General features: G+C 72.3%; 45 protein-coding genes (1 of these 45 running past the window's edge). 21 read left to right on the top strand and 24 right to left on the bottom strand.

From position 1 onward, the window contains the following. From C1I98_RS00850 to C1I98_RS00825, 6 genes are all read right to left on the bottom strand, one after another. Nucleotides 1-2,935 carry part of the coding region annotated (locus C1I98_RS00850; protein WP_111165111.1) for a non-ribosomal peptide synthetase on the bottom strand (this coding region is incomplete at its 3' end). The annotated region extends 983 nt beyond the left edge of the window, so 2,935 of the 3,918 annotated nt are shown. Next, the gene (locus C1I98_RS00845) at nucleotides 2,932-4,026 is read right to left on the bottom strand and encodes a 2-oxo acid dehydrogenase subunit E2 (RefSeq protein WP_111165110.1); all 1,095 of its coding nucleotides are present in this window, start codon (nucleotides 4,024-4,026) and stop codon (nucleotides 2,932-2,934) included. The genes C1I98_RS00850 and C1I98_RS00845, both read right to left, overlap by 4 nt. Further along, nucleotides 4,019-5,002 (bottom strand): alpha-ketoacid dehydrogenase subunit beta, encoded by a 984-nt coding sequence (locus tag C1I98_RS00840; RefSeq protein ID WP_111165109.1) that lies wholly within the window; start codon nucleotides 5,000-5,002, stop codon nucleotides 4,019-4,021. The genes C1I98_RS00845 and C1I98_RS00840 overlap by 8 nt, the downstream gene beginning before the upstream one ends. Further along, a complete protein-coding gene (locus C1I98_RS00835) occupies nucleotides 4,993-5,931 on the bottom strand; it encodes a thiamine pyrophosphate-dependent dehydrogenase E1 component subunit alpha (RefSeq protein WP_111165108.1) in 939 nt (312 codons plus the stop codon). The genes C1I98_RS00840 and C1I98_RS00835 overlap by 10 nt, the downstream gene beginning before the upstream one ends. Next, entirely contained in the window at nucleotides 5,924-7,399 is a 1,476-nt protein-coding gene (locus C1I98_RS00830; RefSeq protein WP_111165107.1) for a condensation domain-containing protein, read from the bottom strand. Before C1I98_RS00830 ends, C1I98_RS00835 begins: the two co-directional genes overlap by 8 nt. Then, complete coding sequence (locus C1I98_RS00825) at nucleotides 7,396-8,832, bottom strand: class I adenylate-forming enzyme family protein (RefSeq protein ID WP_111165106.1); 1,437 nt, start codon at nucleotides 8,830-8,832, stop codon at nucleotides 7,396-7,398. Before C1I98_RS00825 ends, C1I98_RS00830 begins: the two co-directional genes overlap by 4 nt. 262 nt (nucleotides 8,833-9,094) lie before the next feature. Here C1I98_RS00825 and C1I98_RS00820 point away from each other — a divergent pair, with 262 nt between their 5' ends. From C1I98_RS00820 to C1I98_RS00800, 5 genes are read left to right on the top strand one after another with little or no spacing between them, the layout of a single operon-like run. Then, the gene (locus C1I98_RS00820; RefSeq protein WP_111165105.1) at nucleotides 9,095-12,127 is read left to right on the top strand and encodes a non-ribosomal peptide synthetase; all 3,033 of its coding nucleotides are present in this window, start codon (nucleotides 9,095-9,097) and stop codon (nucleotides 12,125-12,127) included. A 3-nt stretch (nucleotides 12,128-12,130) separates the two neighbouring features. Next, nucleotides 12,131-12,298 (top strand): MbtH family protein, encoded by a 168-nt coding sequence (locus tag C1I98_RS00815; RefSeq protein ID WP_111165104.1) that lies wholly within the window; start codon nucleotides 12,131-12,133, stop codon nucleotides 12,296-12,298. 1 nt (nucleotide 12,299) lies between these two features. After that, a complete protein-coding gene (locus C1I98_RS00810; protein WP_233506942.1) occupies nucleotides 12,300-12,584 on the top strand; it encodes an acyl carrier protein in 285 nt (94 codons plus the stop codon). After that, nucleotides 12,581-13,915, top strand: a complete 1,335-nt coding sequence (locus C1I98_RS00805; protein WP_158557823.1) for a condensation domain-containing protein — start codon at nucleotides 12,581-12,583, stop codon at nucleotides 13,913-13,915. Before C1I98_RS00810 ends, C1I98_RS00805 begins: the two co-directional genes overlap by 4 nt. Further along, complete coding sequence (locus C1I98_RS00800) at nucleotides 13,912-15,807, top strand: N,N-dimethylformamidase beta subunit family domain-containing protein (RefSeq protein ID WP_111165101.1); 1,896 nt, start codon at nucleotides 13,912-13,914, stop codon at nucleotides 15,805-15,807. Before C1I98_RS00805 ends, C1I98_RS00800 begins: the two co-directional genes overlap by 4 nt. A 30-nt stretch (nucleotides 15,808-15,837) precedes the next feature. Here C1I98_RS00800 and C1I98_RS00795 read toward each other — a convergent pair whose 3' ends face one another. Further along, a complete protein-coding gene (locus C1I98_RS00795; protein ID WP_111165100.1) occupies nucleotides 15,838-17,013 on the bottom strand; it encodes an ROK family transcriptional regulator in 1,176 nt (391 codons plus the stop codon). 263 nt (nucleotides 17,014-17,276) lie between these two features. Here C1I98_RS00795 and C1I98_RS00790 point away from each other — a divergent pair, with 263 nt between their 5' ends. From C1I98_RS00790 to C1I98_RS00770, 5 genes are all read left to right on the top strand, one after another. Continuing rightward, the gene (locus C1I98_RS00790; protein ID WP_233506941.1) at nucleotides 17,277-18,581 is read left to right on the top strand and encodes an extracellular solute-binding protein; all 1,305 of its coding nucleotides are present in this window, start codon (nucleotides 17,277-17,279) and stop codon (nucleotides 18,579-18,581) included. A gap of 95 nt (nucleotides 18,582-18,676) precedes the next feature. Beyond that, complete coding sequence (locus C1I98_RS00785; protein WP_233506938.1) at nucleotides 18,677-19,606, top strand: carbohydrate ABC transporter permease; 930 nt, start codon at nucleotides 18,677-18,679, stop codon at nucleotides 19,604-19,606. Next, on the top strand, nucleotides 19,603-20,454 hold the full coding sequence (locus C1I98_RS00780; protein ID WP_111165097.1) for a carbohydrate ABC transporter permease: 852 nt from the start codon (nucleotides 19,603-19,605) through the stop codon (nucleotides 20,452-20,454). Before C1I98_RS00785 ends, C1I98_RS00780 begins: the two co-directional genes overlap by 4 nt. 111 nt (nucleotides 20,455-20,565) lie before the next feature. After that, nucleotides 20,566-22,059: a glycoside hydrolase family 3 protein gene (locus C1I98_RS00775; protein WP_111165096.1), complete on the top strand. Its 1,494-nt coding sequence runs from the start codon at nucleotides 20,566-20,568 to the stop codon at nucleotides 22,057-22,059. Nucleotides 22,060-22,190: 131 nt separating this feature from the next. Then, nucleotides 22,191-23,708 carry a glycoside hydrolase family 3 protein gene (locus tag C1I98_RS00770; RefSeq protein ID WP_111165095.1) on the top strand — a complete coding sequence of 506 codons (1,518 nt, stop codon included), beginning with the start codon at nucleotides 22,191-22,193 and terminating at the stop codon, nucleotides 23,706-23,708. Between the two features lie 6 nt (nucleotides 23,709-23,714). On the opposite strand, the gene C1I98_RS00765 is transcribed toward C1I98_RS00770, so the two are convergent. Then, nucleotides 23,715-24,893 (bottom strand): ROK family transcriptional regulator, encoded by a 1,179-nt coding sequence (locus C1I98_RS00765; RefSeq protein ID WP_111165094.1) that lies wholly within the window; start codon nucleotides 24,891-24,893, stop codon nucleotides 23,715-23,717. Between the two features lie 273 nt (nucleotides 24,894-25,166). Between C1I98_RS00765 and C1I98_RS00760 the strand changes: the two genes are divergently transcribed. Together C1I98_RS00760 and C1I98_RS00755 are read left to right on the top strand one after the other, a co-directional pair. Next, nucleotides 25,167-25,616 (top strand): RrF2 family transcriptional regulator, encoded by a 450-nt coding sequence (locus C1I98_RS00760; protein WP_111165093.1) that lies wholly within the window; start codon nucleotides 25,167-25,169, stop codon nucleotides 25,614-25,616. A 26-nt stretch (nucleotides 25,617-25,642) separates the two neighbouring features. Beyond that, nucleotides 25,643-26,446, top strand: a complete 804-nt coding sequence (locus C1I98_RS00755; RefSeq protein ID WP_111165092.1) for a DNA-formamidopyrimidine glycosylase family protein — start codon at nucleotides 25,643-25,645, stop codon at nucleotides 26,444-26,446. 16 nt (nucleotides 26,447-26,462) lie between these two features. On the opposite strand, the gene C1I98_RS00750 is transcribed toward C1I98_RS00755, so the two are convergent. From C1I98_RS00750 to C1I98_RS00730, 5 genes are all read right to left on the bottom strand, one after another. Next, complete coding sequence (locus C1I98_RS00750; protein ID WP_111165091.1) at nucleotides 26,463-26,819, bottom strand: helix-turn-helix domain-containing protein; 357 nt, start codon at nucleotides 26,817-26,819, stop codon at nucleotides 26,463-26,465. 351 nt (nucleotides 26,820-27,170) lie between these two features. Next, the gene (gene pgsA / locus C1I98_RS00745) at nucleotides 27,171-27,764 is read right to left on the bottom strand and encodes a CDP-diacylglycerol--glycerol-3-phosphate 3-phosphatidyltransferase (RefSeq protein WP_111165090.1); all 594 of its coding nucleotides are present in this window, start codon (nucleotides 27,762-27,764) and stop codon (nucleotides 27,171-27,173) included. Further along, a complete protein-coding gene (gene rimO / locus C1I98_RS00740; protein WP_111165089.1) occupies nucleotides 27,761-29,173 on the bottom strand; it encodes a 30S ribosomal protein S12 methylthiotransferase RimO in 1,413 nt (470 codons plus the stop codon). The genes pgsA and rimO overlap by 4 nt, the downstream gene beginning before the upstream one ends. 116 nt (nucleotides 29,174-29,289) lie before the next feature. Next, a complete protein-coding gene (locus C1I98_RS00735; protein WP_111165088.1) occupies nucleotides 29,290-30,036 on the bottom strand; it encodes a helix-turn-helix domain-containing protein in 747 nt (248 codons plus the stop codon). A gap of 74 nt (nucleotides 30,037-30,110) precedes the next feature. After that, nucleotides 30,111-32,705 carry an FtsK/SpoIIIE family DNA translocase gene (locus tag C1I98_RS00730; RefSeq protein WP_111165117.1) on the bottom strand — a complete coding sequence of 865 codons (2,595 nt, stop codon included), beginning with the start codon at nucleotides 32,703-32,705 and terminating at the stop codon, nucleotides 30,111-30,113. Nucleotides 32,706-32,892: 187 nt separating this feature from the next. Here C1I98_RS00730 and C1I98_RS00725 point away from each other — a divergent pair, with 187 nt between their 5' ends. Continuing rightward, a complete protein-coding gene (locus C1I98_RS00725) occupies nucleotides 32,893-33,810 on the top strand; it encodes a sugar kinase (RefSeq protein WP_199536633.1) in 918 nt (305 codons plus the stop codon). Between the two features lie 6 nt (nucleotides 33,811-33,816). Here C1I98_RS00725 and C1I98_RS00720 read toward each other — a convergent pair whose 3' ends face one another. Then, entirely contained in the window at nucleotides 33,817-34,839 is a 1,023-nt protein-coding gene (locus C1I98_RS00720) for an aldose epimerase family protein (RefSeq protein WP_111165087.1), read from the bottom strand. A gap of 284 nt (nucleotides 34,840-35,123) precedes the next feature. Between C1I98_RS00720 and C1I98_RS00715 the strand changes: the two genes are divergently transcribed. Further along, on the top strand, nucleotides 35,124-38,489 hold the full coding sequence (locus C1I98_RS00715; protein ID WP_233506932.1) for a phosphodiester glycosidase family protein: 3,366 nt from the start codon (nucleotides 35,124-35,126) through the stop codon (nucleotides 38,487-38,489). 214 nt (nucleotides 38,490-38,703) lie between these two features. Here the strand turns inward: C1I98_RS00715 and C1I98_RS00710 are convergent, their stop codons facing one another. Beyond that, nucleotides 38,704-40,389, bottom strand: coding sequence for a ribonuclease J (locus C1I98_RS00710; RefSeq protein WP_111165086.1), 1,686 nt, complete (start codon nucleotides 40,387-40,389; stop codon nucleotides 38,704-38,706). 89 nt (nucleotides 40,390-40,478) lie between these two features. Then, nucleotides 40,479-41,396, bottom strand: coding sequence for a 4-hydroxy-tetrahydrodipicolinate synthase (dapA, locus tag C1I98_RS00705; protein WP_111165085.1), 918 nt, complete (start codon nucleotides 41,394-41,396; stop codon nucleotides 40,479-40,481). Between the two features lie 350 nt (nucleotides 41,397-41,746). Here dapA and C1I98_RS00700 point away from each other — a divergent pair, with 350 nt between their 5' ends. Further along, nucleotides 41,747-42,496, top strand: coding sequence for a GntR family transcriptional regulator (locus C1I98_RS00700; protein WP_111165114.1), 750 nt, complete (start codon nucleotides 41,747-41,749; stop codon nucleotides 42,494-42,496). A gap of 9 nt (nucleotides 42,497-42,505) precedes the next feature. Here the strand turns inward: C1I98_RS00700 and C1I98_RS00695 are convergent, their stop codons facing one another. Both C1I98_RS00695 and C1I98_RS00690 read right to left on the bottom strand, forming a co-directional pair. Continuing rightward, nucleotides 42,506-43,528: a hypothetical protein gene (locus C1I98_RS00695; RefSeq protein WP_111165084.1), complete on the bottom strand. Its 1,023-nt coding sequence runs from the start codon at nucleotides 43,526-43,528 to the stop codon at nucleotides 42,506-42,508. Nucleotides 43,529-43,592: 64 nt separating this feature from the next. Next, on the bottom strand, nucleotides 43,593-44,519 hold the full coding sequence (locus C1I98_RS00690) for a DMT family transporter (RefSeq protein WP_111165083.1): 927 nt from the start codon (nucleotides 44,517-44,519) through the stop codon (nucleotides 43,593-43,595). Between C1I98_RS00690 and C1I98_RS00685 the strand changes: the two genes are divergently transcribed. The 5 genes from C1I98_RS00685 to add all read left to right on the top strand — a co-directional run bounded on the left by C1I98_RS00685 (nucleotide 44,518) and on the right by add (nucleotide 49,180). Further along, a complete protein-coding gene (locus tag C1I98_RS00685) occupies nucleotides 44,518-45,960 on the top strand; it encodes an aminotransferase-like domain-containing protein (RefSeq protein WP_111165082.1) in 1,443 nt (480 codons plus the stop codon). The genes C1I98_RS00690 and C1I98_RS00685 overlap by 2 nt on opposite strands. 47 nt (nucleotides 45,961-46,007) lie before the next feature. Next, entirely contained in the window at nucleotides 46,008-46,538 is a 531-nt protein-coding gene (locus C1I98_RS00680) for a CGNR zinc finger domain-containing protein (protein ID WP_111165081.1), read from the top strand. Nucleotides 46,539-46,672: 134 nt separating this feature from the next. Next, nucleotides 46,673-47,284 (top strand): GNAT family N-acetyltransferase, encoded by a 612-nt coding sequence (locus C1I98_RS00675; RefSeq protein ID WP_111165080.1) that lies wholly within the window; start codon nucleotides 46,673-46,675, stop codon nucleotides 47,282-47,284. Continuing rightward, nucleotides 47,281-48,165, top strand: coding sequence for a 1,4-dihydroxy-2-naphthoate polyprenyltransferase (locus C1I98_RS00670; RefSeq protein ID WP_111165079.1), 885 nt, complete (start codon nucleotides 47,281-47,283; stop codon nucleotides 48,163-48,165). Before C1I98_RS00675 ends, C1I98_RS00670 begins: the two co-directional genes overlap by 4 nt. Before the next feature lie 10 nt (nucleotides 48,166-48,175). Continuing rightward, nucleotides 48,176-49,180: an adenosine deaminase gene (gene add / locus C1I98_RS00665; RefSeq protein WP_111165078.1), complete on the top strand. Its 1,005-nt coding sequence runs from the start codon at nucleotides 48,176-48,178 to the stop codon at nucleotides 49,178-49,180. Here add and dapB read toward each other — a convergent pair whose 3' ends face one another. The 5 genes from dapB to C1I98_RS00640 form a co-directional block, all read right to left on the bottom strand. Then, nucleotides 49,181-49,918 carry a 4-hydroxy-tetrahydrodipicolinate reductase gene (gene dapB, locus C1I98_RS00660; protein ID WP_111165077.1) on the bottom strand — a complete coding sequence of 246 codons (738 nt, stop codon included), beginning with the start codon at nucleotides 49,916-49,918 and terminating at the stop codon, nucleotides 49,181-49,183. It abuts the gene before it with no gap. Nucleotides 49,919-49,943: 25 nt separating this feature from the next. Next, nucleotides 49,944-51,254, bottom strand: coding sequence for a M16 family metallopeptidase (locus C1I98_RS00655; protein WP_199536632.1), 1,311 nt, complete (start codon nucleotides 51,252-51,254; stop codon nucleotides 49,944-49,946). 126 nt (nucleotides 51,255-51,380) lie between these two features. Further along, nucleotides 51,381-53,729, bottom strand: coding sequence for a polyribonucleotide nucleotidyltransferase (locus C1I98_RS00650; RefSeq protein ID WP_111165075.1), 2,349 nt, complete (start codon nucleotides 53,727-53,729; stop codon nucleotides 51,381-51,383). A gap of 335 nt (nucleotides 53,730-54,064) precedes the next feature. Further along, nucleotides 54,065-54,334 (bottom strand): 30S ribosomal protein S15, encoded by a 270-nt coding sequence (gene rpsO / locus C1I98_RS00645; RefSeq protein WP_111165074.1) that lies wholly within the window; start codon nucleotides 54,332-54,334, stop codon nucleotides 54,065-54,067. A 216-nt stretch (nucleotides 54,335-54,550) separates the two neighbouring features. Next, entirely contained in the window at nucleotides 54,551-55,516 is a 966-nt protein-coding gene (locus tag C1I98_RS00640) for a bifunctional riboflavin kinase/FAD synthetase (protein WP_111165113.1), read from the bottom strand. 218 nt (nucleotides 55,517-55,734) lie between these two features. On the opposite strand from C1I98_RS00640, the gene C1I98_RS00635 reads away from it, so the two are divergent. After that, complete coding sequence (locus tag C1I98_RS00635) at nucleotides 55,735-56,769, top strand: TRM11 family SAM-dependent methyltransferase (RefSeq protein ID WP_111165073.1); 1,035 nt, start codon at nucleotides 55,735-55,737, stop codon at nucleotides 56,767-56,769. A 4-nt stretch (nucleotides 56,770-56,773) separates the two neighbouring features. Here the strand turns inward: C1I98_RS00635 and truB are convergent, their stop codons facing one another. Further along, nucleotides 56,774-57,631 (bottom strand): tRNA pseudouridine(55) synthase TruB, encoded by an 858-nt coding sequence (truB, locus tag C1I98_RS00630; RefSeq protein WP_111165112.1) that lies wholly within the window; start codon nucleotides 57,629-57,631, stop codon nucleotides 56,774-56,776. Nucleotides 57,632-57,671: the final 40 nt, after the last annotated feature.

Genomic DNA, 57,671 nt, shown 5'->3' with positions numbered 1-57,671 from the left:
TCCCGGCGACCGCCTCCTCCAGCGGCGTCTCCGGCTCCACGAAGCCGGTCTCCTGGTCGGGGCGCTCGTCGCCCGGGTCGGGCAGCGCGGCGCGGTCCACCTTGCCGTGCGACTTCAGCGGGAGTTCGTCCAGCCACACGTAGCGGGCGGGGACCATGTAGTCGGGCAGTCTGCCGGCGAGGTCGGAGCGCAGGTCGCCGACGTTCGTCGCGGCCCCGACCAGGTAGGCGACCAGCCGGTCGGCGCGGGCCTCCACGACCGCCTGGTCGATGCCGGGGAGGTCTTCGAGCACGGCCTCGATCTCGGCGAGCTCGACGCGGTACCCGCGCACCTTGACCTGGAGGTCGCGGCGGCCGAGGAAGTGCAGGTCGCCCTCGGGCGACCAGCGGCCGATGTCGCCGGTGCGGTACATCCGCGCGCCGGGCTCGCCGAACGGGTCGGGCAGGAACCGCTCGGCGGTGAGTGCGGGGCGGCCGAGGTAGCCGCGGGCCAGCCGGTCGCCGCCCAGGTAGACCTCGCCGGGCACGCCGATGGGGGCGGGCGCGAAGTTCTCGTCCAGTACGTAGACCCGGGCCCCGGGCAGCGGGCGGCCGATGGGCAGCATGCCGCCCACGCCCGGCGTACTCGGGACGGCGTACGTGGTGATGCCGACGGTCGCCTCGGTGGGCCCGTAGTGGTTGACGACCCCGCACGAGGCGGTGAGGCCGGCGGCCCAGTCGGCGCGCGACGCCTCGCCGCCGAGGATCAGCGTGCGCCGCGGCAGCAGGTCCGCCTCGGGGGCCTCCGCCTGAAGGGACGCCAGGTGGGACGGGGTGATCTTCAGGTAGTCGGTGCGGCTGAAGCGTTCGGCCAGTTCGACGGCGGGGGTGCGGGGCGAGACCAGGTGCAGCCGGCCGCCGGTGAGCAGGGCCAGGTAGAAGATCGTCACGCCGAAGTCGAACGACAGCGACTGCGCCAGAGTGAAGTCCGCGCCCTCGGGCACGCCGAGCCGCTGCCGTACGCCCGCCAGGTAGTTGACCACCTGGCGGTGCTGGATGCCGACGCCCTTGGGCCGCCCGGTGGTCCCGGAGGTGTAGATCACGTACGCCAGGTCCTCCGGCGACGCGCTCCGCACGGGGAGCGGATCGAGGTCGGCGGGGACGTCGCCGATCAGGATCACCTGGCCGGTGAGGAGGTCCGTGTGCTCGGGGACGGTGATCACGGCCCGGGCGTCGGCGTCCTGGAGCATGTAGCCGATCCGGTCGCGCGGATAGGCGGGGTCGATCGGGATGTACGCGCCGCCCGCCCGAAGTACGCCCAGCACGGCGACGGCGAGGTCTGCGGACTGGTCCAGGCAGACGCCCACCCGCACGTCGGGACCGACGCCCGCGGCGCGCAGGTGGGCGGCGAGCCGCCCGGTCCGCAGGTCGAGTTCGGCGTAGGTCAGGCTCTCCCCGCCGCAGACGATCGCGGTGGTGTCCGGGGTGGCGGCGGCCTGCGCGGCGATCAGTTCCGGCAGTGACCCGGCGGGCTCGGGGAGCGGTTCCGCGGGCAGGCTGAAGCGGTCGAGCGCCGCCCGTTCCTCGGCGGTGAGCAGGTCCAGCCGGGAGAGCGGGGTCTGCGGCGCGTCGGCGATGGACCGCAGCAGCCTGGCGTAGCGCGCGGCCATCCGCTCGATCGTGCCGGGCAGGAACAGGTCGCTGTTGTAGATGACGTAACCGCTCAGGCCGTCCGGCGTCTCGTGCAGGTAGAACGACAGGTCGAAACGGGACGCGGCGGGCGGCAGCGTCACCCCGGTCACGGAGTATCCGCCGACCGGCGCCGCGGCGGCGGCCCCGTAGTTCTGCAGCGCGAACATCACCTGGAACAGCGGCGTGCGGCTCACGTCGCGGGCCACGTTCAGGTCGCCGACCAGCCGATCGAAGGGCAGGGCCTGGTGGGCGTAGGCGTCCAGCGCGGTCTCCCTGGTGCGCGCCAGCAGGTCGCGGAACGACGGGTCGCCGGCCAGGTCGGCGCGCAGCACCAGGGTGTTGACGAACATGCCGACCGCGCCGTCGAGTTCGGGCACGTCACGCCCGGCGACCGGCGAGCCGACCGCGAAGTCGGCCTGCCCGCTGTGCCTGGCCAGCAGCACCTGCAACGCGGCCAGCAGCACCATGTACGGCGTGGCCCCGCACTCGGCGGCGAGGGCGGCGATCCGCCCGGTCAGCGCGGCGTCGATGTGGAACTCGTGCCCGGCCCCGGCGCTGCTCTGCTCGGCGGGCCGCGGCAGGTCGGTGGGCAGGTCCAGGGCGGGCAGCCCGGCCAGCCGTTCGCGCCAGTAGGTCAGTTCGCCGTCGTGGTCCCTGCCGCGTTCCCACAGCGCGTAGTCGCCGTACTGCGCCCCCGGCGGCTCCGGCTCGGCGTCCCCGCCGCACAGCGTCAGCACCTCGCGAAGGATCAGGTCCGCCGACCAGCCGTCCGCCACCAGGTGGTGGACGGCCAGCACCAGCAGGTGGTCGCCGGGCGCGATCGTCACCAGCGCCGCCCGCCACAGCGGCCCGGACTCCAGGCCGAAGGTGCGGGCGAGCAGCGCCGTGCCCGCCGCGCGGGCCGCGTCCTCGCCGGGGAGCTCCAAGACGGTCAGCTCGACCCGGGGCTCGGGGTCGATCACGACGCGGGGCCGCCCCTCGCCGTCGGTGGGAAAGCGCATCCGCAGCGCCTCGTGCCGGGCGGCGACCCCGGCCAGGGCGGCCGCGACGCGGGGGCCGGTCAGCTCGCCCTGTACGCGCACGACCAGCGGGATCGTGTAGGCGGTGGTACCCGGCCGGTACTGCTCCAGGAACCACAGCCGCTCCTGGGCGGGCGTCAGCGGCGGCTGCGTGTCAGGGTCGCGGGGGGTGATGACCCGCGCCCGGGTACGCCGCCGCAGCCGCTGCGCGAGCAGGGCCTTCTTGTCCGGCGAGAGGGTGGTCACGCGGTCTCCGGAGTCTCGATGATCTGCTTGAGGCGGCCCATGTAGAGCGCGGCGTCCCGGCCGTTGATCAGCCGGTGGTCGTAGGCGATGCCGATGGTCGCGCGGGTGCCGTCCGAGGGCGGGGTGACCGCGAGCGCGCAGGCCGTGCCGGGCAGCACGTAGGGGATGGCGAGCACGACGTCGGGCTCGGTGTGCAGGGTGATCACCATGCCGGCGCCGCTCAGCTCCCGCTCGGTGAACTCGCCGCCCGCGGCGGCCACCCGGTACTTCATCAGCAGCGTGGCCAGCTCCTTGACGCCCATCCTGGCGGCGTCGTGGACCACCGGAACGTACAGGCCCTCCCCCGCGTCCACGGTGACGCCGATGTGCGGCGCGTCGGGGATGTCGGCGGCGGTGCCGTCCGGGGTGAGGGTGGCGAAGAACATCGGGTGGTCGGCGTAGGTCTCGGCGACCGCCATCACGAACAGCTCGGCGAGGCCCACCGGCCGGCGGGTCTCCCTGGTCAGGCGGGTGGCGCGGGCCAGCAGCGGCCCGAGGTCCATCCGCACGGCGGTGTAGGCGGCGGGGATGGTCTGGTGCGAGGTCTCGACGGCGCGGCCGACCGCCCGCTGCACACGCGACAGCGGGCGGCGCTTCCCGCCCGCCGGGCCAAGGGTGTCGGCGGGCCGGGCGGGGGGCACGGCGAGCCGTTCGACGTCGGTCCGCCGCACGACCGCGACGCCGAGCGCGCGGACCGCGTCCTCGGTGATGCCCATTTCGTTCATCAGGGCCCGCGCCGGTTCGGTGATGAGCGGGCCGTCCGCCTCGGGTACGGCGGGCCCGGGTACCGCGGCCGGCTCCCGCCGCGCCGGAGCGGCGGCCGAGGCGGTGATGTGCGCGATGGACTGGGCGGGCCGGCACCACGTGCCCGCCGGCACGCCGTGGTGCAGGTGGCCGGACTCCTCGGCGGTCAGCTCCTCGGCCGCCTTGGAGGTCTCCACGATCACCATGGGGTCGCCGGAGCGGATCGGCGCGCCGTCCTCGACGAGCCATTCGACCAGGAGGTACTCGGCGTCGTTGTTGTTCAGCTTGGGGACGCGGATGTCAGCCACGGAGGGCCTTTCTGATGGCTCGGTGGATCGACGATTCGCTGACCAGCACGCGTTCTTCGAGGTGGGCGGCGGTGGGAATGATGGAGTCCGCGGAGTGGACCAGTTGCACGGGCCGGGCCAGGCGGTCCCACATGCGGCCGTGCAGTACGTGCGCGACCTCCGCGCCCCACGTGCCGCCCGCCGTGCTCTCCTCGACCACGAACACGGTGTTCGCCGCGCCGATCGCCGCGGGGAAGTCGAAGGGATACAGGCGCGACGGCACCAGGAGGGCGGCGGTGATCTCGTCCTCCAGCAGCAGCGCGCGCATCGCGGCGAGCGCCTTGTGGGCGGTGCCGCCGGTGGCGATGATCACGCAGTCGGGGTCGCCGCCGGGAAGGGCGACGCGCGCGAAGCCGTCCGGGGTCTCGGGCGGGGTCAGCCGGAACGGCTCGGCCGCCGGGTACATCGGGCGGGTGTAGAGGACCTTGTCCTCGAACAGCACGCAGGGTTCGCCGCGGTCCAGCATCGCGCCGAACACGGCGTGGTTGTCATGGAACGGCGAGACCTCGTAGATCGCCAGGCCGGGCACGCCGAGCAGGTGTTTTTGCGGGCTCTGGCTGTGCGTGGGGCCGTATCCGCGCCCGCCGCCGCTGGGGCAGCGCACGACCATGCGCAGCGGCAGCCGCTTGCCGTACATGGTCACCGACTTGGCGGCGAAGTTGACGAGCTGGTCGAAGGCGAGGGTGACGAAGTCGCCGAACATGATCTCGGCGATGGCGGTGTCCCCGGCCAGGGCGAGCCCGGCGGCCATGCCGGTGAGCGCGCCCTCGCTGATCGGGGTGGACAGCACCCGGCCGGGGAAGCGCTCGGACAGGCCACGGGAGATCTTGAAGGCGCCGCCGTACTGGTCGGTGATGTCCTCTCCGAGCAGGTAGGCCCGGGGGTCGCGGTCGAGCAGGTCGTGCAGCGCCGCGTTGAGGTTGTCGGCTACCCGCACGCGGCCCGCCCGGTGGACGGCGGGCGGGCGGCGACCTCGTCGGCCACCGCCGCCACGTACGCGCGCTGCTCGGACTCCACCCTGGCCAGCCCGGCGGGGTCGGCCGCGGCGTAACGGTGGTACCAGTCGCCCGCGCGGGCCTCGCGCAGCGCCTGTTCATCGCGTGTGTCGTCGCCCTTGCTGTGCGGGCCGAGCCGATGGGTGCGGAACTCCAGCACCAGCGGCCCGCGCCCGGCCCGTACGTGCCCCAGCGGTCCGGCGACGATGTCGCGGATCTCCGCGGGGTCGGTGGAGCCGATCGCGAGGTGCGGAACGCCGAAGGCGGCGGCCCGCCCGGCGATCGTCCCGGCCAGGTGCGCGCTCGTGGGCGTGGACTGGGCGATGCCGTTGTTCTCCACCACGACCACGACCGGCAGCCGCCACAGCGCCGCGATGTTCAGCGCCTCGTAGACCGCGCCCTCGCCGAACGTGCCGTCGCCGATGTAGGCCCAGGCCGCGGCGCCCGGCTCGGCGCGCGAGAGGTGCAGCGCGACGCCAGCCGCGACCGGCAGGCTCTCCCCCTGCACGCCGGTGGACATGTACCGGTCGCGGTGGATGTGCTGGCTGCCGCCCACTCCCCCGCAGACCGCGCCCTCCCGGCCCATGATCTCGGCGAGCAGGCCGTGCGGGTCGCGGTACCTGGCCAGGTAGTGGCCGTGGCCCCGGTGGTTGCTGAAGACGTGGTCGCGCGGGTCCATCAGCGGGGACAGCGCGACCGGCACGTGCTCCTGCCCGAGGCAGGTGTGCGTGGTGCCGTTGAGCATCCCGGCGGCGAACAGGTCGAGCAGCTTGTACTCGAACGCCCGGATCATCAGCATCAGTTCGAGGTCGTCGCCGTCGCCGCCGGGGTACGGCAGGCCGCCCGGCGGCCGGTCGAGCAGGTCAGTCATTGCGGACCGCCTGGAGCACCCCGGCGATGGTCGGCGTCTCGAAGAAGGCGTCCAGCGGCACCTCCAGCTTCAGCCGCTTGCGCATTCTGGCGATGATCTGGGTGATGGTCAGCGAGTGCGCGCCCAGGTCGAAGATGTCGTCGTGCGGACCGATCGGCGAGATGCCCAGGACCTCCTCCCAGATCCCGGCGACCTCGCCCACGAGCGGGTCGTCCACCTCGGCGGGCGCTTCGGTCACCGGAGCGGCGGAAACGGCTTCGGCCACGTGCGCGGCGCGGATGTCCAGCAGCTTGGACAGCGGCGCGTCCGGGGCGGCGGCCACCCGGTCCAGCAGCGCCACCAGGTCCCCGGCGACCGTCCCCGCATCGGGGACCTCCTCGGGGTCGTACCGCAGCGAGCCGGTCAGGCCGCCCGCGGTGTCCAGGAACTGCAGTTGGAGCGATCCCCTGACCGCGTGGTTGGCGGCCAGCCATTCGACCGACGCGTCGAGCCCGGCGAAGTCCGGTTCGGGCTCCTCGCGCCTGCGGTAGCTGATCGAGACCGGCGCGAGCGCCGCGTGCGGGCGCAGGCCGGGCACCGCGCGGGCGAGCGGGAGGTGCCGGTGGGCGTAGAGCGCACGGAGTTCGGCGCGCAGCCCGGCGGCGAAGTCCGCGAACGGCATGCCCGCCTCGGGGCGGCTGAACAGCGGCAACTCGTTGACGAACGACCCGATCACCGCGGCGTCGCCGGGGCGGCGGGTGCTCAGGTCGATCGCGGTGACGACGTCCTGGTTGCCGTAGGAACGCAGCAGCGCGTGCAGGGCGGCGGTGAGGACCTCGAACCTGGTCAGCCCGGGGATCGCGAAATCGGTGTCGGTCTCGAAGGCGACGGTACGGCCCGGGGCGGTGCCCCGGGAGCGCCCCGGCACGCCGGGCAGCGCGACCGGGCCCGGTTCGCGCCAGCGCGTGTCCCAGAAGCCGGGGGCGGGCTCGGCGTCCGAGCCCGACACCTCGGGCACCGGAAACACCGGCGGCCGGGCGCCGCCGTAGGCCGCGGCCAGCTCGGCGACCAGCAGATCCTTGGACCTGCCGTCGAAGACGAGGTGGTGGGCCACGACGAGCAGCAGGTGCCGCAGCGGTGACTCGCCGACCATGGTGAAGCGGACCAGCGGCCCCGCCGCGAGGTCGAACGGCCGCACCACCTCCCGGCGCAGGATCTCGCTCAGCGCCTCGCCCTCGGCGGCGATGTGGGCGACCTCCACGGGGGCGTCGCCGCTCCGCAGGTACGGCACGCCGTCGTCCTCCTCGACGCGCCCGGACAGCACCGGGTGCCGTTCCAGCACGGCCGCGCACGCCCTGATCAGCGCGCCCCGGTCGAGCGGGCCGCGCAGCCTGACCACCACGGGCACGTGGTAGGCCGAGCCCGCGCCCAGCCGTTCGTTGATCCACATGCCGTGCTGGACCGCGTCCACGGTCGTCGTGCCGATCATCGTGCTCCTTCTCGCAGGAGGCGCTTGTCCACCTTGCCCGCGTGGTTTCTGGGGAGGGCGTCCATCAGGACGACCCGGGCGGGACGTTCATGCGGGGCGAGCCGGTCGGCGAGGAAGAGCCGCAGTTCCTGTGGGGTCACCGAGCCGACGAGGGCGAGCGCGACGGACATGCCGAGCGTGGGGTGCGGCACGCCGAACGCGGCGGCCTCGCGGACCCCGGGGCACTCGTGCGCGGTCTCCTCCACGTGCAGGGTGGAGACCTTGAACGCGCCCGACTTGATCACATCGCTCTCGCGGTCCACCAGGTAGAGGTAGCCCTCCTCGTCGAGCCGCCCGAGGTCGCCCATCCGCACCCAGCCGTCGCGGAACACCTCGCGACTGCCCCGCTCGTCGGCCCAGTAGGCGCGCGGGGCGGCCGGCGAGCGCAGCCACACCTCGCCGGTCACGCCGGCGGGCACCGGCTCCCCGGCCGCGGTGGCGATCTTGACGGTGCCGCCGCCGACGGCCTGGCCGACGCTGCCGGGGCGATCGGGGTCGTACATCATGATCGTCTGGGCCGGGTAGGACTCGGTCGAGGTGTAGTAGTTGACGATGGCGGCGCGCGGGAAGGCGGTGCACAGCCGTTCGGCGACCGGGGCGGGCAGCGGCGCGGCGGCCGAGCCGAGCAGGCGCACGCACGACAGGTCGTGGCGGTCCTGCACACCCGCGGCGAGCAGTTCGACCGCCATGGCGGGCACGAGGAACACCGTGCCCGCGTGGTACTCCTCGATCAGTGCCGCGAATCTCCCCGGCGTGAAGCGGGGCAGGGTGACCGTGGCCGGGTGCGCGGACAGGGCGGTGACCAGCATGGTCTGCCCGGCGTTGGTGCCGATCGGGAAGGCGTGCGCGAGGTGGGCGGAGTGGGCGAACGGCCGCCTGCGCCCGCCGTGGCCGAAGGTGAGGTTGGCGTGCGTGGCGGCCACGCCCTTGGGCCGGCCGGTGGTGCCGGAGGTCAGCAGGATCTGCGCGACGTCGCCGGGACGCGCGGCCTTCGGCTCGGCGCCGCCGCCGAGCGGCAGGTCGCCGGGCCGCAGCACGGTCGCCGCGCCGCAGTGCGCGAGCGCCGCGTCGATCTCGGCTTCGGCCAGCCGGTCCGACAGCGGTACGGCCACTGCCCCGGCGGCGGTCACCCCGCAGAAGGCCACCGCGTAGTCGATCCAGTCGCCGTTTCCGAAGACCAGTCCGACGCGGTCGCCGCGGCCGACGCCGCGGCCGGCCAGGCCGCGGGCCACCTCGGCGGCGCCGCGGTCCCATTCGGCGAAGGTGAGCGAGCCCGGGCGGGCGCCGAACGCGCCGCTGCCGCCTCCGTGGACGATCAGCGCCTCCCGCTCGGGGTCGGCCTGAGCGCGGGCATGGAGAAGGTCGGGAATGGTGAGGTTGGAGATCGCACTCATGGGTGAGCCCCCGGGCGTCACGTAGCCATCTGTCAACACCGTCTTGACTGTTGCGCGAAGCGGAATAGTAAGGTTTCTTTCTGGAAAGAAACCTTTCCTTTTCGGCGAGATCGACAGTTTTACATGGGCTCCGGAGAGCCGCAACCCCTTGTGAGACAGGGCTTGCGGCAGCCGCGAAGCCCGTGGAACACTGGGCCCCAGCCGGAAACAGTTAAGAATCTTTCCGGAAAGAATCCTTCCGAAACAGCGTGGGAGACGGTACGTGACTAGCGGCCCGCTGTCGTTCGGCCAGGAGAGACTGTGGTTCCTGCACCGCCTCGACCCGCAGGACCCCTCCTACACGACGCACTACGCCTACCGGCTGCGTGGCGGGCTCGACACCACCCGGCTCCAGGCCGCGTTCACCGAGGTCGTGGCCCGGCATGAGCCACTGCGCACCCGCTACCCCGAGGCGGAGGACGGCAGGCCCACGGCGGTCATCGAGCCGCCCGCCCTCGTGGAGATCGAGCGGGTGGACGCGGACGGCGTACGCGCCGCGCTGGCCATCGTCGCCGACCGCACCAACACCGCCTTCGACCTGGCCGCGCGGCCACCGCTGCGGGTCACGCTGATCCGCCTGGCCGCCGACGACCACGTCCTCTGCGTGGTGCTGCACCACATCAACGCCGACGGCTGGTCCATCAACGTGCTGCGCCGCGAGGTGGCCGAGCTGTACGCCGGCGGCACGCTGGAGGAACTGCCGCTGCGCTACGCCGACCACGTGCGGGCCGAGCGGGAGCAGGACACCGACGTCTCCTGGTGGGCCGGACGGCTGGCCGGCACGCCTTCGCTGGACCTGCCCGCCGACCGCCCCCGGCCCGCCGTCCGGACCCCTTCGGGCGGAGAGGTGATCTTCGAGATTCCGCCCGGCCTGTCCGCCGCGGTCAACCGGCTGGCCAGGCGGGAGCGCTGCACGCCGTACATGGTGCTGCTGGCCGCCTACCAGGTGCTGCTGGCCCGTCACAGCGGGCAGGACGACTTCTGCGTCGGCACCCCGGCGGCCGGGCGGGACCGCCCCGAGGTGGAGAACCTGATCGGGATGTTCTCCACCACCCTCGCGCTGCGCGCCGACCTGTCGGGCGATCCGGTGTTCGCCGAGCTGCTGGCCAGGACACGGAGAGGCGTCCTGGCCGCGCTCGCGCACCGTGAGGTGCCCTTTGAACGACTGGTCGGCGCGCTCGGCCTGGACCGCGACCTGAGCAGGACACCGCTGTTCCAGACCATGTTCGCGGTCCACACCCACGGCGACACCGGGGACCCGCTGCCCGGCCTGACCGCGGCGCCGGTCCCGCACGGCTGGCACCCGGCCAGGTTCGACCTGTCGATGGACCTCTATCCCCGCGACGACGGAGCCCTGACCGGCCACGCCATCTTCAGCACGGACCTGTTCGACCAGGGCACCGTCGAGCGGATGACCGCTCGCTACCTGGTGCTGCTGGAAGCCGTCGCGGAGGATCCTCGGCGGCCGGTCTCCACGCTCCCGCTGCTCCCCCGCGCCGAACGCGACCTGCTGCTCGGCGCGTGCAACGACACCGCCGCCGACCTGCCGCCGGTCACGGTCGTCGGGCTGATGCTGAACCACGCCGCCGCCACGCCGGACGCCGTGGCCGTCGTCCACGACGAGGGCGAGCTGACCTACGCCGAACTCGCCGCGCGGGCGGCGGGCCTCGCCGCCAGGCTGGCCGAGGACGGCATCGGCCGCGGCGACCTCGTGGCGATCATCACGGGACGCGGGCCGGAGACGCCGGTGGCGCTGCTCGGCGTGGCGATGAGCGGGGCGGCGTACCTGCCGGTCGATCCGGACTATCCGGCGACCCGCGTGGCGTACCTGCTGGAGGACGCGCAGGTCGCCCGAGTGCTCACCGACGAGGACGTACGGCGGCTCGCCGTGCCCGGCGCCACGTGCGAGACCCTCGGCGCGCGCCCGGAGGACCCCGCCTACGTGATCTACACCTCCGGGTCCACCGGGCGGCCCAAGGGCGTCGTCGTGCCGCACCGGGCGCTGACCAACTTCCTGCTCGCCATGCGGACGCTGCTGGACGGCGGCCCCGGCGACACCTGGCTCGCGCTGACCTCGCTGTCCTTCGACATCTCCGCACTGGAACTGTTCCTCCCGCTGGTCACCGGCGGCAGGGTGGTCATGGCGGGCGGGATCGACGCCCGCGACGGCGATGCCGTGGCCGCGCTCGCGGCCCGGCACGGCGTCACGCACGTACAGGCCACACCGTCCGGCTGGCGGATGCTGCCGGGCCTGCGCGTGGACACGGCCCTGGCCGGCGGCGAGCCGCTGCCGCCCGCGCTGGCCGCCGAACTGCGGCCGAACGCGCGGCGGCTGTTCAACATGTACGGCCCGACCGAGACCACGATCTGGTCCACCGCCTGGCAGGTGCCGGACGCGCCCGGCGACGTCGCCATCGGCCGGCCGATCGCCAACACCACCTGCCACGTCGTGGACCGGCACGGCCGGCCGGCCCCCATCGGTGTCCCCGGTGAGCTGCTGATCGGCGGGGCGGGCGTGGCGGACGGCTACCTGCGCCGCCCCGGGCTGACCGCCGACCGGTTCGTCCCCGACCCGTACGGCCCGCCGGGCGCCCGCCTGTACCGCACCGGCGACCTGGCCCGCCGCCGCGCCGACGGCACCCTGGACTGCCTCGGCCGTACCGACCACCAGGTCAAACTGCGCGGCCACCGGATCGAGCCCGGCGAGATCGAGGCCGTGCTGGACGCCCACCCCGGCGTTCGGCAGTCGGTCGTGGTGGTCCAGGAGGAGACGCTGGTGGCGTTCGTCGTCGGCGACGCCCCGGTGGCGGAGTTGCGAACGCACGCGGCGGCCACGCTGCCGCCGTACATGGTGCCGGGCGCGTTCGTGCGGGCCGAGGCGCTGCCACTGACCCCGAACGGCAAGGTGGACCGCGCCGCGCTGCCCGGCGACGCCCGCCCGGTGCCCGAGAGCACCGCCTACGTGCCGCCGCGCACCGACGCCGAAGAGCTGGTCGCCGACGTGTACGCCGAGGTCCTCGGCCTGGAGAAGGTCGGCGCGCACGACGACTTCTTCGCGCTCGGCGGCCACTCGCTGCTGGCCACCCGGGTGATCGCGGGCATCCGGGCGCTGACCGAGGTCGAGGTGCCGATCCGCACGATCTTCGCCGCCGGCGCCGTCGCGGACCTCGCCCAGGCCGTCACGGACCTGCTGACGGCCGAGATCGACCGACTGACCGACGAGGAGGCCGCGCGCCTTGCGAAGGAGCGGGACTGAGCGATGACCCATCTGGTGGTGGTCAACCACGAGAAGCAGTACTCGATCTGGCCCGCCGATCGGGAGCCCCCCGCCGGATGGGACCCCACCGGCGTCACCGGCGACCGGCAGGCGTGCCTGGACCACATCGAGCGGACCTGGACCGACATGCGACCACACAGGGAGCCATGACGTGAGCACAGTGGGGAGGCGTGCCCCGGCGGGCGCCGCGCGCGAGACGAAGGAACGACTGGCCGAACTGGTGGCCACGGCCAGCGACGGCGAGGTCTCCGCGGCGGAGGCGCTGGCCACCGAGTTGCCGCTGTCGGCGCTCGGCGTCACCTCGCTGGCGCAGATGCGGCTGATCGACGCCATCGAGCGCGAATTCGGCGTGGACGTGGACTTCTCCGACGAGTCGCTGGCCGCGCTCGAGGACCTGGACCTGCTCACCGCCCACATCACCGGGCGGGCCCGGTGACCGGCGAGCCGCTCACCGGGCCGCTCACTGAGCCGCTCACCTGGGGGCAGCGGGCGATCTGGGCGGCGATCGAACGCACCGCGCCCGACGACCGCTACTTCAACTTCGGCCGGGTGCTCGCGGTGCCCCGCTCGATCCGCCAGCTGGGCGTCGCGGACGTCCGCCGGGCCGTCGGCCTGCTGACCGACCGGCACCAGGCGCTGCGCACCACCATCGGCCCCGGCCCGGTGCAGATCGTCGGCGAGAGCGCGGAGCCGGTGGTGGGGATCGTCCACGCGGCGCGCGGGGAGGAGGCGGCCGTCGCCGCCGAGTTGCAGGCCCGGATGGAGTCATCGGCCTTCGACTACCGCGACGAGCGCCCGCTGCGGGTCGGCGTGGTGATCTGCGAGGGCACGGTCGGCCATGTCGTGCTGGTCTTCTGTCACATGGCGGCCGACGGCCTCGGGGCCGAGATCGCGGTACGCGACCTTCGTCTGCTGCTGCTGCTGCGCGGCACGGCGGGCGGCCCGCCACCCACCCAGCCGGCCGAACTGGCCCGCCGGCAGAACTCCGCGGAGGGCCTGCGCCTGGCGCGGGCCGCCGACGAGTACTGGGAGCGGGAGTTCTCTCGCATCCCCGTCTCGATGTTCCCGGCCCAGGTCGCCGAACCTTCCGGGCCGCCGATCTGGCGGGCGCTGCTGACCTCGCGGGCCGCCGCCATGGCCGCGCAGCGGCTCGCCGTGCTGCACGGCGCGACGACCGGAGCGGTACTGCTCGCGGCGAGCGCCGCCATGGTCGGCAGGGTCACCGGCCAGGAGCTGTGCGCGATGCTGCCGATCGTGGGCAACCGGTTCCGCGCCGACACCAGGAACGCGGTGACCACACTGTCCCAGGAGGGCCTGTTCGTCTGCGACGTCACCGCCGAGCGGTTCGATGACCTGCTGCGGGCGGCCAGGCCCGCCGCGCTGCGCGCCTACCGGCACGCCTACCACGACCCGGCGGGCCGGGCGGCGGCGACCGCGCGGGCGAGCGCCGCCAGGGGCGCCGAGGTCCAGCCGTACTGCTGCTTCAACGACATGCGCTTCGCCGAGCCGCCGCCGCGCGACTGGGAGCCCGGCGAGATCCACGCCGCGCTCGGCTCCTCCACGCTCACCTGGCCGATCAGCCAGGATCGGCTGAACTGCCGGTTCTGTGTGCACATCACCGGCGAGGGCGCGGGGCTCGGCATCTCGGTGACCGCCGACACCCGCTACCTGCCCAAAGCCGGGATGGAGTCCTGGCTGCGCGGGCTGGAGGACCTGCTGGTGGAGGCGGCCGCACGGGCCGCGGCGCGGAAGGTCCACGCCGGATGACGGTGACCGCGTACGCCGCGGCCACGTCCTGTGCGCACGGCGAATCGCTGCTCTTCCACGTCCAGGCCGAGCCGTCCGACCTGCCGGTACGGGTCAGCGTGGCCGACGCGACCGATGACCGGCGGGTGCTGTCGGCGCGGGTGGACGGCCCCGAGTGGACCCTCACGATCCCCGCGGACTGGCACAGCTCGCTGTACCGGGCCCGTTTCCTGGCCCCCGGCCAGGCCGACGCCGACCTGCCGTGGCCCAGGGAGCAGGAACTGCCCGGCACGGCGGCCTCGCCGCCCAACGAGGTCTACTTCGTACTCCGGCCGGCCGTGCCGCGCTCACCGGTACTGCTGTCGGTGCCGTTCACCACCTGGCAGGCCTACAACCGGGCGGGCGAGCCGGGCCAGAGCATCTACTGGACCGAGGAGCCCACCCGGGCCTCCCGGGTCACCTTCGACCGGCCGGGCGGCGGGCCGCCGCCCGAACGCTGGGAGGAGGGCATGCTGCGCTGGCTGCGCCCGTCCGGCTACACCGTGGACCTCTGCTCCAACCTGGACCTGCACGACGGACTGGACCTGCTGAACGGCTACCGGCTGCTGATCGTCAGCGGGCACGACGAGTACTGGTCGGCGGGCATGCGGGACGCGGCCGAGGAGTTCGTCCGGCGGGGCGGCAACATCGCGTTCTTCGCCGGGAACACCTGCTGGTGGCAGATCCGGCTGGAGGACGACCGGCGCACCATGGTGTGCCACCGCGACCCGATGACCGACCCCTCCCCCGATCCCCGGCTCATCACCACCGAGTGGTCGGCCGCCCCGGTCAACCGGCCGGAGAACACGCTGACCGGTGTCAGCTTCCGGCAGGGCGCGGGGGCCTGGGGGCCGTACATGCCGCTGATCCTCAAGGAGTCCTACACGGTCAGGTTCGCCGAGCACTGGGTGTTCGAGGGGACCGGGCTGGCCGACGGCGACCCGTTCGGGCAGGGCACGCTCGGATATGAGACCGACGCCGCGGAGTACACCGAGGTCATGGGCGTGCCCCGGGTGACCGCCAGGGACGGCACGCCGTCCTCGTTCGTGGTGCTGGCCACGGCCGACCTGCGGCACTGGAGCGCCTACGGCCAGGGTGGCGCGGCCACCATGGGCGTGTTCACCAGCGGGCGCGGCACGGTCTTCAACGCCGCCACGATCAACTGGGGCAACGCGCTGGACGACCCGGTGGTGGACCGGATCACCCGCAACGTGATCGACCGGCTGTCGGCTCCGGCCGGCACCGCCGAGTGGGAGGTCATCGGCCCGGCGGCCGACATGGTGGCCCTGGCCGGGTACGGCAGGTCGCTGTTCGGGGTGGGCGCGGGCGGCATCCTGCACGTCCGCGAACTGTGCGGGCAGAACCTGCCGTGGCGGCCGATCGCCGACGCGGGCGGGGTGCGCTGCCTGGACGTGCCCCGGGAGGCCGCGGCCGGCCTGGGCATCGGCCTGTACGGCGTGACGCCGAGCGGAGTGCTGCGCCACCGGCCGCTGCCCGCGGGCCCCGGCGGCTGGACCGACGTGTGCCGCGCCCCGGCCGGCACCGTCGCCCTGGCCATCGCCGACGGCCGCTTCTACACGGCGACCACGGCGGGACGGCTGTACTGCCTGGCGTTCGCCGACGCGCCGAGCGGCGCCTGGGCGGACATCGGCCCCTCGGCGGACGCGGTCGCGCTCAGCGGCATGACCGGCCGCCTGTACGCGATGGACGCGGGCGGTGCGATCCACACCCGCCTGCCGCCGGGCGGCGACGAGGACGAGTGGCGCACGCTTTCGCGCAGCGATTCCTGCGTGGTGAGCACGACGTTCACCGCGCACGCGGGGCACCTGGTCACGGCGGGGCCGGCCGTGCCGCTGCGGTGGCGGACGGTCTGACGCCGCCTGCGGCGTCCGCCGCAGGCGGCTTCAGGTGTCCACCGTGCTGGTGAAGACCTCCTCGCGGGCGCGCTGCAGCGCCGCGAGGATGGCGCCGCGCAGTACCGGGTCGCCCTCGACCTCGGTCACCCTGACCTGCGGGCGGCTCGGGCAGATGCGGGCCACGGCCTCCTCGACCTTGACCGCGAGGGCCTTGCCGCCCGACCTGCCCACGTCTCCGGTCAGCACGACCAGACCGGGATCGAGCACCACGGTCACCGCGGCGACGCCGATCGCCAGCCGTCCGGCGACCTCCTCGATGAAGTCGCCGTTGGCACCGGTTGGATCGGCCACGGCGGCGGCGACCTGCTCGCTGATGGTGTCGCCGGTCAGGCCGTTGGCGGCGGCGAGGCCCGCGATGGCCTCCCCGCCCACCAGGCGCTGGAAGGACCCGGACTGAGGTGCGCCGACATCGACGGGCAGCGGTTCGCCGGGGACCGGCAGCCAGCCGATCTCGCCCGCGCCGCCGCTGCTGCCGCGGTGCAGCCGCCCGCCGAACATCACGCCGAGTCCCTGGCCGATGCCGGCCCACACCAGCACGAAGTCCGACAGGCCGCGGGCGGCCCCGTGCTCACGCTCCGCAATCACCGCGAGGTTGACGTCGTTCTCGATCACGACGGGCCGGCGCAGGCTGGCGCTCAGCGCGGCCAGCACGCCCTCGTGCCAGGACGGCAGGTCGAAGGAGAACCGCACGTCACCGGTGCGCGGATCGACCACGCCCCTGGTTCCTATCACACAGGCGCGCAGTTGGGCCATCGACACCCGCGCGGTCTGGCAGACCCGCTGCAGGGCGTTGTGCACGATCCTGACCGGGTCGCCGTGGCCGTTGGGATCGACGGCGATCTGGGCGATCAACTCGCCGGTGATGTCCGCGACACCTGCGGTGACGCGGTCGGGCAGGACCACCAGGCCGGCCACGTACGCGCTGGAGGGGACCACGCCGTACAGGGCCGCGTTGGGGCCGCGCCCGCCCGCCTGTTCGCCGACGGGCGCCACCAATCCGCGCCCCTCCAGGCGCGCCAGAAGCTGTCCGGCCGTAACCTTGGAAAGTCCGGTTCGCTCACCCAGTTCGGCGCGGGTGAGCGGGCCGTCGGAGAGCAGGAGCTCCAGCGCGGCGCGGTCGTTCAACTGGCGCAGCAACCGAGGTGTTCCCGGGCGTCGGGACAAGGATCGGCCCCCCTCTCGTCACGATACGCTAACGAGCGTTTTTTTTAAGAAACTTTCTTGTTAGTTTAGCGAGAGTCACCCCGCAGGCAAGTGATCCCGCCTCGGGATGTCACAGCGCCGACCGTCCGAGGTCGCCATCGACCTGGTGCGGGGTGGTCTGCCAGGGCCCGCACCCCCGAACGCGCGACCCCCGACGCGAAGCCGGGAAGGGAGAAACCCAAGTGAGAATCTCAAAGATCACGGTTGCGACCGCGACGTCCGCCGTGCTTGCTCTGAGTGTCGCCGCCTGTGGTGGCGGCAGCAGTGGCGGGACCGAGGCGGAGAAGCCGTCCGAGTCCGCCTCCTCCTCCGCGTCCGGGCCTCAGTACGCGGGCAAGACGCTGAAGGTGTGGCGCCTCGGGGCGCCCAACGAGGTCTTCGAGAAGTACATGAACGACCTCAACGGCAAGTTCGAGCAGCAGACCGGCGCCAAGGTCGAGCTGACCTGGGTGCCGTGGCCGGACTCCCAGAAGAAGTGGACGGCCGCGCTCGCCAGCGGCGAGGGCCCGGACGTCACCGAGTTCGGCAACGACCAGGTGTCGGCCTGGGTGGCCCAGGAGGCCCTCGCCGACATCACCGAGGTCGCCAAGGGCACCCCGGACTTCCAGCAGATCCCGCAGAACCTGTGGGGCTACGAGACCATCGACGGCAAGATCTACGCCGTGCCGTGGGGCGGCGGCACCCGCGCCGTCCTCTATCGCAAGGACTGGTTCAGCGAGCTGAAGATCGAGGAGCCCAAGACCTGGGAAGACCTCATCGCGGCCGCCAAGAAGATCCAGAAGGAGAAGGGCTCCGACGTCGACGGCCTGGCCTTCAACGGCGGTTCGGACGCCAACATGTCGCTCTCGCCGTTCGTGTGGTCGGCGGGCGGCGACTTCGCCGCCTTCGAGGGCGGCAAGTGGGTCGGCAAGCTGACCGAGCCCGCCTTCAAGGAGGGCTTCCAGTTCTACACCGACCTGGTGGCCAAGGAGGGCGTGTCAGGTAAGTCCCGCCTGAACCTGAACTCGATCGAGATCGCGCAGCGCTTCGCGGCCGGCAAGGTCGGCATGTTCGTCACCGGCGGCTGGGACATCGCCTCCATCGAGGAGCAGAGCAAGGGCAAGATCAAGGCCGACCAGATGGCCTTCTTCTCCATCCCGAACAAGGAAGGGACGGGCCCGGCGCCGGCGTTCCAGGGCGGCAACGACATCGCCGTCTGGAAGGACACCGAGAACCCCGAACTGGCCGCGGAGTACGTCAAGCTCGCCGCGGGCCAGGAGTTCGGCGGCCGGTACGCCAAGGAGAACGGCCTGCTCCCCCTCTACCCCGACGCCCTCGCCGAGTACGCCAACGACCCGGCCCAGAAGGCGTTCGCGGAGACCTTCAAGGTCGCCAAGGGCTTCCCCGCCGACCCGCAGTGGGCGGAGGCCAACGACACCAAGGCCGTGCTGCAGAACGCGGCGCGCGCGGTGATCAAGGGTGAGAAGGACGTCGACGCGGCCCTCGCGGCGGCCAACAAGGAACTCGAAGAGATCCTGAACCAGCAGTAACCATGGCACACACACGAACCATCGCCCGGGGCGGGGGAGATCCCCCCGCCCCGTCGCGGGGCCCCAGAAGAAGGCCGCCGCGCAGGACCAGCGGCATGTCGCCGAAGCTGGTCCCCTACGCGCTCCTGATACCCGGCCTCATCGTCATCGCGGCACTGCTGCTCTACCCGCTGTTCCAGATGGTCGTCATGTCCTTCCAGAAGGTGGGACTGAAGCAGATCAGGCCGAAGAACCCGGTCCCCGCGGAGTGGAACGACTTCGAGAACTACACCACGGTCCTCCAGTCGGACCTGTTCTGGACCTCCCTGCGCAACACCGTCGTGTTCGCGGTGGTCACCGGGGCGCTCACTCTGGTGGTCGGCACGCTGGTGGGCCTGCTGCTCAACCGGCTCGGCCGGGCCATGTCCACGGTCGTGGTCGTGGGCATCATGGCCGCCTGGGCGGTGCCGCCCACCTCACAGGCGATCATCTGGAAATGGCTGTTCGACGCCGACTCCGGGATCATCAACTGGGCGCTCAACCTGCTGCCCGACTGGCTGTCATCGCTGGTCTTCGGCCGCTCCGACTGGTCCGGCCAGCCATGGCTGAACGAGCCGCTCACCATCTACCTCGTGCTGGTGATGGCGGTGCTCTGGGCGTCGTTCCCGTTCGTGGCGGTCTCGGTGCTCGCCGGGCTGAAGAGCATCCCGTCGGAGCTGTACGAGGCGGCCAGGGTGGACGGCTCGACCGGCATCGGGACGTTCCGGAAGATCACCTTCCCGCTGCTGAAGCCGGTCTTCTCCGTCCTGATCGTCCTGCAGATCATCTGGGACTTCAAGGTCTTCACCCAGCTCTTCCTGATCGCCGGCGGCACCAACATGCCGCGTGAGGCGTTCAACCTGTCGCTGTGGAGCTACATCGAGGCGTTCAGCCCGCCTCCGGACATGGGACTCGGCTCGGCCATCGCGGTGGTGCTCACGGTGGTGCTGCTGCTGATCACGTTCGTCTACGTCCGGCAGATCGTCAAAGCGGAGGACGTCCGATGACGCCACTCGCGCGCAAGCGCCTTGCCAAGTACGGTCTCAACGCCGGCGCGATCGCGGTGTTCCTGTTCGCGGTCTTCCCCGTCTACTGGATGGTCGCGACCGCGTTCAAGCCGAACGACGAGATCTACACGACCGAGTTCATGCCGGTCCCGCTCTCCCCCACCCTGGACCACGTCGAGCGGGTGTTCACCAAGGGCGTCGCCGGGCACTCGATCTGGGAGTACCTGCTCAACAGCGCCATCGTCGCGGTCACCACCGTGCTGGTGGGCGCGGTCTTCGCGCTGCTCGCCGCGACGGCGGTGGCGCGGTTCAGGTTCAGGTTCCGCACGTCGTTCCTGGTGCTGCTGCTCATCGTGCAGATGGTGCCCGCCGAGGCGCTGCTCATCCCGCTGTTCCTGATGGTCCGGCGGCTGGGCATGTACGACCAGTTGATCGGCCTCATCGTGGTCAACATCGGGCTGACCCTGCCGTTCTCGGTGTGGATGCTGCGCACCTTCGTCGCCGCGGTCCCCAAGGATCTGGAGGAGGCGGCATGGATCGACGGGGCGACCCGATTCACCACCTTCTGGAAGGTGCTGTTCCCGCTCGTCGCCCCCGGTCTGGTCGCGACCAGCATCTTCTCGTTCATCACCGCGTGGAACGAGTTCGTGTTCGCGCTGACCCTGATCAACGAGACCAGCAACTACACGATGCCGAGGGCGCTGTCGTTCTTCATCGGCCAGCGCTCCACCGACTGGGGCGGGATCATGGCCGCGTCCACGCTGATGACCATCCCGGTCCTCGTGTTCTTCCTCCTGGTGCAGCGGCGCATGGTCTCCGGCCTCGTCGCGGGCGCCGTCAAGGGCTGATCCCCTCTCCCTTCCCACCGGTCTCTGACGGCTCGCGGCCCACAAGGCCCGAGCCGCCATGCCGGCCTGCCGTACCGTCCGTCACTCCGAACCATCCGTAGGAGCCGAGCCATGCCCGAAAACTCCGCGAGCCGCCCGACCGGGCCGATCGACCGGGAGCTGTACCGCCTGGCCGCCGGCCCCCTGCTCGTCGCCTTCCAGGGCACCACCGTCCCCGAGTGGGTGCTCGCCGAGACCGAACGCGGCCTCGGCGGCGTCACCCTGTTCGGCTTCAACGTGGCCGATCCCGCCCAGTTGTCCGCGCTGACCGGCCGCCTGCGCGAGGCCGGCGACCTGGTCATCTCGCTGGACGAGGAAGGCGGCGACGTCACCCGGCTCGCCTACCACACCGGAAGCCCCTACCCGGGCAACGCCGCCCTGGGCGCGGTGGACGACGTGGGACTCACCCGCGAGGTCTACCACGCGATCGCCGGCGAACTCGCCCTGTGCGGGATCAACCTGAACATGGCGCCGGACGCCGACGTGAACACCGCCGACGACAACCCGGTGATCGGCACCCGCGCCTTCGGAAACGACCCCACGCTGGTGGCCAGGCACACCGTGGCCGCCGTGGAGGGCCTGCAGGCGGCCGGAGTCGCCGCCTGCGTAAAACACTTCCCCGGGCACGGCGCCACCTTGCAGGACTCCCACCTGGAGATCCCACTGGTGGACGCCGGGCTCGACGTACTGCGCGCACGTGAGCTGGTGCCGTTCCGGGCGGCGATCGGGGCGGGGGCCAGGTCGGTGATGACCGCCCACGTCCGGGTGCCCGTCCTGACCGGTGAGGCACCCGCCACGCTCTCCTCCGCCGCGCTGACCGGCCTGCTCCGCGAGGAGCTGGGCTTCGCCGGCGTGATCGTCTCCGACGCGCTGGACATGCGGGCGATCACCGACGCCTACGGCCTGGCCGGTGGCGCGGTGATGTCCCTGGCCGCCGGGGCCGACCTGCTCTGCCTCGGCCCGCTGCCGACCTATGACGACGTCCGTGCGGTCATCGCGGGCATCGCGCAGGCCGCCCAGGACGGCCGCCTGCCGGTCGAGCGGCTGGCGGAGTCGGCCGCGCGCGTGGCGGCGCTGCACGCGTGGTTCGCCGAGCCCCGGCCCGCCGTGCCCGGCGGGCAGGTCATCGGCCTGGCCGCGGCCCGGCGTGCGCTCAGCCTCACCGGGACGCCGCCGGCGCCGGTCGATCCGCTGGTCGTGGAGCTGGAAACGCCGCCGACCATCGCGGTGGGCGAGGTGCCGTGGGGGTTCGCGCCGTGGCTGCAGGCCGCCGAGGTCGTCCGGGTCACCCCCGGCCAGGAGGAACCGGAATCCCTCCTGGAACGCGCCAAGGACCGCTCACTGGTGATCGTGACCAAGGACGCCCACCGGCATGAGTCGAGCCGGGCCCTGATGGCGGCGCTGGTGGCGGCCCGCCCGGACGCCGCGGTCGTGGAGATGGGACTGCCTGTCTGGCGTCCGGACAGCGCGGTCTACATCGCGACGTACGGCGCCGCGCGCCCCAACGCCCGGGCCGCCGCCGAACTTCTCTTCCCCGACCTCGTCAAGGCTGCCACGACATCCTGACAGGTGCTTTGACAAGGGCCTCGGCAGATATTTGTTAGTAAAGTTTCTTGTTTAATAGAGGAGTCGATGCTAAACAGGTGATGCGGCCGAAACATGGCCGCCGCCCCTCGCGTCACGGAGACGGAGACACGATGACCATCGAGACCGCCCGAGACGTCGCGAGCGCCGACCTGGCACGACTCGCCGACTGTGTACTGCAACCAGGGTTCATCGGCACCACCCCGCCCGACTGGATCCGGCGCCGCCTGGGCCTCGGGCTCGGCGGCGTCACGCTTTTCGCCCGGAACATCACCGGTCCCGACCAGCTTGCCAGACTCACCGCGGCCCTGCGAGCGGAAAACCCCGAGATCGTCATCGCGACCGACGAGGAGGCCGGTGACGTCACCCGGCTGGAGGTGGCGGCCGGCAGCTCGCGCCCCGGCAACCTGGCGCTCGGCGCGGTGGACGACCCCGGCCTCACCGAGGCCGTGGCGCGCGATGTGGGCGGCGCGCTCGCCCGGGCGGGCATCACGCTCAACTACGCGCCGGTGGCCGACGTCAACTACGCCGACAACCCGGTCGTCGGCACCCGGGCCTTCGGCGGCGATCCGTGGCTGGTCGCCCGGCACACCCGCGCCTGGGTCACCGGCCTACAGGAGGCGGGGGTGGCCGCCTGCGCCAAGCACTTCCCCGGGCACGGCGGCACGACCGTCGACTCCCACGACGACCTGCCCGCGGTCACCGCCTCGGCCGGCGAACTGGCCAGGGTCGCGCTCTCGCCGTTCCGCACCGCGATCCGGGCGGGCGTGCGCTCGATCATGACCGGGCACCTGCTCGTCCCGGCGCTCGACCCGCACTGGCCGGCCACGATGAGCGCGCGCATCCTCACCGACCTGCTCCGCGGCGAACTCGGCTTCGAGGGCCTGATCGTCACCGACGGCATCGAGATGCCCTCGCTGTCGCTGCGCTACGGCCTCGGCATGACCGCGGTACGCGCGCTGGCCGCCGGCGCCGACGTGATCTGCGTGGGCGGCGAGAACACCTCCCCCGGGCTGGTGGACATGCTGCGCAACGCGATCGTGGGCGCGGTCCGCGAGGGCGCGCTGCCCGAGGAACGGCTGGCTGAGGCCGCCGCCCGGGTGCGGGCGCTGGCCGCCTGGGCCGCCGTGCCGCGCCAGGGCTGCGGAGAGGCCGAACCGGGGGTCGGGGTCGCGGCGGCGCGCAGGGCCGTGCGGCTGACCTCCAAGGAGCACGCGGGGCCGTTGCCGCTGGCCGTACCTCCGCACGTCATCGAGCTGAACTCGGTCACCAGCCTGGCGGTGGACCGCAACACCGGATGGGGCGTGGCCGGGCCGCTCGCGGGGCTCATGCCGGGCACCACGGCGGTGCGCCTGGACCCGGGGCAGGCCGGGCTGCTGGGCTTTGAGATCGCGTTCGCGCTGGGCCGGCCGCTGGTGGTCGCGTGCCGCGACGCGACCAGGCACGGCTGGGTGGCCGCGGCGATCGAGACCGTGCTTTCTCACCGGCCGGACGCCGTGATCGTGGAGATGGGCCGCCCCAGCCCGGCCACCCCGGGCGCGCACCACATCGCGACCTTCGGGTCCTCCCGGGCGTGTGGCACCGCCGCCGCCGAGGTGCTGTCCGGCAGGAGCGCCGGACAGCCGTCGTAAGGCCCCCTAGGAAGAGAAGACCTCCTCGCGGGCACGCTCCAACGCCGCCAGGACTGCGCCGCGCAGCACCGGGTTGCCGGTCTGCTCGCTCGGCACCACCTGGGGACGGATGGGGCAGATCCGCGCGACCGCCTCCTCCACGCGGGAGGACAGCGCCGTGCCGCCCGCACGGCTCACATCGCCGCCCAGGACCACCAGTCCGGGGTCGAGCACCACGCACACCGAGGCGACCCCCAGCGCGAGCCTCGCGGCGATCTCGTCGAGCAGCGGCTCGCCCTCCGGCCCCGCCTTGACCGCCGCCGCCACGCACTCGGCCTGCCGGGCCCCGGTGAACCCGTAGGTCTCGGCCAGCTCGGTCACCGCCTCCACGCTGACCAGCGACTGCAGGCCGCCGGCCAGCGAGGGCAACCGGCCGGGGATGGCCCGCACGTCCTCAGCCAGCGGCACCCCGGGCACCGGCAGGTAGCCGATCTCACCGGCGCTGCCCGAGCGGCCCCGGTGCAGCCGGCCGCCCAGCATCACGGCCAGGCCGAGCCCCCGGCCCACCCAGACGAGCACGAAGTCGTCGGCCTCGCGCGCCGCGCCGCCCGCGTACTCGGCGACCGCGGCGAGGTTGACGTCGTTCTCGATGACGACCTCGCGGCGCAGGTCGCGCGCCAGCGCCTCGTGGATGCCCTCGTGCCAGCCGGGCAGGTCGAAGGAGAAGCGCACGTCGCCGCTGCGCGGATCGACCACGCCCGGTGTGCCGATCACGACCCCGCGCAGTTTGGCCAGCGACACCTTCGCCGAACGGCACGCCTTGACCACACCGCTGTGGACCACGGCCACCGGATCCTCGTGACCGTCGGGGGTCACGGTCACCTCGGCCACGATGTCACCGTGGATGTCGGCGACGGCGGTGGTGACGCTCTCCGGGCCGACGTCGAGCCCCGCGACGTACGCGGAGGAGGCGACCACCGCGTACAGGGCGGCGTTGGGACCTCGGCCTCCGGCGAGCTCGCCGACCACCTCGACCAGGCCGCGATCCTCCAGCCGGGCCAGCGTCTGGGACGCGGTCACCTTGGAAAGGCCGGTCATCTCGCCGATCTGGCCCCGCGTGAGGGGACCAGAGGACAGCAGCAGCTCCAGGGCGGCCCGATCGTTGATCTCCCGCAGCAACCTGGGCACCCCAGGACGTCGCTCCATACCCATGCTCTCTGATCGCCGTGTTCCCGCCGCCTTCATCGAGCACAGATTAGCTGGCGGAGTCATTAGTAAGGCTTCCTGTTAGTTGCACGCCCAGCGTAACGGACCCTCGTCCACGCTAGAACACACCTCGCCGGAGTGTCGATCAACTGCGCGCGGCGGATGCCCCGGCGTCCGGGATGGGCCATCCGCCACGGTCAGCGCCAAGGTCAGAATGCCCTTCCGGCGGCCCCTGCGCCCGACCACTGTTCTCCAGGCGGGATAATCGACAACATGCGCCTTTCCGCTCGTGTCGACTACGCCCTACGCGCCGCCGCCGAGCTCGCCGCCGCAGGTGCCGGCCCGACCACGGTGGGCGAGCTGGCCAAGGAGCAGGACATGCCCCCCAAGTACTTGGAGAACATCCTGCTCCAGATGCGCCGTGCCGGGCTCGTTCGTGGCCAGCGCGGACCAGAGGGGGGCTACGTGCTGGCCCGCCCGGCCACCGAGATCTCCCTCGCCGACGTCATCCGTGCCGTGGACGGCCCGCTGGCCAACGTCCGGGGCGAGCGCCCCGAGCACGTGGGCTACCGGGGCGCGGCCGAGTCGCTCCAGGAGGTGTGGATCGCGCTGCGCGCCAGCGAGCGGGCGATCCTGGAAGAGGTGACGCTGGCCAACGTCTGCTCGGGCACGCTGCCCGACCGGGTGCGCAAGCTGGCCGCCGACCCCGCGGCCTGGGACTGACCCCGCCCGCGGGAAGGGTGTGAGCCGTGCCGGAGGGCGACGCCGTCTACCGCACCGCCGTACGCCTGCGCGCGGCGCTGGACGGCCGCGTGCTGACCCGCAGTGACTTCCGGGTCCCCAAGCACGCCACGGCCGATCTGACCGGCCGTACGGTCATCGAGACGGTCTCCCGGGGCAAACATCTGCTGACCCGCGTGGACGGCGGGCTGACCGTGCACACCCACCTGCGGATGGACGGCTCCTGGCGGGTGCTCCCCGCGGGGCGCCGCCTCCCGCCGGGCGACGTGGTGCGCCTGGTGCTCGGCAACGCCGCCCAGGTCGCCGTGGGCGTGCGGCTGGGCGTGGTGGACCTGCTGCCCACCGCGCGTGAGGACGATGTGGTCGGCCATCTGGGGCCGGATCTGCTGGGCCCCGACTGGGACGCGGCGCTCGCCGCGGCACGGCTCGCCGCCTGGGCCGACGCTGGTGCGGAGAACACGATCGGCGAGGCCCTGCTCGACCAGCGCAACCTCGCCGGGATCGGGACGATCTACCGGGCCGAGACGCTCTTTCTGGCCGGGATCTCACCGTGGCGGCCGGTCGCGCGGGTGGACGACCTGGAACGCCTGGCGGACCTGGCGCACCGACTGCTCTTGGCCGGCCGGGAACGCGCCGCGACGGTCACGACGGGTGATCGGCGACCGGGCAGGGGCACCTGGGTCTACGGCCGCGGCGGACGGCCGTGCCGGCGCTGCGGCACACGGGTGGGCGTGACCCACCTGGGCGGCGCGCCCGCGACACGCTCGCCAGAGCGGCTGGTCTACTGGTGCCCCGCCTGCCAGCCGCGGTAGCCGGTCAACGCGGCCCTCAGGCCGCGACCATGTCCTTGACCTCGGGGAAGACGGTGCTGGAGATACCGCTCCCGACACCCTCGCCGATGGACAGGCGCTCGTGCTCGGGCACGTCGGCCATGACGGGGGCGGCCTGCAGCTCGGCGAGCGCGAACTGGTCGGAGACCTCGCGCAGCACCTGTGACAGGGGGACCCCGAGTGCGCCACAGATGGACGCGAGCAGCTCGGAGGACGCCTCCTTCTGACCGCGCTCGACCTCCGAGAGGTAGCCGAGCGAGACGCGCGCCAGCGTAGAGACCTCTCGCAACGTGCGGCCCTGCCGCACGCGAAGTCGCCGTAGCACGTCACCGAGCAGTTGTCGCAGCAGGACCATCTGTCGTTCCCTCCCCGGTGCGGGTGCCTTCACACCACTTCGCGCGATCGGTTCGTGCCGCCCATCTCTGTGACCCTCGTACATGCTCCTCGCCGTCATCACCGTTCCCGTGGGCCCGCCGGCCGGGCTCCCGCTGTAGTCGCTTTTCGCCGATGGCTTACGGACCTCACTCACAGCTCCACCGTACCCGCATCCACCGACGTGGCGGCAGACCGTAAGGAGCATGTTCGCTGGTGACGTAACACGGTAATCACCGGGAATGTTCCCTCATGTTCGCCTCACGCTCATCTATCAGCAGATCAACCGCTTTCTCCGCTGTCTGTACCCGAATCTCATTCAAGTGATCCATGTTCACCCGCCACGGGCCTTACGGGCCACCTGCTGAAGGCGCACCGCGCGCACGACGTAGTCGATTCCTGTGACGAGCGTCACCGCCAGCGCGCCCGCCATCAAAATCCAGCGCAGCGGGTCATAGACGCCGGGCCAGATGTAGAGGCCGATCGCGACGACCTGGAGCACGGTCTTGACCTTGCCGCCGTAGCTCGCCGGGATCACGCCGTGCCTGATCACCGCGAACCGCAGCAGCGTGACCCCCAGCTCCCTGACCACGATGGCCGCGGTCACCCACCAGGGCAGCTCGTCCAGCAGGGACAGGCTGATCAGCGCCGCGCCGATCAGCGCCTTGTCGGCGATCGGGTCGGCGATCTTGCCGAAGTCGGTGACCAGGCCGTAGCGCCTGGCCAGCTCGCCGTCCAGCCGGTCGGTCAGCGACGCGATCACGAACAGCACGAGCGCCGCCACCCGCCAGCCGGTGCCCGGCAGGAACAGGCAGGCGACGAAGAAGGGGACGAGCACCAGACGGACGACCGTGAGAACGTTGGCGACGTTCCACGGGCTCACGCGGCGGCCTTTGGCCGGCGTCGTCGCGTCCGGCGTCTCGGTCATGGACCGGCCTTGATCCGGGCGATGAGATCGACTCCCTCGGCGTCCACCACCACGGCGCGGACGATCTCGCCGGGCCGCAGGCCGATGCCCTGGACCGTCACCGACCCGTCCACCTCCGGGCCCTGGTGGGCGGCCCGGCCCTCATAGCCGCCGTCGCCGAGGTCGGCCTCGATCAGCACGTCGACCTCGGTGCCGATGCGCTCCTCGGCCCGCTGGGCGGTCAGCTCCTCGGCCAGCTCGGTGAGGGCGGCCACCCGGGCGTCCACGACCTCCTGGTCCAGCTTGCCGGCCATCCCGGCGGCCTCGGTGCCCTCCTCGTCGGAGTAGCCGAACACGCCGGCCACGTCGAGCCTGGCCTCCTGGAGGAAGCCGGTCAGCTCGGCGAACTCCTCCTCGGTCTCGCCGGGGAAGCCGACGATGAAGTTGGAGCGCACACCGGCCTCCGGGGCCTCGGCGCGGATGCGCTCCAGCAGCTCCAGGAAGCGCCGCGGGTCGCCGAAGCGCCGCATCCGGCGCAGCACGGTGCCGCTGGCGTGCTGGAAGGACAGGTCGAAGTAGGGCGCCACGCCCTCGGTGGCGGCGATCACGCTGAGCAGCCCCGGCCGCAGCTCGGCGGGCTGCAGGTAGCTCACCCGCACCCGCTCCACGCCCTCGACCTCGGCCAGCGCGGGCAGCAGCTTCTCCAGCGCGCGCAGGTCGCCGAGGTCCTTGCCGTAGGAGGTGGAGTTCTCGCTGACCAGGACGAGCTCCTTGACCCCCTCCCGGGCCAGCCAGGCGGCCTCGGCGAGCAGCTCGTCGGGGCGGCGCGAGACGTAGGCGCCGCGGAAGGAGGGGATGGCGCAGAAGGTGCAGCGCCGGTCGCAGCCGGAGGCCAGCTTGAGCGCGGCCACCGGGCCGTCGTCCATGCGTTTGCGCAGCGGCCTGGGGCCGCTGGCCGGGGCGATGCCCGGAGGCAGCTCACCGTGGCCGGGAATGGCGTGCGCGGGCGCGGCGGCGGCGCGCTGGACCGGGGAGATGGGCAGCAGGGTGCGGCGGTCGCGCGGGCTGTGCGCCGCCAGCGGGCGGCCCGCGACGACGTCGTCGAGGCGGGCGCCGATCTCGGTGTAGTCGTCGAAGGACAGCACCGCGGACGCTTCGGGCAGGGCGTCGGCGAGCTGCTCGCCGTACCGCTCGGCCATACAGCCCGCGGCCACCACTTTGGCGCCCGCGTCGGCGGCGGCGAGGATCGTGTCGATCGAATCCTTCTTCGCCGACTCGATGAAGCCGCAGGTGTTGACGACGATCACGTCGGGATCGTCGTCGCCGAGGCGCCAACCGGCAGCCTCAAGTCGCGCGGCGAGCTCCTCGGAGTCGACCTCGTTGCGCGCGCAGCCCAGTGTGATCAGCGATGCGGTTCGGCGGGATGACATGGTGACACTACGGTATCGGCAGTTGCCCCCTACCTGAGCCCCGCCCCGGCGAGGTTGTGCCCGATATAGCGGATAGACCCGAAGATAACGGCAAGTGTCCGCCCGGCAACCGCGGCTCAGCGGGGTTTGTAGGTACGGGTGACCGTTTCCCCGAGCGGGCCGGGGACCCCGAGGTCCTTGCCGTTGACCCGCACGGACACCGCCCCGGCGTTGCCGATCTCCAGGACGACCTCCGACCTGGCCCGCCAGGTGGCGGTCGCGCCGCGCTTCAGCCGCCCGGAGAACAGCGTGCGATCCTTGGCGTCACGAGCGGTCACCCGGGTGGTCTTGCTCGCCCTGACCTCCACCACGACCATGTCGCCCGGCCGGACGGGCGCCGCGGCGGCCGCGTTGCGCGGCGGCACGGCGGGCGGCGAGGCGCTCGGCTTGGGCGGGGCCGGCCGGACCTCGGCCACGTTGACGTCGCCCGCGCCGCCCATCAGCCGCACCACGCCGAACACGATCGCGATGCCGAGCGCGATGGCCAGGGCCATGCTCCAGTTGAGCGAGCGCCGCTCGCGCAACCTGATCCGCCGGTCGGCCTGGAACACGGCCGAGGCGCGCACCGGCGCCGGCCCGCCGCCCGCCGCCTCGTCGTACGCGCGCACCACGGCCTCCGGATCCAGGCCCACCGCCTTGGCGATGTTGCGCACGTGCCCGCGTCCGTAGAAGTCGCCCCCGCACGGGGAGAAGTCGTCGCGTTCCAGCGCGTGGATGAGCGACTCGCTGATGCGTGTCCGCGCGCTCACCTGCCCGACCGTCAACCCCGCGGACCGCCGCGCACGCGCCAGTACCGATCCGATGCTCTCGCTACGCCCATCCATACGAACGCCTCCCCCTGACGTTGCGTAGTAAGTCACATTCAACCAGCAACGGCTCGCGTACCGCACATCGGGGGTCACTCTCCGCGCAGGATCGCCAGCAGGCCCGGCAGATCGTCCGGTTTGACCAGCACTTCGCGGGCCTTGGAGCCCTCGCTGGGCCCGACCACCTCGCGGCTCTCCAGCAGGTCCATCAGCCGCCCCGCCTTGGCGAAGCCGACCCGCAGCTTGCGCTGGAGCATCGAGGTCGAGCCGAACTGCGTGGTCACCACCAGCTCGGCGGCCTGGATCAGCAGGTCGAGGTCGTCGCCGATGTCCTCGTCGATCTCCCGCTTGGCACTGGCCGCGACGGCCACGTCGTCGCGGTACTCGGCCTGCATCTGGCCCTTGCAGTGCCCGACGACCTCGGTGATCTCCTTCTCCGAGATGAACGCGTTCTGCAGCCGCATCGGCTTGCTCGCGCCCATCGGCAGGAACAGCGCGTCGCCCTGCCCCACCAGCTTCTCGGCGCCCGGCTGGTCCAGGATGACCCGCGAGTCCGACAGCGAGGAGGTGGCGAAGGCCAGCCGGGACGGCACGTTGGCCTTGATCAGGCCGGTGACGACGTCCACGCTCGGGCGCTGGGTGGCGATCACCAGGTGGATGCCCGCCGCGCGGGCGAGCTGGGTGATGCGGACGATGGAGTCTTCCACGTCGCGGGGGGCGACCATCATCAGGTCGGACAGCTCGTCGATGATCACCAGCAGGTAGGGGTAGGGCTGGTAGACCCGCTCGCTGCCCGGCGGCGGGACCAGCTTGCCCGCCCGGACCGCCTTGTTGAACTCATCGACGTGCCGGAAGCCGCTGGCGGCCAGGTCGTCGTAGCGGCGGTCCATCTCGCCGACGACCCACTCCAGCGCCTCGGCGGCCTTCTTGGGGTTGGTGATGATCGGCGTGATCAGGTGCGGGATGCCCTCGTACACGCTCAGTTCGACCCGTTTGGGGTCGACCAGCACCATGCGGACCTCGTCCGGGGTGGCGCGCATCAGGATCGAGGAGATCAGGCCGTTGACGCAGACGGACTTACCGGCGCCGGTCGCGCCCGCGATCAGCAGGTGCGGCATCTTGGCGAGGTTGGCCACGATCGTGCGGCCCTCGACGTCTTTGCCGAGGCCGACGATCATCGGGTGGTGGTCGGCCTGCGCGACCGAGGAGCGCAGCACGTCGCCGAGCGAGACCAGGTCCTTGTCGGTGTTGGGGATCTCCACCCCGATCGCCGACTTGCCGGGAATGGGCGACAAGATCCGGACATCGGCGGACTTGACGGCGTAGGCGATGTTCTTCGTGAGCGCGGTGACCTTCTCCACCTTCACCGCGGGGCCCAGCTCGATCTCGTACCGGGTCACCGTCGGCCCCCGGGTGAACCCGATCACCTGCGCGTCGATCGAGAACTGCTCAAGGACGCTGGTCAGCGCGTTGACCACGACCGTGTTGGCCTTGGTCTGCGGCTTGGGCGCGGTTCCCGATCGCAGCGCGGCGACGTCGGGCAGGGCGTAGGGGCCGGCCTGCGGCGACAGCACGAGCTGCTCGACCTTGCGCGGCGCGGGGGTGGGCGCGGGCGGCTCCAGTGGTTCGGTCTGGTCAGACGGCTCGGCCCGGGCGGGCTCGGCCGGCCGCGGTACGGTCGGCTCCGGCTCGTCCACGAGCCCCGGCACGATCTCCGGCGAGTGGCCCTCGCGGCGCTCGTCGCCGTCCCGCATGATCGGCGTGTCGTAGGGCTTGACGTGCTCGCCCTGCTCCTCGCCGGCGCCCTTCGCCCGGCCCTTGGCCCTGCCCGCCGCCTTCGGCGCGCGCTTGCGCTCGCCGCCGGCCTTGCCGTCGCCCTCCTTGTGGAACAGCATGTGGCGGATCTCCGCGAGCCGCTCCGGCACCCGGTGCACCGGCGTGGCGGTGATCACCAGCACCCCGAACCCGGACAGGAGCAACAGCAGCGGGATCGTGATGAACGACGGCAGGATGCTGTCCGGCGGCGCGGAGACGATGAAGCCGATCATCCCGCCCGCAGCGGAGACCTTCTCCATGGTGTCGTTGTCGCCGCCGGCCGGATAGGGCGTGTCGTTGACCACGTGGACCACGCCGAGCACGCCGATGACCAGGGCGGCCCACCCGATCACCATCCGGCCGGTGTCGGCGTTCTGGTCGGGGTGGCGCAGGAACCGCCAGGCCAGCAGGGCGAGCATGATGGGCACCGCCCAGGCCAGCGAGCCGAACACGCCCCGCAGGACGGCGTTCACCAGCTCGGAGGCGGCCCCCTGGGTCTCCCGCCAGGTCATCGCGGCCAGCGTGATGGCCCCGGCGAGCACCGCCAGGCCGAGGCCGTCGCGGCGGTGCGCGGGGTCGAGGTCGCGCGCGGTGTGGCCGAGCGCGCGGGCCGCGCTGCCGACACCGTGCGCGAACAGCAGCCACACGCCGGCGAACAGCCTGCCGAGCATCCCGAAGACCCAGCTGACCGGGTCCTGGTGCAGGGCGCCCTGGCCCTGGGCGGCCCTGGTCCGCCCGGTGGCGGCGCCGCGCTTGGCGGGCGTCGTGCGGGCCCCGGATCGCTGCCCGGTTCTCGACGAGGTCGAGCGCTTCGCGGTGCCCTTCTGGTTCTGGGGTCCCCGCTGGGCGCCCTTGGACGTACGGGTGGCCATGATGAACAAGTTACGCGGGAGGCACGCCGGATGCGGCTAGGCGCGCCGTACCGGCGAGCGTCCCGGACATCGCAGAGATCGGGCGCGAAGGGGCGTACGGCATAATCTCGTGACGCCCCGTTGTGTGACAAACGACCATATTTCACTACATGATGTCGCTACTTGAAGCGGGCGAAGGAGCCGGACCGTGGACGTGGTGGTGCTGGGCGAGCCGCTGGTGGAGTTCTCCTCCGAGCGGCCGCTGACCGACGCGGAGCTCTTCCGCCTGTCCTTCTCCGGTGACGCGCTCAACGCGTCCGTCGCGGCGGCGGCCCTGGGCGCGCGGGTCGCGCTGGTCACCCGTGTGGGCGACGACGAGTTCGGCGAGCGCCTGATCAGGTTCGCCGCCGAGCGCGGGGTGGACACCGGCTGGATGATCCGCGGCGGCGGGCCCACCGGCGCGTACGCGGTCGGCGCGGACCCCTCCGGCGAGCGGGCCTTCAGCTACCTGCGCCAGGGCAGCGCGGCCACCCGGCTGAGCCCCGCGGACGTGGACCGCTCCCCCGTCGCCTCGGCCAAGGTGGTGCTGCTCAGCGGCATCGCCGCGGCCATCTCCGAGTCGTGCGCCCAGGCCGTGCGGCACGCCGCCCGCCTCGCCTCGGGCCGGGTCGTCTACGACCCCAACTTCCGCGCCCGGCTGACCACCCCTGCCCAGGCCGCCCAGGTGCTGCGCGACATCGCCCCGCACACCGCGCTGGTCAAGATCTCCAGCCCCGGCGACAGCACCGCGCTGCTCGGTGTCGGCGACCACGAGAAGACCGCCCGCGCGTGCCTGGACCTCGGCGCGCCCGCCGTGGCGGTGACCATGGGCGAGCGCGGGGTGCTGCTCGCCGGGCGCGACGCCCCGCCGGTGCTCGTGCCCGCCCGTACCGCGCCCACCATCGTGGACCAGACCGGCGCGGGCGACAATTTCGCGGGGGCGCTCGCCGCCTGGCTGGCCAGAGGCGAGAGCCTGCCCGCCGCCGTCGCGGCCGGTACCGCCGCCGCCGCGGTCAGCCTGGCCGGGCAGGGCGGCACCGGCAGGGTGGCCACGCCCGAGGACGTCGAGCGGCTGCTCGCCCGTTGACCCCCGCTACGCGACCGTCCCGAACCTGTAGGTCGTGACCGAGACGAACTTCTCCCCGGGCCGCAGCACCGCGGAGGGGAACTCCGGCCGGTTGGGCGAGTCGGGGAAGTGCTGGGTCTCCAGGCACAACGCCGCGTGCGGCGCGTACGGCGTGCCGTCCGACCCGAGCATGTTACCCGTGTAGAACTGCACCCCCGGCTCGGTCGTCAGGACCTCCAGCGACCGCCCCGAGACCGGCTCCTCCACCCGCGCCCGCACACCGTCGCCGTCGTTGAACACCCAGCAGTGGTCATAGCCCTTGCCGATGCGAAGCTGCGGGTGGTCCGCGCCGATGCGCTCGCCGATCCGGCGGGCCCGGGTGAAGTCGAACGGCGTGCCCGCCACCGGGGCCACCTCACCCGTCGGGATCTGCCGGTCGTCCTCAGGCAGGTAGTGGTCGGCGTCGATGGTGACCACATGGTCCAGCACGTCGCCATTGCCCGCTCCGGCGAGGTTGAAGTAGGAGTGGTTGGTCAGGTTGAGCACCGTGGGCGCGTCGGTGGTGGCCCGGTACTCGATGCGCAGCTCTCCCCGCGGGGTGACGGTGTAGACCACCCGGACGCTCAGCGTGCCCGGATAGCCCTCCTCGCCGTCGGGGCTCACGTAGGACAGCGCGAGCGAGCCGTCACCGTCCGGCTCGGCGTCCCAGATCCGCTTGTCGAAGCCCTGCCACCCGCCGTGCAGCGTGTCGGGCGGCACGTTGGGGGCGAGGTCGCGGACGGTGCCGTCGAGGGTGAACGCCGCGCCGCCGATGCGGTTGGCGTACCGGCCGACCAGCGCCCCGAAGTAGGGACTGCGTTCCAGGTACCCGTCCAGGGTGTCGAAGCCGAGCGCCACGCCCGCCATGCGCCCGGCCGCGTCGGGCGTCTCGATCGCCTGGATGATCCCGCCGTACGTCAGCACCGCGACGCGCAGCCGGTCGCCGCCGTCGAGTGTGAACCGCTCGACCGGCCGACCGGAGGCAAGCGTGCCGAACTGTTCTTTGCGCATGGCTCCCCCACCCTGATACCGCTGGTCAACTCCTATCACGCAGGACACCGACGGTCATGGGCGGCCCCACTGCGCGCGGTTTCACCAGCCGGGCGGTGAACACCTGGCGTATCACCCTATGAAACTTTTCGCCTCTAGTTCATGATCTCTGGGTATTTTCCGTCAACCGTGTTCTAGTTGACTTCCGATGCTCGATTCAGTCCTCATCGGAGGTCCCCCTGTCCAGGCATCGCTCTCCCCGGGGCCGTACCGCGGCCCTGCTGGCCGCGGCCGTACTCGGCCTGGTGGCACTACCCGCCACCGCCACGGCCGCGCCGCCGTCCGATCCCGTCGCCGACACCGCGTCCCAGGCCATGGGCGCGTCGTCGCACCCGCCCGCGGCCACCACGCTGGCCGGCCCGGCCGCCGCCGCGGGCTCCCGGGTCGAGACCTTCCACACCGAAAGGCCCGTCGCGCCCGGCGTGGAGATCGACTCGATCGACACCCTCGACCCGCGCGGCTGGCAACGCTCCGACGCGCTGACCATCGACCTCAAAAGGGGCAACACGGTCGGCTACCTCGACACCGGCGAGGTCGCCGCAACCGGCAAGATCACCGAAATGGCCGACAAGGCCGGCGCGGTGGCCGCCGTGAACGGCGACTTCTTCGACATCAACAACTCCGGCGCGCCGCTCGGCGTGGCCGTCCAGGACGGCAAGCTGATCAAGTCCCCGTCCGCCGACTGGAACAGGGCCGCCACCATCGACGCCAAGGGCGTCGGGCGCGTGCTCGACATGCTCTTCGAGGGCACGGTCGCACTCCCCCGCGGCGAGCGGGTCAAGCTGGACCGGCTCAACGCCACCGACCTCCCCCAGGGCGGCATCGGGGCCTACGACTCCCGCTGGGGCGCGTTCTCGCGCACCAGGGCGGTACCGGGCGTGACCCAGGTGACCGAGGCCCTGATCAGGGACGGCAAGGTCGAGCGGGTGACCCCAGGCGCGGGTGAGGGCGAAGTCCCGGCCGGGGCGACCGTCCTGCTCGGCCGCGAGGCCGCAGCCGCCAAGCTCGCCGCGCTCGCCCCCGGCGACCCCGTCGAGATCACCTACCGCCCCCGGCCGAGCCAGGACACCGGCCCGGCGCGGACCGCCATCGGCGGCCGGAGCCTGCTGGTCAAGGACGGCGCGGCGCAGCCCGCCGACGACACGACCCTGGCCGCCAGGATGGCGCTCGGCTTCAACGCAGACGGCACCAAGATGTACCTGGTCACGGTGGACGGCAACCGCACCGTCAACAGCCGCGGCGCGTCCCTTTCGGAGATGGCCGACCGGCTCGTCGCGCTCGGCGCGCACGTCGGCCTGGAGATCGACGGCGGTGGCTCGGCCACCATGGCGGTCCGCGAGCCCGGCGCCGAGCGCGTGCGGATCGAGAACGAGCCCAACGACGGCACCGAGCGCCTGGTGCCCAACGGCCTGGCGATCCACCGCCCCAAGGGCAGCGGCAGGCTGCACGGCCTTTGGGTGCGCCCCGCCGTGGACCCCACGGTTGCCCCGGGCACCGGCCCGGTCGCCGGCGGCCGTCCCGACCGGGTCTTCCTCGGCATGACCCGCACGATCGCCGCCACCGGCCACGACGAGGTGTACGGCCCGGCCGGCGCGCCCCGCGACATCCGCTGGACGGCCACCCACGGCCGGGCGGGCGGCGACGGCGTGTTCCGCGCCGCGCTGCCCGGCACCGCCACCGTGACCGCCCGCTCCGGCCGGGTGCGCGGCAGCGTCGAGCTGGAGGTCCTGGGCCCGCTGGCCCGGCTGGACACCACCCACCCGTCGGTCAACATCGCGGACGCCTCGGGCAAGACCGCCTTCGGCGTCGTCGGCTACGACCAGCACGGCAACTCGGCCCCGGTCGAGCCCGCCGACGTCCGGCTGGAGTACGACACCGCGCTGCTCGCCGTCGAGCCGGGCGAGTCCGGCGGGTACACGATCTCCGCCAAGCGCCCCTCCGGGGCCGCCCTGATCACCGTCAGGGCCGGCGGGCACACCGCCACCGTCGCGGTGACCGTGGGCGTGGAGAAGCGGGTGCTGGCCGACATGAGCGACGGCGCCCGGTGGAAGGCGGGCTCGGCGCGCGGCACCGCCGCCGTCGAACCGGTCGCGGAAGGCCGTACCGGCCCCGGGCTGAAGCTGTCCTACGACTTCACCAAGTCCACCGCGACCCGCACCGCGTACGCCATCGCCCCGCAGAGCCTCGGCCTGCCCGGTCAGACCCGCGCCTTCGGCCTGTCGGTCTACGGCCACGGGCGCGGCGAGTGGACGGCGTTCACCGTCATCGACGCGGCGGGCAAGGCGACCTCGGTCTACGGCCCGTACATCACCTGGCAGGGCTGGAAGGAGATCGAGATCCCGGTGCCCGCAGGGCTGCCGCAGCCGGTCTCGGTCAGCCGCTTCTACACGATCGAGCTGAAGGCCGACCGGCAGTACACCGGCGACGTGCTGATCGACGAGGTGTACGCGCAGGTCGCCCCGTCCATCGAGGCCCCCGAGCCGGACGCCGTCAAGGACCGGCTGGTCTCCGGCGAGCTGGACCGCCGCGACTGGCGCTTCGCGGTCATGTCCGACGCGCAGTTCGTCGCACGCGACCCGGACTCCCCGCTGGTGGCGGGCGCGCGGCGCACGCTGCGCGAGATCAAGGCGGCCGGGCCGGAGTTCCTGGTGATCGCGGGTGACCTGGTGGACGAGGCGTCGGAGGCCGACTTCCAGCTCGCCAAGCGGATCCTGGACGAGGAACTGGGCGGCGCGCTGCCGTACTACTACGTGCCCGGCAACCACGAGGTGATGGGCGCGAGCATCGCCAACTTCAAGGCCCGCTTCGGCGACACCCACCGCACCTTCGACCACAAGGGCACCAGGTTCGTCACCCTGGACACCTCGCTCGGCACGATCAGGGGCGGCGGCTTCGACCAGATCGAACGGCTGCGCCGGGCGCTGGACGAGGCGGCCCGCGACGACTCGATCGGCTCGTTCGTGCTGATCGAGCACCACCCGCCGCGCGACCCCACCCCCGGCAAGGGCAGCCGGCTCGGCGACCGCAAGGAGGCCGCGCTGGTGGAGCGGTGGCTGGCCGACTTCCAGCACCGGACCGGCAAGGGCGCGGCGTTCGTCGGCGGGCACGTCGGCACCTTCCACGCCTCCCGGGTGGACGGCGTGCCGTACCTGGTGAACGGCAACTCCGCCAAAACCCCGGCCACCGAGCCGGGTCAGGGCGGCTTCACCGGCTGGACCATGTTCGCCGTGGACCCGGTGTCGCGGCTGGACCGGCTGGCCGCCAAGATGCTGCCGTTCGCGGGCGGGCCGCGCTGGCTCACCGCGCAGACCAGGCCGCACGTGGACGCGCTGACCCTCACCGCGCCCGCCGAGCTGGCCAGGGGCGCGTCGGCGGCGGTGTCCGCCGTCGTCACCCAGGGCGGGCGGCAGGTGCCGGCGGCCTACCCGGTCGGCGTGGCCTGGTCGGGCGGGCGCACCCTGCACATCGGCGACCCGCGTACGGCACGCGGTCACCATGTGGCGGTCTTCGACCCGGCGACCGGCAGGCTGACCGCCCGCAGGCCCGGCACCGCGACTCTGTCGGTGTCGGTCAGCGGCGTCAGCCGCGAGGCGACCGTCAAGGTCAGGTAGCCGCCGGACCTTTCCCGCGACGCGGGCGTCTCGGCATCCGGGGGCACGCCCCCGTGAGAGGCGCCCGCGGCGGGGCGGTGGGCGGCAAGTGAGCATCGGGGGCGCACACTGCCGGCCGATCCGCGTGACCGCGCGCTGCGGAAGGTCCGCCGACAGAGGGACTGCGGGCGTGCATTCACGCCCGCCGTCCCTCCGGTGTGCCGGTGCCCGCCGGTCAGACCTCGACCACCACGGGGATGATCATCGGCCGTCTGCGGTAGGTGTCGCTCACCCAGCGGCCCACCGTGCGGCGGACCACCCGGCGCATCTGCTGCACGTCGGCGACCCCGTCGAGGGCCGCCTCCTCAAGGGCGTGCTCCAGTTGCGGGATGACCGCCTCGAAGGCGTCGAGGTCGATCCCCGAGCCCCTGGCGTGCACCTCGGGGCCGCCGGTGAGCTTGCCCGTGGTCGAGTCGACCACGATGACGATGGAGATGAACCCCTCGTCGCCGAGGATGCGCCGGTCCTTCAGGGCCACGTCGGTCACGCCGCCCACGGAGCTGCCGTCCACGTAGACGTACCCGGCCTTGACCGCGCCCACGATCTTGGCCCGGCCGTCGAGCAGGTCCACCACCACGCCGTCCTCGGCGATGACGATGTGGTCTTCCGGCACCCCGGTCAGCGCCGCCAGCCTGGCGTGCGCCCGCAGGTGCCGCCACTCGCCGTGTACCGGCATGAAGTTGGACGGCCTGGTGAGGTTGAGCACGTAGAGCAGCTCGCCCGCGGCGGCGTGGCCGGAGACGTGCACCCGGGCGTTGCCCTTGTGGATCACCCTGGCGCCCCAGCGGGTCAGGCCGTTGATGACCTTGTTCACCGCGGTCTCGTTGCCCGGTACGAGCGAGGAGGCCAGCAGGACGGTGTCGCCCTCGGCGATCCGGATCGGGTGGTCACGGTTGGCCATCCGCGACAGCGCCGCCATCGGCTCGCCCTGCGACCCGGTGCAGATCAGCACCACGTCCTTGGGCGGCCACTGCTCGATCTCCTTGGCGTCCAGCATCAGGCCGGGCGGGACCTTCAGGTAGCCGAGGTCGCGGGCCACGCCCATGTTGCGCACCATCGACCGGCCCATGAAGGCGACCTTGCGGCCGTGCTTGTCGGCCGCGTCCAGCACCTGCTGCACCCGGTGCACGTGCGAGGCGAAGCAGGCGACGATGATCCGCTGCTCGGCGCCGCGGAACACGTCGTCTATCACCGGGGCGATCTCGCGCTCGCTGGTGACGAAGCCGGGCACCTCGGAGTTGGTGGAGTCGGACATCAACAGGTCGACGCCCTCGGCGCCGAGCCTGGCGAACCCGCCGAGGTCGGTCAGCCTGCCGTCCATCGGCAACTGGTCCATCTTGAAGTCGCCGGTGTGCAGGACGATGCCCGCCTCCGTGCGCAGCGAGACGGCCAGCGCGTCCGGGATCGAGTGGTTGACCGCGAAGAACTCGCACTGGAAGGGGCCGAACGCGTGCCGCTCGCCCTCGACGACCTCGTGCTTGACCGGCTGGATGCGGTGCTCGGTGAGCTTGCTCTCGATCAGCGCGAGGGTGAGCCGCGACCCCACCAGCGTGATGTCCGGCCGCTCGCGCAGCAGGTACGGCACCGCGCCGATGTGGTCCTCGTGCGCGTGGGTGAGGATCACCGCCTCGATGTCGTCCAGGCGGTCACGGATGTAGTCGAAGTCCGGGAGGATCAGGTCGACCCCCGGCTGGTCGGGTTCGGGGAAGAGCACGCCGCAGTCGACGACCAGAAGGCGGCCGCCGAACTCGAAGACCGCCATGTTGCGGCCGATCTCCCCGAGGCCGCCGAGCGCCACGATGCGCAGCGCGCCCGCGGGCAGTGGCGGCGGCGGGCCGAGGTCGGGATGCGGATGGCTCATGCGCGCTCCCCCCGTGCCGTGCCGGTGGTGTGTTCACCGGACCACCCGCTGTGGCTACTGTTGTTCAAACCGGTGATTCCTCCCCATGATCAGATGTCCGACAGCTTCACCCCGCCCGCCACGAGGCAGGCCCGCAGCTCGGCGATCTGTTCTTGCGTCGCCTCCACCAGCGGCGGGCGCACCGGGCCCGCGGCCCGCCCCACCAGGCGCAGGGCGGCCTTGCTCATGATCGCACCGCCCGCGCGCATCATGATCCCGTCCACGACCGGCAGCAACTGCCGGTGGAGCGCGAGCGCGCCGGCCGGGTCGCCGGCGAGGTGGCGCTCGATCATCTGGGCCAGGACGGCCCCGGCCACGTGCCCGATGACGCTGACGAACCCGGCCCCGCCCACGGAGAGCCAGGGCAGGTTGAGCGTGTCGTCGCCGGAGTAGTAGACGAGGTCGGTCGCGACCATGACCTGGGACCCGGCGAACAGGTCGCCCTTGGCGTCCTTCACGGCGATGATGCGCTCGTGCTGGGCGAGCCTGATGAGCGTCTCGGTGGCGATCGGCGTGCCGGTGCGCCCGGGGATGTCATAGAGCATCACGGGCAGGCCGGTCGTGTCGGCGATCGCCGTGAAGTGCCGGTAGACGCCCTCCTGGGGCGGCTTGCTGTAGTAGGGCGTGACGAGCAGCAGCCCGTGCGCGCCCGCGCGCTCGGATCGCCTGGCCAGCTCGATGCTGTGGTGGGTGTCGTAGGTGCCCGCCCCGGCGACGACGGTGGCGCGATCACCGACCGCCTCCACCACCGCGCGCAGCAGCCGCTCTTTCTCCTCGTCGCTGGTGACGGGCGACTCGCCCGTCGTCCCGCTCACGATGAGGCCGTCATTGCGCTGCTCGTCGACCAGATAGGCGGCGAGGCGCTGGGCGCCGTCGTAGTCGAGGGCGCCGTCCGGGGTGAACGGCGTCACCATGGCGGTCAGCATGCGGCCGAAAGGGGCGTCCGGAGTTCGAGTGGGCGATGCCATAGACCGAACGGTACCCCGGAACGGCGGGGACAGTGGACCCCGCCACCCCGGCCCGCGCCGTTCGCCGCCTGCGCGGCCTGCCCGGCGGTGACCTCGGCCGCCCCCGGGAAGGCCCCGGACGGCCGCGGCCAGAGCCGGTGAAAAAGAGGCCGCCGATATGTGCTCGGGGGTACACACATCGACGACCTCTACCCCAAGAATCGCTGTCCCTTACCGTGGCGTTACACACAAGCTGAAATATTTTCACCCGTATCGCCGTCCTATAAGTTGGAACTCCAGCCGGAACCGGTTACCCTGCGTCGCCCCCTCGATACGACAAGATTGAGCAACGGGCACACACAGGGATGGACATGGCCAGTTCCGATCCGGTCTACCTGCGCATTGTCGAAGATCTACGGCGTCAGATCATCGACGGCACGCTTCCACCCGGCGCCCTGATCCCCTCGCGGGCGCAGCTCACCCGCAGGTACGGCGTCGGCGAGACCGCCGCCCGGCACGCGCTGCGAGTGCTCGCCGCCGAGGGGCTGATCGTCGGCCGGGTCGGGTCGGGCCACTACGTCCGGCCGCGGCCGGTGCTGGTGCCGCTGCACCGCGCCCGGTGGAGCGACCACCACGCGCCGCTCGCCGCCGACCTCGCCCCCTATGGGGTCGATGTCACCTGGGTGTGGCGGCTGGAGCGGGGCGTGGCCAGCCGGGGCATCGCCGAGCGGCTGCGGCTGCGCGAGGCGGCCCCCGTGGTCCGCGCCCGCTATCTGTTCCGCAGCAACGGCAAGCCGGTGCAGCTCGCCTTCTCCTACGAGCCGGCCGACCTCGCGCCCCCGCCGCCCGACCAGGCGATGCCCGCCGAGGGCAGCAACGGCCGCCAGGGCGTCATCGCCAGGATGGCCGCCGCCGGACTGACCGTCTCGGAGATCGTCGAGAGCGTCCGGACCCGCATCCCCGAGCCGGCCGAGCGCGACGCGCTCGACCTGCCTGCCGGGGTCAACGTGCTGCACGTCGAGCGCACCCACCTGGCCGGCGACCGACCCGTGGAGACCAGTGACATCGTGATGTCCGGCGACCGGTTCCGGGTGGTCTACAACCTGCCGGTGCGCCCCTGAGCCCGCGGGTCAGAAGACCGGGATGATGTCCTCTGGGTCGATGACGTCCACCTCCACGCCGTCGATGTCCAGTTCGGGGATGGCCGGGAACTCGATGCCCCAGCGCTCCACGATGGCCCGCACCCGGGCCATCGCCGTCCGCCAGTTCTCCGCCTGTTCCGCGTAGGACAGCACGCCGAGGCCCGCGTCGCGGGCGTGGTCCATCAGCACACGGTGGTTGTGCATGAAGTACGGCGGAAGGTCCCAGAAGCCCTCGGGCGGCTCCCAGAGGATCATCGAGAGGAAGACGAACCCCGCCCGCAACTGCCGGGTGATCGTCGAGCGGATGTCGTCGGTGAGGCCTGGCCACTCCTTCTCCAGGATCGTCATGCAGATCTGGAGATGTCGTGACTCGTCCCGGCCGATCCGCTCGAAGACCTCGCGGAACACCGGGTGCTCGGTCCCCGAGGACATGCCGCGGAACAACGTCGAGGCGGCCATCTCGCCCATCATGAAGCTGGTGAACAGCACGGGCAGGGTGTACCTGCCCACGGCCGCGTTGTAGCCGTTCCAGTAGCGCCCGCCGTTGTGGTAGAGCCAGCCGATGTTGTTGTGGGCCGCGCGCTCCAGGTCGTCGGCCGGGGCCCAGTCCAGCGGCCCGCCCGGCCACAGCCTGGCGATGGCCCGCTGACAGCACTCCTCGTGGTTCATCTCGTCGCGGGTGATCGAGAAGAAGCACTTGCGCACGGGGTCTTCCTCGTGCTTCTCGAACGCGTGGATGGTCGCCCTGGCGAACACGGCGGGCCCGCTGGCGTCGAAGTTGGCGAGCACCGAGAACCAGTACATGATGCCGAGCCGCTGCTCGCGGGTGAAGTCGGCGGGGTCGAGGGAGTCCCAGGGCAGGTCGGCGGGGTTCCACACCACCCGCTTGGACTTCTCGTAGATCGCCGCGAGCTTTTCGGTGTCGACCCGCCATTCCATCGGATAGATGTTCGGCTGGGGGATCTCCGGTGCCGGCCAGAACCCGCCCTCGGGAACTCTGAGGTCCGCCATGCTGCACCCCTCGTCAACGGCTATTACACCCTGCCTCTCATCCTGCGACTCCATGTCATGGCTTTCAAGCGCGACTGTGCTGCGTGATGGCGACACACGCCAGTACGGCCAGCGCGCCCGCCACCGTGACCACCCCGACGGGCTCCGCGAGCAGCCACCACGACCAGACCAGAGTCAGGCTGGGCTGGATGAGCTGGACCTGCCCGGCCCGGGCGATTCCGCCCGCCGCCAGCCCCGCGTACCACGGGATGAAGCCCAGGAACATCGACACCACCGTCACGTAGGCGAACCCCGCCAGCGCGGCCCCGCCGGGACGTACCTCGGTCACCGCCGCCAGCACGGCCGTCAGCGGGATCGTGAGCGGCAGCGAGAGGACCAGCGCGTAGGAGATGACCCGCCACCCCGGCGTGCGCCGCGACATCCGCCCGCCCTCGGTGTATCCGGCCGCCGCCGCCAGCAGCGCGGCGAGCAGCAGCAGGTCGGCCAGGGTGATGTGCCCGCCGCCGCCGTACAGCGCGAAGGCCGTCACCACCACGGCACCGGCCCCGCACGCGATCCAGAAGCGGAGCCTCGGGCGTTCACCGGCCCGCAGGAACGCCACGGCGGCGGTCGTCGCGGGCAGCAGCCCGATCACCACGGCCCCGTGCGAACTGCTCGCGCCCAGCCCCAGCGCGAGCGCGCTGAAGATCGGGAACCCGAACACGATGCCCGCCGCGATGACCGCGTAACCGGGCAGGTCGCGCCGGGGTGGCAGCAGCGGCTCCCGCCGGGCCAGCAGACAGGCCAGGGCGATCAGCCCCGCGCCGACCGCGCGGCCGACGCCCACCAGGTAGGGGTCGAAGCCGCGCAACGCGAACCCCGTGGCGGGCAGCGTGCCGGAGAAGGCCAGCACGCCCAGTGCGGCCAGCGCGGTGCCCCGCCAGGCCGCGCGGTCCGGCGGCTCGCCGATCGCTATCGTGACACCGGCAGTAGCGCTACTCTTGTTCCTCATGAAAGACGATAGCAGTATCGCCTCGCTGGCGGCGGTGCTGCGCGGGCTGACCGAGGGCCTGCGCCCGGGCGACCGCCTGCCGTCCAGCCGCGAGCTGGTGCGGGCGCACGGCGTGAGCCCGGTGACCGTCTCCCGGGCGCTGGCCGTGCTCGCCGCCGAGGGCCGGGTGGTGACCAGGCCGGGCAGCGGCACCTACGTGGCCCGCCCCGCCGCGCCCCGGGGCGAGAGCGCCGACCTGTCCTGGCAGACGGTCGCGCTCGGCGACCGGGTGGTGGACGACTCCGGCGTGGTGCCCCTGCTGATGCCGCCGCTCACGCCGTTCGCCGACGACAACGCGATCCCGCTGACCAGCGGCTACCTCAATCCGGCGTTGAGCCCGGCCAAGGCGCTCACCGCCGCGGCCACGCGTGCCGTACGGCGGGCGGCCTCCTGGGGCATGCCCCCGCTGTCCGGCATCCCCGAGCTGCGCCGCTGGTTCGCGGCCGAGGCGGGCGGCGACGTGACGCCTGCGGACGTGGTGATCGCCGGCGGTGGTCAGGCGGCGCTCACCCACGCGCTGCGCGCCCTCGCCGCGTCCGGCGCGCCGGTGCTCGTCGAGACCCCGACCTACCCGGGGGCGCTCGCCGCGGCGCGCACCCTGGGCCTGCGCGCGCACCCCGTCCCCATCGACCGGTACGGCGTGCGCCCCGACCTGCTCGCCGAGGCGTTCGCGATCACCGGGGCCAGGGTCTTCTACTGCCAGCCCGGCCCGCACAACCCCACCGGCGCGGTGCTGCCCCGCGACCGGCGCGAGCAGGTGCTCGCGGTGGCCAGGGCCGCCGGGGCGTTCGTGATCGAGGACGACTACGCCCGCTACCTCTCCGCCGCGCCGCTGCCGCCGTCCATGGTGACCCTGGACACGCACGGCACGGTGGTCCACGTCAACTCGCTCAGCAAGGCCGTCGCGCCCAGCCTGCGGGTGGCGGGGGTCACCGCGCGCGGCCCGGCCGCCCACCGGCTGCGCGCCGCCCAGGTCGTGGAGTCGTTCTTCGTCGCGCGCCCGCTGCAGGAGACGGTGGTCGAGCTGACCGGCTCCCCGGCGTGGGGCAGGCACATCGCGGCGATGGCCGCCCAGATCGCGGCCCGGCGCGACGCCCTGGTCGCCTCGCTCGCCGCCCGCGCCCCCGAGCTGGAGATCCACCACATCCCTCAGGGCGGCCTGCACCTGTGGCTGCGGCTGCCGCCCGACCTCGACGACGCCGCGCTGGTGGACGCCGCGCGCCGCGAAGGGGTGCTGATCAGCCCGGGCCGCATCTTCTACCCGGCCGAGCCGCCAGGGCCGTACATCCGGGTCACCCACATCGCCGCCGCCCACACCACCGAGCTGGACGAGGGCGTGCGCCGGCTGGCCGTGGCCCTGCGCCTTTCGACCGCGCGGACCGGCGGGCCGGTGGTGCCGTAGAAACGTCCCCGAGCTGGCATACAGTGTCCCCCGGAGGTGACCAGGACATGACGAGCGCAGCCGAGCTCGTACGCGACTTCGTCAACACCTACGACGTCGAAGACGACACTGACGACCTCGCCTCCCCCGCCGAGCTGTCGGTGTGGCTGCGCGAGCGCGCGCTGACCGCCCCGGGCGACCGGGCGACCGACGACGACCTCACACTGGCCGTGTGCCTGCGTGAGGGCCTGCGCAGGGCCCTCATGGCGGGTCTCCTCCAGGGGGATGCGCAGGAGGCCCTGGAGGAGGCGCTGCGGGCGTTGCCGCTGCGCGTCCGCCTCACCCCGGCCGGGCCGGGCCTCGCCCCGCTGGCGGCGGGCGTCAGGGGCGGCCTCGCCGCCATCGCCGCCGCGGTGGCCCGCGCCCAGGCCGACGGCACCTGGCGGCGGCTCAAGGTGTGCGCCGAGGGCACCTGCCGGTGGGCGTTCATCGACGCCTCCAAGAACCGCTCAAGGGCCTGGTGTTCGATGCGAGTCTGCGGCAATCGCACAAAAACCCGCGCTTACCGAGCAAGACAGCACCGTACGCGTCCTTCTTGACCGCGATTCCCCGATACGGTTGGAGTGCCTGCACCGCGGACTCCTCCGGTTCGACGATCGCGCCACGCCACCGGACAGATCTCTCGCGGCCAGGTCCAGGCGGCACGACGGCATTGCGAAGGAGCGGGGCCGAGATGGCAGACGTAGGCGTGCGGGTGGCGCGCCACGAAGACGTGGTGGCGGTTACCCGTGCCCAGATCAGGGCCTGGCGGTTGGGATACCGCGAGTTCCTGCCCGAGGGACCGCTGGAGCAGATGACCGGCCCGGCCGCGGAGGAGTTGTGGCAGCGCCAGTGGGAGGAGGCCGTCGATTCCCCACCGACCCCTCGCCACCGGCTGCTGGTGGCGATCGAGCGGGTCCTCGACACCGACGCCTTCCCGGCGCTCGGGCCCGGTGGCATCGCGGCCGCCGCGTCCTCGGCCGCCCCGGAGAAGGTCGTCGGCCTGGCCTCGCACGCCCCCGCCGAAGACCCGGACACCGACCCCACGGTCACCGCGGAGCTGCTCTCGCTGCTGGTCGATCCCGACCACATCAGGCGCGGCCACGGCAGCAGGCTGCTGCACGCCACGGTCGACTACCTGCGCCAGGACGAGTTCTCCTCGCTGATCGCCTGGGTGTTCGCCGACAACCACGCCATGCTGGCCTTCCTGGAGTCCTCCGGGTGGGGCGAAGACGGCGCGGAGCGGGTGCTCGACATGGGCCGGCCGGTGCGGATGATCCGCATGACCACGGACATCCGCCCGTGAGCGAGACGACTTCGGCCACGCCCGGCCAGTGGGTCGCGGGGGCCCGCCCCCGCACGTTCCCCGCCGCCGTGGTCCCCGTGGTGGTGGGCACCGGCGTCGCCGCCTCCGAGGGCGGCGTGGTCTGGTGGCGGGCCCTGCTGGCCCTCGCCGTGGCGCTGCTGCTCCAGATCGGCGTCAACTACGCCAACGACTACAGCGACGGCGTGCGCGGCACCGACGATGCCAGGGTCGGCCCGATGCGCCTGGTCGCCTCGGGCGCGGCCAGCCCGCGCGCGGTCCTGACCGCCGCCATCGCCTGCTTCGCCGCCGCCGCGGTCGCCGGGCTCGTGCTGGTGGTGGTCACCAGGGCGTGGTGGCTGGTGGCGGTCGGCGCGCTGTCCATCGCCGCGGCCTGGTTCTACACCGGCGGCTCGCGCCCGTACGGCTACCGCGCGCTCGGCGAGGTGTCGGTCTTCGTCTTCTTCGGCGTGGTCGCCGTGGCCGGCACCACCTACGTGCAGGTCGAGCGGCTGCCCTGGCTGGCCCTGGCGGCCGCCGTGCCCGTGGGGCTGCTGGCCTGCGCGCTGCTGATCGTCAACAACCTGCGCGACCTCGACGGCGACCGGGCGGCCGGCAAACGCACCCTGGCGGTGCTGGTCGGCGACGCGCGCACCCGCACGCTCTACACCGTGACGATGCTCGTGCCGTTCGCGGTGGCCGCGGCCTTCGTAGTGGTCCATCCGCTCGCGCTGCTCTGCCTGCTCGCCCTGGCCGTGGCCGCGCGCCCGGTCCGCACCGTACGGCACGGCGCGACGGGCCCGGCCCTGATCGACTGCCTGCGCCAGACCGGCCGGCTGCAACTCGTCTTCGGCCTCCTCCTGGCGATGGGCCTGGCCTTCTAGGCCGGCCGACGTGAAGGATTTCATCGCCGGGCTGCCCAAGTGCGAGCTGCACCTGCACATAGAGGGCACCCTTGAGCCGTCGCTGATGCTGGAGCTGGCCGAGCGGAACGGCATCGCGCTGCCCTACGACGGGGCCGACGCGGTCCGCGCCGCCTACGAGTTCGACAGCCTGCCCTCGTTCCTGCGGATCTACTACGAGAGCATGGCGGTGCTGCGCACCGAGCCCGACTTCTACGACCTCGCCACGGCCTACCTGCGCAAGGCCGCCGAACAGAACGTCCGCTACGCGGAGATCTTCTTCGATCCGCAGGCGCACGCCTCCCGCGGGGTGCCCTTCGCCACGGTGATCGACGGCCTGCACCGGGCGCTGCTCGACGGCGAGCGGCTGCTCGGGGTGCGGGCCCGGCTGATCATGTGCTTCCTGCGCGACCGCCCGGCCGACGAGGCGATGGCCACGCTGGTGGCCGGCCTGCCCTACCGGGACCGGATCGCCGGGGTCGGACTGGACTCCGACGAGAAGGGCAACCCTCCGGCGAAGTTCGCCGCCGTCTTCGAGCGGGCCAGGCGCGAGGGCCACCTGCTGACCATGCACTGCGACGTCGACCAGGACGACGCCACCGAGCACATCCGCCAGGCCGTCCACGACATCGGCGTGGACCGCATCGACCACGGCGTCAACGCCCTTGAGGACCCGGCGCTGGTCGCGGCGATCAAGGACCGCGGGCTGGGGCTGACCGTGTGCCCGATCTCCAACGGCTACGTGACCGGCTCGACGAAGACCGCGCAGATCCGGCGGATGCTGGACCTCGGGCTGCGGGTGACGATCAACTCCGACGACCCGGCCTACTTCATGGGCTACGTCGCGGAGAACCTCGCGGTGGTCGCCGACGAGCTGGAGCTGACCAGGGAGGAGCTGGTACGGCTCCAGCGCAACGCCTTCGAGATCGCCTGGCTGCCCCGGCAGGTCAAGGACGGCTACCTCGCCGAGCTGGACGCCTACCTCGCCGGCGCCTGATCAGAGGTCGAGCAGGTGCTCCAGGCCGACGGTGAGGCCGGGCAGCTCGCGGATCCGCCGGACGCCCAGCAGAACACCCGGCGTGAAGGACGCGCGGCTGGTGGTGTCGTGCCGCAGGGTCAGCGTCTCACCGCCGGTGCCGAGCAGCACCTCCTGGTGGGCGATCAGCCCGGCCAGGCGCACCGAGTGGACCCGCACCGCCTCGACGTCGGCGCCGCGCGCGCCGTCGAGGGCGGTGCTGGTGGCGTCCGGTGAGGGCCCGAGCCCGGCCTTGGCCCTGGCCTGCGCGACCAGCTCCGCCGTACGGCGGGCGGTGCCCGAGGGCGCGTCGGCCTTGTTCGGGTGGTGCAGCTCGATGATCTCGACGGAGTCGAAGAACCGGGCGGCCTGCTGGGCGAAGTGCATCATCAGCACCGCCCCGATCGCGAAGTTGGGGCAGATCAGGACGTTGGTCCCGGGGTTTTCGGCGAGCCAGCCCCGGACCTGCCCGAGCCGCTCGTCGTCGAACCCGGTTGTGCCGACCACCGGGTGGACCCCGTGCTCGATGCACCAGCGCAGATTGCCCATCACCGCGTCGGGGTGGGTGAAGTCGACGACGACCTCGGCCGCCGCCAGATCCTCGATCGCGTCGCCCTGGTCGATCGCGGCCGCGAGTTCCATGTCGTCGGCGGCGTGGACGGCCTTGCAGACCTCCACGCCCACGCGCCCGCGGGCGCCCAGCACACCTACCCTGATCACAGCCCCAACCCTATCGAAATCCAGCTCAGCCGATCACCGGTGAGAAGTCCTTGTCGGCGTAAGGCCCGATCACGGCGAGGGTCATCGGCCGCTCAAGGACGTCCCGGCCGACCTCGACGATCTCCTCGGCGGTGACCGCGTCGATCTGGGCCAGCACGTCGTCCACCGAGAGCAACCGGTCATAGACCAGCTCGCTCTTGCCGATCCGCGACATCCGCGACCCGGTGTCCTCCAGTCCGAGCACCAGCCCGCCGCGCATCTGGCCCTTGCCCCTGGCGATCTCCTCCTCGGTGATGCCGTGGGCGGCGACCCTGGCCAGCTCCTCGCGGCAGATGGCGAGCACCTCGTCGATCTTGCCGGGCAGGCAGCCGACGTAGACGCCGAACTGGCCGGTGTCGGCGTACTGGGAGGTGTAGCTGTAGGCCGAGTAGGCCAGCCCGCGCTTCTCCCTGATCTCCTGGAACAGCCGCGAGGACATGCCGCCGCCCAGCGCCGCGTTGAGCACGCCGAGCGCGAACCTGCGGTCGTCGGTGCGTTTGATGCCGGTGGTGCCGATGATCAGGTTGGCCTGCTCGGTGGGGCGGTCGAGCACGCGTACGCCGGAGCGCTCCGGCACGCCGGGGCCGGACAGCCGCGGCGGCACCGGACCGTCGGGGCCGCCGAGCGCGCCCGCCCGCTCGTACGCCTGGGCGACCAGCTCCACCACGGCCTCGTGCGAGACGTTGCCGGCCACCGACACCACGGTGTGCGTCGGGCGGTAGTAGCGCTGGTAGTACTCCACGATGCGGTCGCGGGTCAGGTCGCCGATCGTCTCGACCGTGCCCAGGATGGGCCGGCCGATCGGCGTGTCGCCGTACAGCTCGGCGGAGAACTGCTCGTGCACGACGTCGGACGGGTCGTCGTCGTGCATGGCGATCTCTTCCAGGATCACCCCGCGCTCGGACTTGACGTCCTCTTCGGTGATCAGTGAGGAGGTCACCACGTCGGCCAGCACGTCGATGGCCAGCGGCAGGTCCTCGTCCAGGACCCGCGCGTAGTAGCAGGTGTACTCCTTGGCGGTGAACGCGTTGATCTCCCCGCCGATGCCTTCCACGGCCGCGGAGATCTCCAGCGCGTTGCGCCGCGCAGTGCCCTTGAACAGCAGGTGCTCAAGAAAGTGCGTGGCCCCCGTGTGCTCGGGGGCCTCGTCGCGCGAACCGATGCCGACCCACATGCCGACGGCGACGGATCGCACGGTCGGCATGGTCTCGGTCACCACCCGGAGCCCGCCGGGGAGTACGGTGCGCCGCACTGTCCCGGCGCCGTCCTTGCCGGGATGCAGAGTGAGGGTGTTCAATGCTCGGCTCCTCGCGGACCGGGCGGCGCGGCCGGTCACCCGGCAGCCGTCCGGCCCGCCCTGTTGTTCGCTCGGGGGGTCATCGGACCGGCGAGCCGCGCGGCCGGCGCGGCTCGCGGTGCCCGGTCAGGTGTTGCGGTCGTCCCGTCCGCCGCGGGTGCGCACCCGCTGGCGACGCGGACGCTCGCCGCGTCCCTCGTCCTGCGGCTGGTCGCCGCGCCCGCCGGAGCGGCCCTCCGGACGCCCTTCGGCGCGCTCGTCGTCCTCCTCGGCCGGAGCGGGGGCCGCGGCGGTGTTCTGTGCCTCGGCCTCGATGACCTCGACCGGGACCAGCGACAGCTTGCCCCTGGCGTCGATCTCGGCGATCTCCACCTGGACCTTCTCGCCGACGCTCATCACGTCCTCGACGTTCTCGATCCGCTTGCCGCCGTGCAGCTTGCGGATCTGCGAGACGTGCAGCAGGCCGTCCTTGCCGGGCAGCAGCGAGACGAACGCGCCGAAGGCGGCGATCTTGACGACCGTGCCCAGGTAGCGCTCCCCCACCTCCGGCATGTGCGGGTTGGCGATCGCGTTGATCGAGCTGCGGGCCGCCTCTGCCGACGGGCCGTCGGTGGCGCCGATGTAGATCGTGCCGTCGTCCTCGATGGTGATCTCGGCGCCCGTGTCGTCCTGGATCTGGTTGATCATCTTGCCCTTGGGGCCGATGACCTCGCCGATCTTGTCGACCGGGACCTTGATCGTGATGATCCGCGGCGCGGTCGGGTTCATCTCCGCCGGGGAGTCGATGGCCTCCTGCATCACGTCCAGGATGGCCAGCCTGGCGGCCTTGGCCTGCTTGAGCGCGGCGCCGAGCACGTTGGCGGGAATGCCGTCGAGCTTGGTGTCGAGCTGCAGGGCGGTGATCACCTCGTCGGTGCCGGCGACCTTGAAGTCCATGTCGCCCATGGCGTCTTCGGCGCCGAGGATGTCGGTCAGGGTGACGTAGTCGCCGCCCTCGTGGATCAGGCCCATCGCGATGCCGGCCACCATCTTGGCCAGCGGCACGCCCGCGTCCAGCAGCGACATCGTGGAGGCGCAGACCGAGCCCATGGAGGTCGAGCCGTTGGAGCCGACCGCCTCGGAGACCTGCCGGATCGCGTACGGGAACTCCTCGCGCGTGGGCAGCACCGGGATCAGCGCCCGCTCGGCGAGCGCGCCGTGCCCGATCTCCCGCCGCTTGGGCGAGCCCACCCGGCCGGTCTCACCGGTGGAGTAGGGCGGGAAGTTGTAGTTGTGCATGTAGCGCTTGGTGCGCTCGGGGTTGAGCGTGTCGATGGTCTGCTCCATGCGGAGCATGTTCAGAGTGGTGACGCCCAGGATCTGGGTCTCGCCGCGCTCGAACAGCGCCGAGCCGTGCACCCGGGGCACGATGTGGACCTCGGCGCTGAGCTGCCGGATGTCCTTCACACCGCGCCCGTCGATGCGCACGCCCTCGCGGATCACCCGCTCGCGCATGAGCTGCTTGGTCAGTGACCGGAACGCCGCGCCGAGCTCCTTCTCCCTGCCCTCGAAGTCGGGCAGCAGCTTCTCGGCGGCGAGCGCCTTGACGCGGTCCAGCTCGGTCTCGCGCTCCTGCTTGGCGGCGATGGTCAGCGCCGCGGCCAGCTCGCTCTTGACCGCGCCCGCGACCGCCTCGTAGGCGTCCTCCTGGTAGTCCAGGAAGATCGGGTATTCGGCGGTCGGCTTGGCGGCCACCTGGGCCAGCTTGGCTTGCGCCTCGCACAGCACCTTGATGAACGGCTTGGCCGCCTCAAGGCCCTCGGCCACGGTCTCCTCGGTCGGGGCGACCGCGCCGCCGGCGACGAGCTTGAGCGTGTCGCGGGTGGACTCGGCCTCCACCATCATGATCGCGACATCGCCGTCTTCGAGCACCCGGCCCGCCACGACCATGTCGAAGGTGGCCTGCTCCAGCTCCGGGTGGGTCGGGAAGCCGACCCAGCGGCCGTCGATCAGCGCGACCCGCACGCCGCCGATGGGCCCGGAGAAGGGCAGTCCGGCGAGCTGGGTGGACAGCGAGGCGGCGTTGATGGCCACCACGTCGTACAGGTGGTCGGGGTGCAGCGCCATGACGGTCGCCACGACCTGGATCTCGTTGCGCAGGCCCTTGACGAAGGACGGGCGCAGCGGCCGGTCGATCAGGCGGCAGGTGAGGATCGCGTCCTCGGACGGGCGGCCCTCGCGCCGGAAGAACGAGCCGGGGATGCGGCCCGCGGCGTACATCCGCTCCTCGACGTCCACCGTCAGCGGGAAGAAGTCGAGGCTTTCCTTAGGTTGCTTTGAAGCCGTGGTCGCGGACAGGACCATGGTCTCGTCATCGAGGTAGACGACGGACGAACCCGCCGCCTGGCGGGCGAGGCGCCCGGTCTCGAAGCGGATCGTTCTCGACCCGAATGAACCGTTGTCGATGACGGCTTCGGTAGTGTGGACACCCTCCACGGGGGACCTCCTCTTCGGTCGGTCTCTCCCGCGTCCTGAATCTCCCCCGTCAGGTGCAGCGCCGGTCTTCGATCGAAGCGCCCGGTTCGTACGGCCAGTCGCCGCGCTTGTCATCCACCGGAAGCCACTACCGAGGACCGGCCCGCAGGCGTCACGGGGCACGCTTGCTGCGCGGACGCGGGGCCTTTCTCGGTTGTTCAGTTGTCTTCAGTTGTGCCGATCGCCCATCCGGCCGGGAAGTGCGATCCGAGCGTCGTGTCCCGCTCCTCTTCCGCCGCCTCATCAGCACGCGGGCGATACGCGAAGGGAGCGGCGTGCGCCGCTCCCTTCCTAGTTTATCGGCGGAGTCCGAGCCGCTCGATGAGCGAGCGGTACCGCCCGATGTCATTGCTCTGCAGGTACTTCAGCAGCCGGCGGCGCCGGCCGACCAGCAGCAGCAGACCGCGCTGGCTGTGGAAGTCGTGCTTGTGGACCTTCATGTGCTCGGTCAGGTCGCTGATCCGCTTGCTGAGCAGCGCGATCTGCACCTCGGGGGACCCGGTGTCCCCGTCTCCGGTGGAATACTCAGCGATGATCGACTTCTTCGCGGCGGTGTCGAGGGACACGGCTCTCCTCTATCTCATCCAAGGGCACGCGCTAAATGCGAAAAAACCCGAAACGACCGTGCGTGCCTACAGTCGCCGTGGCAGAGTCGGCGGGCAGCATGCAGCGCCACCCCAACCGAGCTGACATGTAAGGCTACCATCACGCATCGCAGCCACGGCACATCGACGGCCCGGGGCCGGTCTCGGGCGGCCCCGGGGCACCGTACGCGCTGCCGGTCAGCCGGTGAGCCTGAGGGTCTCCGCGATGTCCGCGCGCATCTGCTCGATCAACGCGTCGATGCTCTCGAACTTGGAGTGGTCGCGCAGCCGGTAGCCGAACTCCACGGCGACGTGCGTGCCGTACAGATCGAGGTCGTCGCGGCCCACCACGTGGGCCTCCACCGTGCGGACCACGCCGTCGAAGGTCGGGTTGGTGCCGATCGAGATCGCCGCGGGCCAGCGCTCGCCGCCGTAGGCGGCCGGGACGTCGTCCCTCGGCACGCAGCGCAGCCATCCCGCGTACACGGCGTCGGCCGGGATCGCGGTGTGCGGCGGCGACTCGACGTTGGCGGTCGGCACGCCCAGCTTGCGTCCCCGCTGGTGGCCGCGGACCACCACGCCCTCCACCCGGTGCGGACGCCCGAGCGCCGCCGCGGCGGCCTCCACGTCACCGGCCACCACCCGCGCGCGCACCATGCCCGCCGACACCAGGCCCTGCGCCTGCCCGCCGACCTCGGCGCGCGGGACGGTCTCGACCGTGAAGCCGTGCTCGTCGCCCAGGGTGCGCAGCGTCTCGACGTCACCCGAGGTGCGGTGGCCGAAGCGGAACGCCTCACCGGTCACCACGACCGCCGGGCGCAGCCGGTCGGCCAGCACCGTCCGCACGAACTCCTCCGGCGAGAGCCGGGACAGCTCCACGGTAAAGGGCAGCACGCAGACCTCGTCCATGCCGAGGTCCTCGAAGATCTCCATGCGGTGCCGCTGTGTGGTGAGCATGGGCGGATGCGTGCCGGGGAGCAGGATCTCCTCCGGATGGACGTCGAAGGTGACGACCACCGAGGGCAGCCCCCGCTCGGCCGCGATCTCGGCGACCCTCCCGAGCACCCGCTGGTGCCCGCGGTGAATCCCGTCGAAGACACCGATCGTAACCACAGACCCGCCCAGGTCTTCGGGCACGTTTCCCAGCCCGTGCCAGCTTCGCACGTTGACCTCGATCCTGTCGGTGATCCCTGCGACCAACATCTTCCCGGACAAGACTGCCATGTGCCGGACTTTCGCGCGGCACCGGGCCGCCCGCCGGGCACGCAGGTTCGGTACGGCGACGGCCATATAATCACCCGGACGAACCTCCGGCGCATCGCGCACCGATCCTCGTGCCGGGCGCGCCCATCGGTCACCCCTTCCCAGCGAGTACAAGGTCCATGGCAACTTTCGCGCTTCTGATCCTTCCCGCCTTCAACCGCGTCTACGGCGAGAGCGCGATCAGGCTGACCCTCGGTGAGCTGGCCGTGTTCAACCGCACCGCGCTCGGCGGCCGGGTCGGCGACATCGCCGAGACCCGCATCGCGGGCGTGCCGTACGTCACCTTCGAGGCCGACGAGCTGACCGACCTCGACGTGCGGTTCCTGTCCAACCTGTCGTCGATGTACGCGTTGTTCCGGCGCGAGGGCGAGCTGCTGCGCCCGATCGCCGTCCGGCCACTGGACTCCTTCGCCGGTGACCTGGTCACCATCCTGAAGTACGTGGGCAAGACCAACGAGCACTTCACCCGGCTGCTGCTCAACGTCACCGCCGTGTCGGCCGCCCGCCCCGCCGACATGCTGGAGCGCAAGTTGTCGGTGCTGGACCCGCTGTGCGGCCGGGGCACCACGCTCAACCAGGCCCTGATGTACGGCTACGACGCCACCGGCATCGACGTGGACGGCAAGGACTTCGACGCCTACTCCGCGTTCCTGCGCACCTGGCTGAAGAACCACCGCCTCAAGCACTCCGCCGAGACCACCCCCATCAGGCGCGAGCGCGCCCTGATCGGCCGGCGCTTCCAGGTGGACATCGGGCGCACCAAGGAGCGCTACAGGGCAGGCGAGGTGGACCGGATCACCATGATCAACGCCGATACCCTGCGCAGTCGCGAGCTGCTGCGCGCCCGCTCCTTCGACCTGCTGGTCACCGACGCCCCCTACGGCGTGCAGCACGGCACCCGCGGCGGCGGCGAGGGCCTGTCCCGCAGCCCGATGGCACTGCTGCGGCGGGCGGTGCCGCTGTGGCGGGAGCTGGTGCGCCCCGGCGGGGCGGTGGGCATCTCGTTCAACACCTACGTCGCCCCGCGCGCCGAACTCGCCGGCGTGCTCGCCGAAAGCGGCCTGGACGTGCTCGACACCGAACCGTACCTGGCCTTCGAGCACCGGGTCGACCAGGCGATCATCCGCGACATCCTGGTCGCCCGGGTGCCCTGACCGGCTACGGGGCGAACACCACGAGCGGCTTGGCGACCCCGCCCTCCTCGGTGAGCAGCGCGACCAGCGTGCCGTCGGGGGCGAAGGCCCCCACCGGGCCGGGACCGAGGCCCGCCGCCGGCGGACGCCCGCCGTGCGCGACCAGCCTGGCCTGCTCCTCGGTCAGCTCACGGCGCGGGAACACCGCGGTCACCGCCTCGGCGATCGGCAGGATCACGCACTCCTTGGCCAGTTCGTCCATGGTGTGCGCGAGTGCCAGCGAGTAGGGCCCGACCCGGGTGCGGCGCAGCGCGGTCAGGTGGCCGCCCACGCCCAGCCCGTCGCCCAGGTCGCGGGCCAGTGAGCGGATGTAGGTACCGCTCGAACAGTCCACCGACACATCGACGTCCATGAAAGCGCCCTCGCGGCGGATCGCGACGACCTGGAAGGCCGACACCGTCACCGGGCGGGCCGACAGCTCGACGTTCTCCCCCGCCCTGGACCGCCGGTAGGCCCGCTCGCCGTTCACCTTGATCGCGCTGACCTGCGGCGGCACCTGCATGATCCGGCCGGTCAGCCGGGCCGTGCCGGCCAGGATCTCGGCCTCGGTGACCCGCCCGGCGTCGGTCGTGGCCACCGTCTCGCCCTCGGCGTCGTCGGTGTTGGTGGAACTGCCGAGGCGGATCGTGCCGTCGTAGGACTTCTCGGTGAGCGCCAGGTGGCCGAGCAGCCGGGTGGCCCGCTCCACCCCGGTCACCAGCACGCCGGTGGCCATCGGGTCCAGGGTGCCCGCGTGGCCGACCTTGCGGGTGCCGGCCACGCCGCGCAGCTTGGCCACCACGTCGTGGGAGGTCCAGCCCGGCGGTTTGTCCACGATGATCAGCCCGCTGGGCGGCGGGGGGCGGCGGGGGCCGGCCGTACGG

Source organism: Spongiactinospora gelatinilytica, from assembly GCF_003236385.1.
In the GTDB taxonomy this organism is placed as follows: Bacteria; Actinomycetota; Actinomycetes; order Streptosporangiales; family Streptosporangiaceae; genus Spongiactinospora; species Spongiactinospora gelatinilytica.
This window is presented reverse-complemented; position numbering and strand designations above follow the sequence as displayed.

Coding starts and splice junctions, on each gene's coding strand:
- C1I98_RS00700 (WP_111165114.1), top strand. CDS start 41,747: ATGGCCAGTTCCGATCCGGTCTACCTGCGCATTGTCGAAGATCTACGG.
- C1I98_RS00830 (WP_111165107.1), bottom strand. CDS start 7,399: ATGATCGGCACGACGACCGTGGACGCGGTCCAGCACGGCATGTGGATC.
- dapA (WP_111165085.1), bottom strand. CDS start 41,396: ATGGCATCGCCCACTCGAACTCCGGACGCCCCTTTCGGCCGCATGCTG.
- C1I98_RS00720 (WP_111165087.1), bottom strand. CDS start 34,839: ATGCGCAAAGAACAGTTCGGCACGCTTGCCTCCGGTCGGCCGGTCGAG.
- C1I98_RS00775 (WP_111165096.1), top strand. CDS start 20,566: ATGCCCGAAAACTCCGCGAGCCGCCCGACCGGGCCGATCGACCGGGAG.
- C1I98_RS00675 (WP_111165080.1), top strand. CDS start 46,673: ATGGCAGACGTAGGCGTGCGGGTGGCGCGCCACGAAGACGTGGTGGCG.
- C1I98_RS00695 (WP_111165084.1), bottom strand. CDS start 43,528: ATGGCGGACCTCAGAGTTCCCGAGGGCGGGTTCTGGCCGGCACCGGAG.
- C1I98_RS00685 (WP_111165082.1), top strand. CDS start 44,518: ATGAAAGACGATAGCAGTATCGCCTCGCTGGCGGCGGTGCTGCGCGGG.
- C1I98_RS00690 (WP_111165083.1), bottom strand. CDS start 44,519: ATGAGGAACAAGAGTAGCGCTACTGCCGGTGTCACGATAGCGATCGGC.
- C1I98_RS00635 (WP_111165073.1), top strand. CDS start 55,735: ATGGCAACTTTCGCGCTTCTGATCCTTCCCGCCTTCAACCGCGTCTAC.
- C1I98_RS00760 (WP_111165093.1), top strand. CDS start 25,167: ATGCGCCTTTCCGCTCGTGTCGACTACGCCCTACGCGCCGCCGCCGAG.
- C1I98_RS00825 (WP_111165106.1), bottom strand. CDS start 8,832: ATGAGTGCGATCTCCAACCTCACCATTCCCGACCTTCTCCATGCCCGC.
- C1I98_RS00710 (WP_111165086.1), bottom strand. CDS start 40,389: ATGAGCCATCCGCATCCCGACCTCGGCCCGCCGCCGCCACTGCCCGCG.
- C1I98_RS00800 (WP_111165101.1), top strand. CDS start 13,912: ATGACGGTGACCGCGTACGCCGCGGCCACGTCCTGTGCGCACGGCGAA.
- C1I98_RS00770 (WP_111165095.1), top strand. CDS start 22,191: ATGACCATCGAGACCGCCCGAGACGTCGCGAGCGCCGACCTGGCACGA.
- C1I98_RS00750 (WP_111165091.1), bottom strand. CDS start 26,819: ATGGTCCTGCTGCGACAACTGCTCGGTGACGTGCTACGGCGACTTCGC.
- pgsA (WP_111165090.1), bottom strand. CDS start 27,764: ATGACCGAGACGCCGGACGCGACGACGCCGGCCAAAGGCCGCCGCGTG.
- rimO (WP_111165089.1), bottom strand. CDS start 29,173: ATGTCATCCCGCCGAACCGCATCGCTGATCACACTGGGCTGCGCGCGC.
- C1I98_RS00785 (WP_233506938.1), top strand. CDS start 18,677: ATGTCGCCGAAGCTGGTCCCCTACGCGCTCCTGATACCCGGCCTCATC.
- C1I98_RS00735 (WP_111165088.1), bottom strand. CDS start 30,036: ATGGATGGGCGTAGCGAGAGCATCGGATCGGTACTGGCGCGTGCGCGG.
- C1I98_RS00815 (WP_111165104.1), top strand. CDS start 12,131: ATGACCCATCTGGTGGTGGTCAACCACGAGAAGCAGTACTCGATCTGG.
- C1I98_RS00835 (WP_111165108.1), bottom strand. CDS start 5,931: ATGACTGACCTGCTCGACCGGCCGCCGGGCGGCCTGCCGTACCCCGGC.
- C1I98_RS00780 (WP_111165097.1), top strand. CDS start 19,603: ATGACGCCACTCGCGCGCAAGCGCCTTGCCAAGTACGGTCTCAACGCC.
- C1I98_RS00730 (WP_111165117.1), bottom strand. CDS start 32,705: ATGGCCACCCGTACGTCCAAGGGCGCCCAGCGGGGACCCCAGAACCAG.
- C1I98_RS00765 (WP_111165094.1), bottom strand. CDS start 24,893: ATGGAGCGACGTCCTGGGGTGCCCAGGTTGCTGCGGGAGATCAACGAT.
- C1I98_RS00680 (WP_111165081.1), top strand. CDS start 46,008: ATGACGAGCGCAGCCGAGCTCGTACGCGACTTCGTCAACACCTACGAC.